This window comes from Marmoricola sp. URHB0036, from assembly GCF_000426045.1.
Lineage (GTDB): Bacteria > Actinomycetota > Actinomycetes > Propionibacteriales > Nocardioidaceae > Marmoricola.
Genome location: NZ_AUEP01000004.1, coordinates 1 through 56,938, shown reverse-complemented (window position 1 = coordinate 56,938; position 56,938 = coordinate 1). Strand labels below are relative to the sequence as shown.

Here is a 56,938-nt window from a genome sequence, read left to right as displayed (position 1 = left end):
CGGGGTCAGCCACTGGGTGTTGAACTCGGCGAACACGGCGTCAAAGGCCTGCATCACACCCGCGGTCAGGGACAGCTGGTCGGCCGGCACCACCCAGCTGATCGCCAGGGCCGGCAGGATGAAGATCGCCAGCACCAGGCCCATCGCGAGGAACATCGCCTTGGGGAACTCCTTGCCCGGGTTCTTCAGCGAGCTCACGTGCACCGCGTTCATCTCCATGCCCGAGTAGGACAGGAAGTTGTTGACGATCAGCACGAGGCTGGAGAGGCCGGCCCAGGCCGGCAACAGGTGAGAGGAGTCCATCGGTGCCGCGGACGGGTTGCCCTGCCCGAGGAAGAGCGCAGCGAGGAAGATCAGGACCACGCCCGGGATGAGCGTGCCGATGATCAGGCCCATGCTCGCGAGGCCCGCCACGCCCGACGTACCTCTCGAGGAGACCCAGACCCCGGTCCAGTAGACGACCACGATGACGATGGCCGTCCACACCCCGCTCGTGGCCAGCGCCGGGTTGATCACGTAGGCCAGCGTGCTCGCGACGAACCCGAGCAGGCTGGGGTAGTAGAAGATCGTCATCGCGAACTGGCACCACACCGCCAGGAACCCCATCGGCTTGGAGATGCCCTGGGAGACCCACTTGTAGATGCCGCCCTCGTAGCCGGACGCGAGCTCGGCCGAGACCAACGAGGTCGGCAACAGGAACACCACAGCGGGGACGAGGTAGAGGAACACGCAGGCGAGGCCGTAGACCGCCATGGTCGGTGCGGCGCGCAGGCTGGCCACCGAGCTGGTCGTCATCATGGCCAGCGCGACCCACGAGATCCACGCGGTGGTCGGCGCCTTCGCCTTGGCCCGGGAGGCGGCGATCGGCTGCTCGGCGGGCATGTCCATCGCACTCATCTGTGCCTCCTGGGTGGTGTACCGAACAGTCGGAACACATGTTCACGCCGCCCGTGACGGGGCAGGGTCACCCCAACCGGGTGAACTCTCACCCGACGATGTGCAGCTCCCGGGAGGTGTTGTTCAGGCGCCGTCCGCCCTCGTCGGTGACGGCGACGATGTCCTCGATGCGGACGCCGAAATTGCCGGCGAGGTAGACCCCGGGCTCGACCGAGAAGCACATGCCCGGAACGAGCGGCTGCTCCTCGCCCTCGATCATGTACGGCGGCTCGTGGGTGGTGACGCCGATGCCGTGGCCGGTCCGGTGGATGAACTGTTCGCCGTAGCCCGCATCGGTGATGACCTGACGGGCGGCCCGGTCGATGTCCTGGCACACCACTCCGGGTCGCACGGCCTGGACGCCGGCCTCCTGGGCCTGGCGCACGACTTCGTGGACCTCGCGGATCTGTGCGGTGGGTTCACCGACGCACACCGTGCGGCTGGTGTCCGACCCGTAGCCGAACATCAGCCCGCCGAAGTCGAGGACGATGCAGTCGCCTACCTCGATCACCCGGTCACCGGCCTCGTGGTGCGGGTTGGCGCCGTTGGGTCCGGAACCGACCACGGTGAAGTCGACCTGCTCGTGGCCGAACTGCTTCAGCAGGCCGGCGAGGTCAGCGGCCACGTCGGTCTCGCGTCTCCCGGCGAAGCGCACCCTGACGATCTCGCCGTACGCCGCGTCGGCGGCGGCCCCGGCAGCGGTCATCCGGGCCAGCTCGTTGTCGTCCTTGACCGCGCGCAACATCGGCATCCGTTGGGTCATCGAGCCGTAGCCCGAACCCGGTAGGGCGCTCTGCAGCCCCAGGAGGTGCATCGCCCAGGCGTTGTCGGAGATCGCGTAGGTGCCTTCGGGTCGGAGCATCGGGCTGGCGGCGGCGTACGGGTCGGCGCCGTCGGTCCAGTCGACCAACGTGGTCGCTGGTGTGCCCTCAGCGGCCTCGGCGTCCGGACGCTCCAGCGTGGGGACGAGCAGCGTGGGCTCTCGCTCGGCGGTGAGGAAGAGCATCGTCAGTCGTTCGGTGATGGCGGTCGGCTGGTAGCCGGTCAGCCACACCAGGTCTGGCCCCGGCGTGACCAGCACACCGTCGAGTCCGGCGGCGCCGGCGTCGGCGACGACCCGCGACATCCGCGCGGCGTAGTCATCGGTCGTGAAGGGCACCGCGGTCGGGCGGTCGCTGACGGTCATGGTGTCCTCTCGGTCGCGGTGGTGGGCAGGGTGTGCAGGTGCGCGGCTGCGGAGGCAGCGGCATCCTGCAGTGTGCCCTCCGCGGCACGGTGCCGGCGGATGGCGACGATCGCGAGGAGGATCCCGAGAGCGCTGATCACGGTCATCACCCAGGAGGCGGCCGACAGGCCCGCCGCCAGCGCGGCCGAGGCGGACTTGCCGTCCTGCTGCTGGTTGGCGATCACCGTGCCATAGACCGTGGCGGCCAGTGCGGTCGCGACGGCCGCGCCGACGTAGCGCGCCATGTTCGAGACACCGGAGGCCTCGCCGACCTGCTTCTCGTCGACGCAGGACGTGGCCGCCGACGAGGACGGTCCGTTCGACAGCCCCATGCCGACCGCGATGGCGATGATGGGGAGCAGGAACGCGGCGTACTGCCAGGACGCGTGGGTGAAGCCGATCGCGGCGAAGCCCGCCGTGCTGATCAGGAACCCGGCGCCGATGGTCTGGCGGCCGCCGAGCTTCTTGGCGAACCGGGGAACGAGCGGCGCGACCACGACCAGGCCGACCGTGGCCGGCAGGGTGGCGAGACCGGCTTCGAGCGGGCTGAACCCGAGCGACGCCGGGTCCTGGAAGTACAGGCTGAGCAGGTACATCAGCCCGTTGATGGTGCCGGCGCCGATCAGGATGGCGAGCGTCGATCCGACCAGGATCCGGTTGCGCAGCAGCTTCAGGTCGAGGAGCGGGAGGGCCACCCGCTGCTCCACCTTCACGAAGGCGAACCCCGCGGCGATGGTGAGGGCGAAGCAGCCCAGGGTCGCGACGGAGAACCAGCCCCAGTCGCCACTCTTGCTCACGCCGAGGATCACCGGCACCAGCGTGAGCGCGACCAGCACCGTGCCTGCATAGTCGATGGTCGGGGGCCGATCGGGATCGCGGGACTCCGAGACCGTGAAGTACGTCAGCACCATGCAGCCGACGGCGACACCGGCGTCGATCCAGAACAGGCCCTGCCAGCCGGTGATGTCCACGAGCAAGCCGCCGAGGAGGGGGCCGGCGGCAGCACCGACGGCCGCGGCTGCACCCCACAGGGAGACGGAGCGCAGCTGGCTGTCGCCGCTGGTGGCCACGGTGAGCAGGCTCAACCCGCAGGCGAGGATGGTGGCACCGGAGGCACCCTGGATGAGCCGACCGGCGATCACCATGCCGCCGGACTGCGCGAGGGCGATCAGGATGCACGACCCCACGAACAGCAGCAGGCCGAGCTGGAAGATCCGCTTCCGGCCGAACACGTCGCCCAGCGAGCCCGAGGTGATGATCACGGCCGCGCCGACGAGCGAGTAGCCCGTCACCGCCCACTGGAGGGTGTTCACCGACATGCCGGTGTCCTCGCTGATCGCCGGCAGCAGGATGCTCACGGCCGAGGTGTTCGCATTCACCACCAGGGTGGAGATGCAGGTCGCTGCGAGCACACCGCCTGCGGTGGCGCGCGCCTGTTGTCCGAGGTCGGTCATGGGACTCCTCTCCGGCTCAGACGCTAGGTCGAGCGGCTGCGGCGGGCCTTCACCCATTCCGGGCGAGTGCCCCGAACCCACCGCCCGGCAGCCTGACGGACGTGGCTGGCCATGGACCCGGGGGCTCGGCCGGGCGGCGCGGTGCCCTCGGCCAGCGGATCAGGTCCCGCCGCCAGCGCTTCTGGGTCCAGGTCGGGAACCTCGCGGCCAAGCGGCTGCCGCAGCCGACCCGCGTCACCGAACCACCGCCTGCCGTGGAGGAACCACCCGAGGCGGTGCTCGACTTCCTCCGCCAGGTCGGCGTCGCCATGTGCCGAGCCGGGGACTCGGTCGACCGGGTCACGATCATCCTCGAGGACGTGGCCACGGCGTACGCCGCCCGCGGGGTGTCGTTCTTCGTGCTGCCGACGGGGGTCTTCGTGCGCATCGAGGCAGGGGAGTCAGCTCGCGTCGACTTCGCGCCGGGAGGCTACGACCCGCTCCGGCTCGACCAGATCGACGCGCTCTACCGACTGATCGACGACATCCGCCGACTGCACCTCCCGGTGTCCGAGGCCGCGGCCCGGCTCGCGGCTCTCGAGGTGGCGCCACCCCGGTTCAATGCCGCCGCGCGGGTGTTCGGACACGGGGTGCTGACCATCGGTCTCGGCCTGCTGCTGAACCCGACGAGCACGGCGCTGCCGGTCTACCTGCTGCTGGGCCTGCTCGTAGGGGTGCTGCGCCTGTGGGCGGACAGCTACCGGCCGCTCGACCTGGTCTTCCCGGTCGCCACGTCCTTCGCGGTCACCTGGGTCGCCTTCGTGGTGGCCGGCCCCTTGTTCGGTGCCTGGCCGCTCGACATCGTGATCCCGTCCCTGGTCACACTGTTGCCGGGCGCCGCCCTCACCATGGCCACCGTCGAGCTGTCGGTCGGCTCGATCATGTCCGGCTCCGCGCGCCTGGTCTACGGGTTGCAACGACTGCTCCTGCTGACCTTCGGCATCGCGATGGGGGTCGACATTGCCAACCGCGCGCCGGTGGGGGAGCACGGCGCCGCCCTCGGGCCGTGGGCTCCGTGGCTGGGGGTGCTCGTCTTCGGGCTGGGCCACGTGCTGGCCTCCTCCGCCCCGCCCGGCACCTTCCGGTGGTTGCTGCTGGTGCTCTACGTGACCTACGCCGTGCAGGCCGGTAGTGGCCTGGTGCTCAGCGCGCTCGGTGCCAGCTTCGTGGCAGGTGCCGTGGTGCCACCACTGACCTACGCCGTCCAGCAGCGTCGCAGTGGACCTCCGGTACCCGTCACCTTCCTGCCGGCCTTCTGGATGCTGGTGCCGGGTGCGCTCGGCCTCGAAGGGGTGACCCAGATCGTGGGTGCAGATGCCGTTGCCGGGCTCGGTGACTTCATCAACGCCCTGCTCTCCATCGTGGCCATCGCGGCCGGTGTGCTCGTCGGCACCGGTCTCTCCGAACGCGTGGGGCGGGCGACGTCGACCTGGCGGGGTCTCTGAGCGCGTCAGGAGCCCTAGGCTGACGGCGTGACCAGGCAGAAGGCACTGAGAGCCGATGCCCGCCGCAATCAGCAGCAGGTGCTGGATGCTGCCCGCGAGCTCTTCATCGAGCGTGGTCTGGACTGCCCGCTCGAGGAGGTGGCCAGGCGCGCCGGCGTCGGCATCGGCACCCTCTACCGGCGGTTCGGCGACCGGGAGGCACTGGTCAAGGCGGTGCTGCTCGACGCCCTGGCGCAGTCGCTGGCGTCGGCCGAGCGTGCTCTCGGGTCGGGCGAGGACGGGCTCGAGGGCGTCGCGGCGTACCTCCGCGAGATGCTGGACGTCCGGGTGTCGGCGGTGATCCCGCTGGCCCTCGACCGGCTCGACGACCCCGACCTGGAGCGGGCCCGGACGGCCTCGGCGTCTGCGCTCCAGCGGCTGGTGGACGCCGCCCACGACGACGGCAGCCTGCCGCCCGAGATCACCTTCGGAGACCTGGGCACCCTGCTGGTGCGGTTGTCCCGGCCGTTGCCCGTGATGGACGCCAAGGCCGACAACGTGCTGGCCCACCGCCACCTCGACCTGGCGCTGGCCGGGCTGCGCACGCACCCGACGCTCACCGAGACCGGTCCGTCCCGTTCGGAGCTGCACAGGCTCGGACACGGGGACGACTGACCCGGCTCATGCTTCGGATGAGAAGCGGGCACAGTGGAGGCATGCCGAACCGCCTGGCCGAGGCCACGTCGCCGTACCTGCTCCAGCACCAGGACAACCCCGTGGACTGGTGGGAGTGGGGCGACGAGGCGTTCGAGGTGGCTCGACGGCGCAACGTGCCGATCCTGCTCAGTGTCGGGTACGCCGCCTGCCACTGGTGCCACGTGATGGCGCACGAGTCCTTCGAGGACGAGGACACGGCGGCGTACCTGAACGAGCACTACGTGAGCATCAAGGTCGACCGCGAGGAGCGGCCGGACGTCGACGCGGTCTACATGCAGGCGACGGTCGCGATGACCGGTCAGGGTGGCTGGCCGATGACCTGCGTCCTCGACCACGAGGGCAGCCCCTTCTTCGCCGGCACCTACTTCCCGGACCAGCCCCGGCACGGCCAGCCCAGCTTCCGCCAGCTGCTGGAGGCCATCAACGATGCCTGGGTCAACCGATCCGATGAGGTCGCGGCGGCGTCCGACCGGATCCGCGACGCGCTCGGCCGAGCGGTCGAGCTCTCCGGCGGGGCCGCCTTCGACGCCGGCGCCCTCGACGAGGCGGTGACCAAGCTGGCCCGCGACTTCGACGCCGACTGGGGAGGCTTCGGAGGGGCGCCGAAGTTCCCACCGTCGATGCTGCTCGACTTCCTGCTGCGGCACGGCGGCGACACCGCGACCCAGATGGCCGGCAGGACACTGGCCGCGATGGCGGCCGGCGGGATCCACGACCAGCTCGCCGGCGGCTTCGCGAGGTACGGCGTCGACCGGGCCTGGGTGGTGCCGCACTTCGAGAAGATGCTCTACGACAACGCGCAGCTGCTCTCGGTGTACGCGCGCTGGGCATCCCAGCACGACGACGTGCAGGCGGCGCACGTCGCCCGTGGGGTGGCCGACTTCATGCTGGCCGAGCTGGGCACTGCGGAGGGCGCCTTCGCCTCGGCCCTCGATGCCGACTCCGAGGGCGAGGAGGGCACCTTCTACGTCTGGACTCCTGCCCAGCTCGTCGAGGTGCTGGGCCCCGACGACGGCACCTGGGCAGCCACCCTGCTCACGGTCACCGGCAAGGGGACCTTCGAGAAGGGCACCTCGACGCTGCAGCTCCAGGCCCAGCCGGACGACCCGGAACGCTGGGAGTCGGTACGGACTCGGCTGCTCGAGGCACGCGCGAAGCGGGAACGCCCGGCCCGCGACGACAAGGTGGTGGCGGCCTGGAACGGGCTCGCGATCAGCGGCCTGGTGGATGCCGGCACCCTGCTCGACGCCCCGGACCTGGTCGACGCGGCGGTGCGGTGCGGCGAGTTCCTGAGCGACGTACACCTGTCAGAGGGGCGGTTGCTGCGCGTCTCCCGCGACGGGAGGGCCGGCTCGCACGCCGGCGTGCTCGAGGACTACGGCTGCGTCGCCACCGGGTTCACGGCACTCGCCTGCGCCACCGGGGACGGCGTCTGGCTGGAGCGGGCCGGTCAGCTGCTCGAGGTCGCGATCGACCACTTCGCTGCCGATGACGGCGGCTTCCACGACACCGCCGACGACGCGCAGAGCCTGCTGGTGCGTCCGCGCGACCCCAGCGACAACGCCAGCCCGAGCGGCCACTCGGCGATGCTGCACGCGTTGCTCTCCCACGCCGCCCTCACCGGGTCGGGACGGCACCGCGACGCCGCCGAGCGCGCGCTCCTGATCTCCAGGCGCATCGCCGAGTCCTCACCGCGGTTCGCCGGCTGGTCGCTCGCCGCCGCCCGGACCGCGCTCGACGGACCGGTCGAGGTGGCCGTCGTCGGACCAGCGGGGCAGGAGCGTGACGTCCTCGAGCGAGCGGCACGGCGCCACGCGCCCCTGGGTTCCGTGGTCGTCGCTGCCGAGCCGGGGGCCAGCAGCATCCCGTTGATGGCCGATCGCGACCTGGTCGACGGCCGGGCTGCGGCGTACGTCTGCCGAAATCTGGTCTGCCAGCGTCCGGTCACGTCGGTGGAGGACCTGGTGGCGCAGCTCGAGGGTTAGCGGTCGCTCGCCCAGGACCCCTGGGCGAGGGGGAGGCTCACGGTGAACGTCGAGCCTTCCAGATGGTCGGACACGACGGAGATGTCGCCGCCGTGGTGCTGCACGATCGAGTCGACGATGGTCAGTCCCAGTCCGGTCCCCTGGATCGCGTGCTCCTGCGCCGTGCTGGAGCGGAAGAAGCGCGTGAACAGGTCTCGCTGCTCCTCGCGGGGGATGCCCAATCCGTTGTCGCGAACCTCGATGCGCGCGGTTCCTGCGACCTGCAGGAGCTCGCAGGAGACCCATCCGTCGTTCTGGGTGAACTTCAACGCGTTCGTCATCAGGTTCACCACCATCGCCTCGAGGTCGGCCGGGTTCCCGTGCACGATCACCGGGTCGGCGGGAGTCTCGAAGGTGACCGTCCTCCGGCTCTCCGCGATCAGGGGTTGGAGGACGAAACGCGCCGCGTCGATGACGTCGGCGAGATCCAGGTCGACACGCTCGTGCTCGCTGTCGGGATCCTCCAGCCCGGAGACCGTCAGCAGGTCGTTGGCCAGCGCCGTCAGGCGATCGCTGTTGCGGCCGATCGCATCCACGAACGCCGCCTGTCCGCTGCTGAGCTGCCCTCCTTTGCCGTCCTGCAGCAGCTCCACGTAGCCCGCAATGCTCGTCATCGGAGTCCTCAGCTCGTGGCTGACGGTCGCGACGAACTCGTTCTTCGCCATCCGCGCCTCCGCGTTCAGCAGGTACGCCGTGGCCACGTCGGCCAGGGTCTGGGCCGTCGCCATGTCTGGGGCATCGAGAGCACCCGCCGACCTCCGGTACAGATCGAGCGCGCCCAGGCACCGGTCGTCGTTGCGCAAGGGAAAGGTGAACACCGCCACGAGTCCCTCGGCCAGCGCACACCTGACGAACACCGGGAACCTGGTGTCGTCCGCGAGGTTCGGCATCGAGATGGGCCGATCGGTCTCGTACGCCGCCAGGCAAGGCCCTTCGCCCAGCGACGTCTGCAGGTGCTCGTATCGGATGGCCGACTCGTCGGATCCCGCGATCAGGCGCGGGTGCGTGGTCGGGGTGATCAACGAGACTCCAGCGGCGTCGACCGGGAGGATGTCGACGATGCGCCGAACCAGGTGGTCCAGGATCCCCTTGATCGGGAAGTCGGTCACGAGCGTGCGTGCGAACTCGCTCAGCACGACGGCGAGACCGTCTTCGACTTCCATCCCGGCCCCCACCCGAAGGATCCGCGGGGTCAGGGCGGCACTGTCGACCCACAAACGTGGGTCTGAGGGGCCGAACTACTTCAGCACCTGGGGTTCAGGCTACTCCTGCGCTCGGAACCTGCTGTCGAAACACGTCGGGCCGTCGTGCCAGAGTTCGCACGTGAACCTGATCGATGCCCCGGGAAGGGCAGCGCACGTGGCGGCCCGACGATGAGCCCGTCGTACAGCCGGTACGTCGCCATCGGAGACTCCTGGACCGAGGGCGTCGGTGATCCCGACCCGACCCGGCCCAATGGCGTGCGCGGGTGGGCAGACCGGGTCGCTGAGACGTTGGCCACCAGGAACCAGGACTTCGCCTACGCCAATCTCGCCATCCGCGGGCGGACCGTCGCCGAGATCCTCGACGAGCAGCTCGCCCCGGCCCTCGACCTGGCACCGGATCTCCTCACGATCCAGGGTGCCGGCAACGACCTGCTGCACCTGAGTGTGGACATCGACGCACTCGTCGAGAGCATCGACGCGGCAGTTGCTCGAGCAGTCGACGTCGGAGCACAGGTCGTGCTCTTCACCCATGGAGTCGCTGCCTCGGGCCCGTTCCGTGCGCTGCGAGGCAGGGTGGCCATCTTCAACGAGCTCCTCCGCGAGGTGGTCGACGCACGCGCTGCCGTGCTCGTCGACAACTGGCGACTGCGCGAGGCACGCGACCCGCGCTACTGGGACCGTGATCGCATCCACCTGTCGCCGCTGGGCCACCACCTCGCTGCGAGGCACGTCCTCGAGACCCTGGGCATCGCGCACGACATCGAGCCGCCGATGGTGCCCGAGGCGACGGTGCTGGCCGGCAAGGACCGGCTGCTCGCGGATCTCGAATGGTTGCGCACGTTCGCCGGGCCATGGGTCGGACGTCGGCTGACCGGGCGCTCGTTGGGAGACGGCATCTCACCCAAACGTCCGGAGCTCACACCCATCTGATCTCCGCCGGCTGGTGCGTCACGTCCGACGACGGTCATCCCGTCCGGAGGAGCAGCGCGAGCGCGAGCAGGCCCATCCCGAGGGCAAGGAGAGCCAGGTGCATCAGCTTGACCATGCGCACACCGCGAGCGGCTCGGGTCAACGCCGCGGCCGTACGGGGATCGGTCAGGTCGGGTTCGGGACGGTCGTCGTCGTCCCAGCGGTGGTGCAGTCGCACCCTGTCAGTGTGACCCGGACACCAAGGCTTACCGTGTGGACATCGACGACACGGCGGAGCGAGACCTGCTGCTGGCCCGGCTCAACGGCCAGCGGCGCCACGTGCTCACGCAGCTCGAGGGACTCTCCGAGCAGCAGCTTCGTCTGCCGGTGCTGCCCTCCGGATGGTCGTGCCTCGGTCTCGTGCGACACCTCACCCTGTCCGACGAGCGGTACTGGTTCGAGGTCGTCGTGGCCGGCGAGCCGCTGGACTTCTGGCCCGAAGGTGACAACGGGGACTGGCAGGTCGGTCCCGAGGAGCCGGTGGCGGACGTCCTGGACGCCTACCGCTCCGCCATCGCCCGATCCGACGACATCGTCTCTGCTCGTTCGCTCGGCGACGCACCGCAGCAGCCTGAGGCATGGTGGCACGACGCCGGACTGTCGTTCCCGGACCTGCGCACCGTCGTGGTGCACGTCCTGGTCGAGACCTCAGTACACGCCGGGCACCTGGACGTCGTGCGTGAGCTCCTGGACGGTCATCAGTACCTCGTGCTCTGACCCTGTCGCTGGCGCGCCAGATCGGGGTGTGCCCGGCCGGCGACCAGCGGCAGGTCGAGGTAGGTGCGGATGCCGGGCGGGGCGGCGACGACGTACGGGATCGAGTTCACGCAGTGCGCGGCCGTGACGACGATGCCGGGGTTGCGCTCCAGCCCGGCCTCGATGGACCTGGGGTGCCAGCCGTGGATGACGGCGAAGGTGTCGGGGTCGCCCTGCACCTCGACCTCGTAGCGCTGCCCCTCTGGCCCGAACGTCCACGGCGGATCGAGATGCTGCTCGCCCATCAGCCAGTTGACGGCCACCCGTACGACGACCGTGCAGTCGACGACGGCCTCCCACGCGAAGCGACGAGCCGCGACCTGGCCCGGCTCGATCGGGCCGATGGGAGTCTCGGAGATGATCGCCGTCGCGACGGCCACCTCCTGGGTCGGCACGATCTCTGCCTCGGCGAAGCCGACGGCATCGAGGCACATCCGCACCGACTCGACGAACCCGCCGGACAGCATCTCGAGCATCGGCCCGGACAGCGACTCCTCCGGAGTGCCACCGAAGCCCATGAATCCGCGCAGCACGTCGGGTGCGGCGTAGCTGCGGACGTCGCTGAACTCCTCGCCGCGCACGAACCGCACGGCCGTGCTCAGCGACGAGAACAGGATCGGGTGCAGGTCGGTGGCGCCGCCGGGGTTGATGCCGGTGCCGTGCAGCGACGTGCCACCAGCCAGACACGCTGCCTCGATGCGCGCCGTGCGGGCAGGGTCGGGATAGAACCAACCGACCGGCGTGACGACGTTCTTGCCGGACTCCAGCAGCGCGGCCACCTCACGCCCACTGGGTACGACGGGTGCGTAGACGACGGCGTCGGCCTCGAGTCGCAGGATCTCCTCGGCGTCGGTCGTGGCGAGTACGCCGACCGGGTCGATGCCCACAATCGCACCGACGTCCTGGCCGTGCTTGTCGGGGGAGTGCACCCAGCAGCCGACCAGCTCGAGCTCCGGGTGCTGCAGGATCGCCCCGATCGCCGCCCGGCCCACGCCGCCGGTGGCCCACTGCACGACCCTGATCGGGGTGCTCACTGTCCCCACTCGCGCGGCTGCACGAAGATGCCCTCGGCCTCGACGGTGCGCCCCTGCTCGTCGGCGACGAAACCCACCACGAACGATTTGCGGCCCTCGGTGCGGTCCACCCACGCCTCGGCCCGCAGGGGTACGCCGAGCCGGGTCGCCCGCTTGTAGACGAGGGTCAGCGTGCCGGTCATGTGCGGCGTGTGGTCGGCTCCCGCGGCCGCACCGAAGACGTGGTCGAGCACCAGTGAGAGGACTCCGCCGTGCACGAACGTCGGTGGTCCCTCGTACGCCGCACCCAGCTCGAAGTCGACCCACGACCGGCTGACCCCGTCGGTCTCGATGTGCAGCGGTGGGGCGATCGCGTTGCGCAGCCCCATGATCGCGTTGCCCCAGTTGCGGCCGAACCCGTCGCCGATGCGGACCCCGTAGGAGCCCTCGATCGTGTCCCTCCCCAGCAGCTCGATCGCCGCGTCGACGTGGGCCTGGGCCTCCAGCACCGCGTCGAGATCCACCTCGGAGCGGATGCACAGGTCGACCAACCGCCGCAGTCGCTCGGTGAACGGCTCGTAGACGGCTCGCTCGCGGGCGACCTCCTCCGCGCTCGTGTCGTCGACGACCCAGCCCGACGGCAGGTCGGTCGTCATGCGTCCGCCCGCAGTGCCGGAGCGACCTGCTCACAGATCAGCCGCACGCTCTCCCAGGAGGGCTCCTCCGGCATGCCGCCGCACAGCGGGTGGCACGACACGGCGCGCAGCTCACGCTCGCGGCACTGCCGGATCATCTCGTCGGGGTCGAGCACGAGGTAGCGGCTCCCGGCGCGCAGCTCCTCGACGGTGCTCGAGTCGTCGGTGATCAGGGTGTTCTTGGTGCCCGACCAGGCCCGGTAGGCCATCGCGTCGGCGAGCAGGTGCTCGCCGTACTCCGCCCAGAAGCGGTCGGGGTCGTCGGCGCAGAACACCGTGCCGGGCCCGGGCGGCGGGAGCAGCACGAACCCGGGCTCGCGGCCGTGGCTGCGGCACTCCTCGTTGTAGAGGTCTCGCAGGGTCTTGTCGGCGACGTTGGGCTGGAAGTTCAGACCCAGTCGGGCGGCTCGCCGCGCAGCTGCCCTGGAGCCACCGCCGTAGAACAGGAACGGGTGCGGGTCGCTGAACGGCAGCGGCGTCACGCGCATTGTCCGGCCGTCGTAGGACACCTCCTCGCCGCGCCACAACGCCAGCAGCAGCTCGATGCGCTCCTCGATGTCGTCGCCCCGGCTCTCCCAGTCGCGGCCGAACAGGGCGTATTCCTCGGGACGGTAGCCGAGGCCGAAGGTGTAGCTGACCCGTCCGGCGCTCAGCTGGTCGAGCACCGCCACGTCCTCGGCCAGCTTGATCGGGTCGTACATGTTCACCAGCAGCGCCGAGACGGTGATGGGCACTGTCCGGGTCCGCGCCACCATGGCCGCCGCCACGAGCAGCGGGCTGGGCAGGTAACCGTCGTCGGAGGCGTGGTGCTCGGAGACCATCACGGCGTCGTGCCCGTGCTCGTCGAGGTAGGCCGCCTGGTCGAGCGCCCGGGTGTAGAGCTCCTGCCGCGCCTTCCGGTCCGTGCCGGGCGCCCGGAAGTCGAAGCGCGAGACGAACGAGGTCATCGAGGGATCCTTCGGCCGACGGGAACTAGAACCGGTTGCAGTTCTATCATCCGCCTCGTAGTTTGACACGTGTCAAAACGAGGGAGGGCCCTGTGGCCGAGACGGTCCAGCAGCTGCTGCGGGAGCGAGCGGAGGACGACCAGCCGGGCGTGCTGTACGGCGACCGCACGTGGACCTGGCGGGAGCACCTCGCCGAGGCGAGTGCCGAGGCGTCCGCACTGATCGCCCTGCTCGAGGACGGCCGGCCGCCGCACGTCGGCGTCCTGCTCGGCAACGCCCCGGACATGCTGCGGGCGATGGCCGCCGCAGGACTCGGCGGCTACGTCCTCTGCGGCATCAACACCACTCGTCGCGGCGCCGGCCTCGCTGCGGACGTACGACGGGCCGAGTGCCAGGTGCTGGTCACTGATGCCGAGCACCGGCACCTGCTCGAGGGCGTGGACCTCTCCGGCGTACGCCTGCTCGACACGTCGAGCGAGGAGTGGGCCGGGCTCGTCGGATCGAGCGACGAGCTGGTGCCGCTGCGCGAGGTCGAGGCCATGGACACCTTCATGATGATCTTCACCTCGGGCACGAGTGGCGATCCGAAGGCCGTCCAGGTGGCTCACCTGATGGTGCTGTTCTCGGGCCTCAACCTGGTCGACCGCTTCCAGGTCACTCCGGCCGACGTCTGCTATCTCTCCATGCCGCTGTTCCACTCCAACGCCGTGGTCGCCGGATGGGCGGTCGCACTCGCCAGTGGGGCGGCGATGGCGCCCGCGAAGTTCTCGGCCTCGAGGTTCCTCGACGACGTGCGCCGTTACGGCGCGACGTACATGAACTACGTGGGCCGGCCGGTCGCCTACGTGCTGGCCACACCTGAACAGCCGGACGACGTCGACAACACGCTGCGGGTCGCCTTCGGCAACGAGGCCGGCGATCGCGACATCGAGGAGTTCGGTCGCCGCTTCGGGTGCACGGTGGTCGACGGCTTCGGCTCGACCGAGCTCGCCGTGATCATCACCCGCGAGGAGGGCACCCCACCGGGCTCGATCGGCAAGGGCTTCGACGGGGTCGCGGTCTACGACGCCGAGACCGTGACCGAGTGTGCCGTCGCGGTCTTCGACGAGCACGGCGCCCTGACCAATGCCGACCACGCCGTCGGTGAGCTGGTCAACACCCAGGGGGCGGGCTACTTCGCCGGCTACTACAACGACGAGCAGGCGACGACCGACCGGATGCGGCACGGCATGTACTGGTCGGGCGACCTCGCCTACCGCGACGCCGACGGCTGGATCTACCTCGCCGGGCGCACGGCCGACTGGATGCGCGTCGACGGCGAGAACATCGCCGCGGCTCCGGTCGAGCGGATCCTCAGCCGGCTGCCCGCGATCAACCGGGTCGCGGTGTACGCCGCCCGAGACGCCATCGGCGACCAGGTGATGGCGGCCGTCGTGCTGCAGGAGGACGCCACCCTGACCCCGGAGGAGCTGGAGGCCTTCCTGGCCGGGCAGCCGGACCTTTCATCCAAGGCGTGGCCGCGCTATGTCCGCATCGCCGAGGACCTGCCGAGCACGGCCACCAACAAGGTGCTCAAGCGTGAGCTGGTCGCCCAGGGCGCCGTCGCCGACGAGGGCGAGCAGCTCTGGGTGCGCGACGAGCGCGGCACGGCGTACGCCCCGGCGGAGGTCAGCTCGCAGATGGGGTGAGCACGCGCGACAGGAACGCGATCTGGTGCTCGACAGCCGAGGAGAACCACGGCTTGCCGGGCCAGACGTCGAAGTGGTCGCACGGGTAGTGGCGTACCTCGGCGCGCGCCTTGAAGGCCGCCTTGGCTGCGGCGTACGGCGGCGCGCTGCGGTCGAAGTCGGCGATCTGCACCAGCATCGGGCACGAGATCCGGTCGGCCTGACGGATGGGACGCAGGTTGCCGAGCTCGAACCCGACACTGGCATCGATCTCGTTGCGCCACGTCGGCCCGGCGATGGCCAGGTAGTCGTCGTAGCAGCCCTCGAGCGAGAGTGCCGCGACCTCGCCCGGTCGCCCCACCACCGGCATCATCACCGCGGGCTTCCCGAGGGCGGAGGACGCGCGGGAGCGGACGCCCGCGACCGTCGAGCGCACCAGCTCGGAGGGCTTGTGAGTGGCGAGCGCGTGCCGACCGGCGGCCAGCCCGTCGACCAGCGGGGTCAGCGAGACGACGGCGACAACGTCGGGACGATCGGCCGCGGCCTCGATCACATGGCCACCTGACAGCGACACCCCCCACAGCACCAGCCGTTGCGGGTCGACACCCGGCAGCCGGGCCGCGGCCGCCATCGCCGCCCGGTAGTCCGCGACCTGTCCGGCGCCGCTGACCGTCTGTCGCGGTGACCCGCCGCTCGTGCCGAAGCCGCGGTAGTCGAAGGCGAGGACGTCGAGCCCGGAGGCCGCCAGCGACTGGGCGAACGGCCGCAGCCCGGAGTCCTTGGTGCCGCCCAGGCCGTGGGCCATCACGGCGACGGGACGGCCCGCCGTGCTCGCGAGTGCATCGCCGACACCGGTGAAGTGCCAGGCGGAGCACTCGGTGCCCTCGGAGCCGAAGGTCAGGTCCTGGTGCTTGATCTCCGTCCCGCTCACGGCGCCACCGTTCCGTAGATGGTCCGCAGCCAGACGGCGGTGACGGCCTCTTCCTGTTGCTCGGTGGTCAGCGTGCTGCCTCGGACCAGTCGCTCCAGTGCCCGGTCGTTGAGCTCGAGCAGCATCGTCGCGAGACCGACCGGGTCGGGTCCGTCCGGCGCCCGGCCCGCCGCTCGCTCGGAGCCGATCATCTCGGCCAGGGGTTCGACGAACGACTGGAGGTCGGCATCCCACATCTCGCGGACGGCCTGGCTGGTCGCCCGTGCCTCGAGCATCGCGGCGAAGAGGTGCTCGTGGCGACGGGTGGCGCCGAACAGCCCGGTCACCATCGAGGTGATGCGGACCTCGGGCGTGCTGTCGGTGCTGGTCAGCTCGCGGGAGACGGCGAAGATCTCGTCGTACAGCTCCTCCATCAGGGCCGCCACGGCCGCGGCCTTGTTCTCGAAGTAGAAGTAGAAGGCCGAGCGGGTGACACCGGCTCGGCGGGAGATGTCGGCGATGTTGATCGAGTCGAAGCTGCTCTCCTGCAGGTGCTGGTCGAGCGACTCCAGGAGCGCGCTGCGTCGCTGGTCACCCTTCTGCGGCGGCCGTCGGTCGCGGGTGCCGGCCCGGCTCACGCCGGCACCTGCTGCGTGCGGTGCCGTGCCTGGGCCCGGCAACGTCCGGCCGGGAGCTCCTTGGTCCGGATGTCGTGCTCGTAGACGAAGTAGTCGAGCTGGTGGGTGTGCCGCGGGCGGTCGAGCATGTGGCCCATGTAGCGCTCGTCGTCGGCCTTGATCACCTCGCGCATCTCGGCCTCCGACGGTGGCAGGTAGGCACCGATGGCGTACGCCGCGATCAGCCGCGCCTGGCACTCCACGAACGGGAACAACGTCGGCGTCGCCTGGGCGAAGCCCGCGAACATCAGGTCGTCGATGCCCGGCTTGAAGATGCGCTTGTAGAGGTCGATGCGGTTCTCCGGGGCGCTGATGAACTCGGGGTCGAAGAAGGGAAAGGTCAGGTTGTAGCCGGTGGCGTAGATGATCACGTCGAAGTCCGACGAGGTGCCGTCCTCGAAGTGCACCGTGCTGCCATCGAGCCGGGCGATGTTGCCCTTCGGCGTCACGTCCCCGGACTTCAGCCGCAGCGGCAGCTCGCCCGACTGGGTCGGGTGGGCCTCGAAGAACTTGTGGTTGGGGGCCGGCAGGCCGTAGAGCGTCGGGTCCGACGCCGTGAGGCGCTGGCCCCACTGGGCGACCTTGCGCTGCCAGCTCATCGGGAGGTGCGGGTTGGTGCGGTAGTTCATGTCGGCGGCCTTGCCGAACATCAGCTTCGGCACCACCCACGCGCTGCTGCGGGTCGAGAGGGTGACCCGGTTGCGCAACGCCCGCTGGGAGACCTCCACGGTGATGTCGGCAGCGCTGTTGCCCAGGCCGACCACCAGGATTCGCCGGTCCATCAGGTGCAACGGCGTCCACGGGTCGACGTAGTGGTGGGAGTGGAAGGACTCGCCGGTGAACTCGCCGGGGAACTGCGCGGTGCGCGGGTCCCAGTGGTGCCCGTTGGCGACGACGAGCAGGTCGAAGTGACGGGTCGCGCCGGCCTCGTCGTCGATCTCCCAGCCGCCACCCTCCAGCCGGCGGGCGGACAGCACACGGTTGCCGAACTCGATCTGCTCGCGCAGCCCGAAGGCGTCGGCGTAGGAGTCGAGGTAGTCCTTGATCTGGGTGTGGTGCGGGAAGTCCGGGTAGTCGTCGGGCATCGGGAAGTCCTTGAAGGACAGCTGGTACTTCGAGGTGTCGATGTGCAGCGACTGGTAGGCGCTGCTGTGCCCGTTGGGGTTGCCGAACGCCCAGTTGCCGCCGACCCGGTCGGAGGCCTCGAAACAGGTGAACGGGACGGCGTAGTCGGCCAGCATCTTGCTCGTGGTGAGCCCGCTGATGCCGGCTCCGATCACCGCGGTCGTGGGTGCGCTCGTGCCCGGCATGCCGCGACCCTAGCCGCTGACTTGACGTACGTCGACTTTTTCCGACACCTGTCAAAAACGGCTCCGAGTGTCTACGGTGAGCGCGTGGAGGGACAACACGGAGGGGTCGCTGCCGTGTTCGGCGGGGACTCGGGAATCGGTGCCGCAGTCGCAGCGAGGCTCACGCAGGAGGGGTACGACGTGCACGTCGCGGACCTGACCGGTTCGCCGCCCGTGGACGTCACGGACGAGGACGCCGTGCAGATCTTCCTCGAGGGGATCGTCGAGCGCGCTGGTTCGCTGGACCTGGTGGTGAACAGCGCCGGGACCAGCACGTTCGGACTGGTGACCGAGCACGACGCCGCGGAGTTCCGTCGGGTGGTCGACGTCTGCCTCACCGGGTCCTTCCTCGTGCTCAAGCACGCCGGCCGCCTGCTCGGTGAGGGCGGCTCGGTGGTCTCGATCGCGTCCCTCAACGCCCGGCAGCCCGGTGCAGGCCTCTCGGCGTACTGCGCGGCCAAGGCCGGACTCGTGATGCTGACCGAGGTCGCGGCGCTCGAGCTCGCCGGACGCGGCGTACGCGTCAACGCCGTCTCGCCCGGACTGGTGCCGACCCCACTCACGGCTCCGGCGCTGGACATCCCGGGCGTGGAGGAGGACTACCTCGAGAACACGCCCTTGGGTCGGGCCGGCACTCCGGAGGACGTCGCCGACGCCGTGCTGTTCCTCGCTCGGGCGGGCTGGGTGACGGGGGAGGTGCTCGACGTCAACGGGGGAGCCCACCTGCGGCGCTACCCCGACATCCACGGCCACGTGATGCGCGCCTTCGGATGAGCCAGCCGTTCGTCGAGCTCGGCTGCTACGGGCTGGCCGGCCACAGTGACTCGCCGTCCGACCTGCTCGAGGAGGTCCGGCTGGCCGAGACGCTCGGGCTGGGGGCGGTGTTCCTCTCCGAGCGGTTCAACCTCAAGGACGCCGGCGTCCTGGCGGGTGCCGCGGCCGCGGCGACGTACCGCATCGGGATCGGGACCGCTGCCACCAACCACAACACGCGACACCCGCTGGTGACCGCGACGATGGCGACCACGCTGCACCGGCTCAGTGGAGGGCGCTACGCGCTCGGGCTCGGCCGGGGCTTCGACGCACTGTTCGACGTGATGGGCGTCCCCCGGGTGACCGCGGCCCAGCTCGAGGACGTCATCGGCATCTACCGCACCCTGTGGTCCGGAGGGTCCGTGGTCGGTCACGAGGGACCGGCCGGCAGCTTCCCCTACCTCAGCCAGGACAGCGGCTTCGACGAGCGCATCCCGATCATGATGATGGCCATCGGCGAACGCACCCTGCAGCTCGCCGGGCGGTTGGCCGATGCGGTCGTGCTGCACACCTTCTTCACCGACGAGACCCTGGAGAGGGCGGTGCGCACGGTCCGCAGGGCGGCCGAGGAAGCCGGGCGCGACCCGGCGTCCGTGCGCATCTGGGCGGTGCTGGCGACGGTCGAGGAGTCGGTGCCCGAGGAGCTCGCCCTCCGGAAGACAGTGGGCCGCCTCGCGACGTACCTCCAGGGCTACGGGCAGGTGCTGGTCGATGCCAACGGCTGGTCGCGCGAGGACCTCGACCGCTTCCGGCGGGATCCACTGGTGGACGGCTACCCGGGCGCCTTCGACGCGGTCGGCACCACCGAGCAGCTGAGCTACCTGCGCGACGAGGTGATCCCGGTGCGCTGGCTGGCCGCGTCGGCCACCGGATCGGCCGCGGCGTGCGCCGGGCGGATCGCCGACCAGCTCGACGCCGGCGCCGACAGCGTGATCCTGCACGGCGCGACGCCCACCGAGCTGGTGCCGGTCGTCGAGGCCTGGAGCGCGGTCCGCGACCCGGCCCGGTTCGCGGAGCTGCCGGTCAACCCGGGGTGGGTCCGCTGACGCCGGACGTGGTGTGCCGACCCGACCAGCTCACGTCGACCTGGCTGAGCGAGGCGTTGCAGCGCCCGGTCGAGGTGCGTTCGGTCGACGCCGTCGGCACCGGGCAGATCGGGGTCTGCTACCGCGTCACCCTGCTCGGCGCCGACGGGCGGGAGACCGTGCTGGCGAAGCTCCCGGCCGCGGACCCCGGCACGCGCGAGATGCTCGCCGGCGCCTACCGGGGCGAGGTCACCTTCTACGCCGACCTGGCCTCGACGGTCGCGGTGGTGGTGCCGCGCTGCGAGTACGCCGCCATCCGGGCCGGGACCGGCGAGTTCACGCTGCTCCTCGAGGACCTGGCGCCTGCCGTCCAGGGCGACCAGCTCGCAGGCTGCAGCCTGGGACAGGCGGGCGCTGCGGTCGTGAACCTGGCCGGTCTGCACGGCCCGAGGTGGTGCGACCCCACGCTGCTGGACGTCCCGGGCCTCTCGGTCAACGGTCCCGACGACGCGGCCATCCTCGCCGAGCTCTACGGGCCGGCCACCGAGACGTTCGTCGACGCGCTGCACGACCGCATCGGCGAGGACGACGTCGACACCCTGCACGGGTGCGTCGAGGTGGCCGAGACCTGGGCCCTCGCCCGAGCCGAGCGGTTCGCGCTGGTGCACGGCGACTACCGGCTCGACAACCTGATGTTCGACGGCGATTCCGTGTGGGCAGTCGACTGGCAGACCCTGTCGCTGGCCCTGCCCGCGCGAGACCTCGCCTACGTCCTCGGGACCAGCCTGGAGGTCGACGACCGCCGTGCCGGCGAGCGCGACCTCGTCGCGGCGTACCACCAGGCGCTGCTCGCACACGGCGTCTCGTCGTACACCTCGGAGCAGTGCTGGGACGACTACCGCTTCGCCATGGTGCAGGGCCCGTTGGTCGCCGTCTTCGGCTTCGCCTACGGCACCCGGACCGACCGCGGCGACCTCATGTTCGCGGCCATGGTCCGTCGCGCCTGCGCCGCGATCCGCGACCTCGACACCCTGGGCCTGGTCTAGGCGGAGGCCTTCGCCCGTTCCTCGCCGGCTGCGATCTCGTCGCTGAGGTCGAGGCAGTAGCGGGCGAAGTCGATCTGGATGGTGTGCCGCTTCGCGGCGTAGTACTGCTCGAGGTGGGCCTGCTCGTCGGCGACCATGATCCGCTGCTGCTCCTCCACGCTGGGCAGCTCGTAGCTGCCGGTGAGCAGCCGGGCCAGCAGCTTGCTCTGCTGCTCGGCCAGGTTGACGATCGTCGGCGACGACTGGGCCAGGCCCATGAAGAACAGGTGGTCGACGCCGGGCTTGATCATCCGCTTGAACAACGGGTAGCGGTGGTCGTCGTCGGGATGCAGGTCGGTCTCCGCGTCGTCGAAGAACGGGAACTTCATGTCGTAGCCGGTGGCGCAGATGATCACGTCGGCCTCGACCGACGAGCCGTCGGTCAGGTGCACTGTCAACCCGTCGAGCCGCTCGATGGCCGGGAGCATGTGGATGTCTCCGGACCCGGCCTTGGTGAGGAAGTCCGCCGACACCGAGGGGTGGGCCGAGAGCGGCTCGTGGTCGGGCTCCGGGAGACCGTAGTCACTCATCTTGCCGACCAGGTTGCGGATCAGCTCCCGGGAGGCCGCGAGCGCCACGTCCTTGGGGATGTCCGGTGGTGCCATCACCTTGTCGGCGGGCTGGCCGTTGCGGTACTTCGGCAGCACCCACACGCCCCTGCGGGCGGAGACGTAGAGGGTCTGCGCCATCCACGGCGAGGCCAGCTCGCTGGCTATGTCCATCGCCGAGTTGCCCATGCCGACGACGATCACCCGCTTGCCGCGGATCTCCACCGGTTCGAAGGGCGAGACGTAGTCGTGGCTGTGCAGCAGTACGCCGTCGAACGTGCCGGGGTAGTCGGGCAGGCGCGGCGACCAGTGATGGCCGTTGGCGACGACGAGGTCGGTGTAGGAGCGGGTCTCACCGGTCGACAGCGTGACGTCCCAACCGCCGTCGCGACGTACGGCGCGCTCGACTGCGGTGCCGAACTCGATCCCGCCGCGCAGGCCGAACTCCTCGACGTACGCCCGGAAGTAGTCGTGCATCAGGCGGTGGCTGGGGAAGTCCGGCCACTCGTCCGGCACCGGGAAGTCCTCGAGCTGGAGCCGGGTCTTCGAGGTGTCGATGTGCAGCGACTCGTAGACCGCCGACCGGCCGTTGGGGTTGCGGAAGTACCAGTTGCCGCCCACGTCGTCGGACAGCTCGAACTGGTCGTAGGCGACGCCGTAGTCCTGGAGCCGCTTGGCCGTGGTGATGCCCGAGCAGCCGGCGCCGATGATGCAGACCTTGGTGGGACGTGGCGTCATGCCGGCGATCTTAGAACGTGTTCTAGTTTCTCGCGAGGGGTCAGCGCAGTCGGTACGTCGCGATGGACGCCGCCACGTAGTGGCACACGAACGCGGCGATGGTGAGCAGGTGGAACACCTCGTGGAAGCCGAACCAGGTCGGGAACGGGTCGGGCTTCTTGAACCCGTAGACCAGCCCACCGAGCGTGTAGAGGCCGCCGCCGACCGCGATCAGCGTGGTGACGGCCGGGCCGCCCGAGGCCAGGTCGCCGGCGTAGAAGATCGCCACCCACCCGAGGGCGAGGTAGATCGGGGTGTAGATCCACCGCGGCGCGTCGGTCCAGAAGATCCGGAACGCCACGCCCAGCACCGCCCCGGTCCACACGAGCGTGAGCAGGATGACTTGCTGTCTGCCCTCGAGGAGCAGCAGCGTGAACGGCGTGTAGGAGCCCGCGATCAGCACGAAGATGCTCGAGTGGTCGAGCCGACGGAGCACCGCCTTCGACCGGGGCGACCAGCGGCCGGCGTTGTAGAGCGCCGAGACAGCGAACAGGAGCAGCGCCGACGCGGCGAAGACCGCCGACCCGACGCGGGTGGTGATCGTCGGCGACAGCACGATGAGCACGATCCCGGCCGCGAGCGCCAAGGGGGCCGTGGCGGCGTGCAGCCAGCCGCGCAGCTTGGGCTTGACCTCTTCCGAGACCTCGTGGACTCGTTCCCGGACGTGCTCGGCCGCGTCGTGCACGTTCTCGGAGACGCGCTTCTGCATCGGTTGGTCAGGGGCCACGGGAGCAAAACTACCCAGCGGCACGAAGCGGTATCGCGGCGGGAGTTACGGTCGGTCGCTTCGCTCCCCCGTGGCTGCGCCTCGCCGATCGTTGGCCGAGGCGCGCGGGTACAGTCGCGAGAGTGGTGGACTGGAAGCGAGGCCTTCGCAGGGTGCTCTACCCGGCGTACGAGGCCCGACTCGCCCGCCGGCTCCCCACCGAACGACTTCCCAAGCACGTCGGCGTGATGCTCGACGGCAACCGGCGCTGGGCCAAGGCCGTCGGCGCGGACACCGCCCAGGGCCATCGGGCCGGGGCCGCGAACATCGAACCGCTGCTCGGCTGGTGCGAGGAGATCGGTGTCGAGGTGGTCACCCTGTGGCTGCTCTCTACCGACAACCTCAACCGTCCCGCGAAGGAGCTCGAGCCGCTGCTCGCGATCATCGGCGACGCGGTCGAGACGCTGGCCGAGCAGCAACGCTGGCGGCTGCACCCCGTGGGCGCGCTCGACCTGCTGCCTGCCTCGGTCGCGGAGCGCCTGAAGACGGCCGCCGAGTCCACCCGCGACGTCGACGGGCTGCTGGTCAACATCGCCGTCGGGTACGGCGGACGGCGCGAGATCGCCGACGCCGTACGTTCCCTCCTGCACGAGCACGCCGGCAAGGGCACCACCCTCGAGGAGCTGGCAGGGGTGCTCGACGTCGAGCACATCGCCGAGCACCTCTACACCAAGGGCCAGCCCGACCCCGACCTGGTGATCCGCACCAGCGGCGAGCAACGCCTCGGCGGCTTCCTGCTCTGGCAGAGCGCCCAGAGCGAGTTCTACTTCTGCGAGGCCTACTGGCCCGACTTCCGCCGCGTCGACTTCCTGCGTGCCGTGCGGGCCTACGCAGAAAGGGAGCGCAGGTTCGGGGCCTAGCCACAAGGTGGTCGAGCAGCGAGCGGAGCGAGCGGTCAGTCGAGACCACGGCCCGCACCCTGGTCACCTCCCCTTCACCCTGCATTCGGGCGTGTCTGCCGGGAACGGTCGATCGTCGGACGTACGTTTCGGAGTGTCGACGTGCTGGGGCACGTAGGCATCAGGAGGGCGATACGTGGTCCTTTGCCACAGCACCACCAGGGAGCAGCACTCAGCTGCCTGGCGCCTGTCCCGGTCCGAGCAGAACTAGAGGACCGGGGCGCAGAGTGCGCGTGCCGGTCGCAAGGGGATCCAGTGCCAACTGCGAAGCGTGCGTCCGCCCAGACGAAGACCACCGCGAGCACCCGTCGTACCTATGTCCTCGACACGTCGGTCCTGCTGGCCGACCCCGGGGCGATACGGCGCTTCGACGAGCACGAGGTGGTGCTCCCGGTCGTGGTGATCACCGAGCTCGAGGGCAAGCGGCACCACCCGGAGCTCGGCTACTTCGCGCGGTCGGCCCTGCGGATGCTCGACGAGCTGAGGGTGGAGAACGGTCGTCTCGACGAGCCGGTCCCGGTCGGCACCGAGGGCGGCACCGTGCGGGTCGAGCTGAACCACACCGATCCCGACTCACTGCCCTCCGGGTTCCGCCTCGGTGACAACGACACCCGGATCCTGGCGGTGGCGCGCAACCTCGCCAACGAGGGCAACAACGTCATCTTGATCTCCAAGGACCTGCCGCTGCGCATCAAGGCCTCGGCGGTCGGGCTGGACGCCGCGGAGTACCGCGGCGAGCAGATCCACGAGTCCGACGCCGGCTGGACGGGCATGAAGGAGCTCGACGTCGCCGGACTCGACCTCGACGAGCTGTACGACGACCAGGTGATCGACCTCGACGACGCCCGCGAGCTGCCCTGCCACACCGGTCTCGTGCTGATGTCGGACCGGGGGAGTGCACTCGGTCGCGTCAAGGCCGACAAGCGGGTGCACCTCGTGCGCGGCGACCGCGAGGCCTTCGGCATCCACGGCCGGTCCGCCGAGCAGCGCGTCGCGCTCGACCTGCTGCTGGACCCCGACGTCGGGATCGTCTCCCTCGGCGGGCGGGCAGGCACCGGCAAGTCCGCGCTGGCCCTGTGCGCCGGACTCGAGACCGTGCTCGAGCGCCGCCAGCACAAGAAGGTCGTCGTCTTCCGTCCGCTGTTCGCAGTGGGTGGGCAGGAGCTCGGCTACCTGCCCGGCAGCGAGTCGGAGAAGATGTCGCCCTGGGGTCAGGCGGTCTTCGACACCCTGGGTGCGATCACCACTTCCGACGTGGTCGACGAGGTGCTCGACCGCGGCATGCTCGAGGTGCTCCCGCTGACGCACATCCGCGGCCGCTCGTTGCACGACGCGTTCGTGATCGTCGACGAGGCCCAGTCGCTGGAGCGCAACGTGCTGCTCACCGTGCTCTCGCGGATGGGTGCCAACTCCAAGGTCGTGCTCACCCACGACGTGGCCCAGCGTGACAACCTGCGCGTCGGTCGGCACGATGGCGTCGTCGCCGTGGTCGACCGGCTCAAGGGGCACCCGCTGTTCGCCCACGTGACGCTGACCCGCTCGGAGCGGTCGCCCATCGCAGCCCTGGTGACGGAGATGCTCGAGCACGTCACCATGTGATCTTGTGATTTTGTCCCGTGGCGAGGCTCACGTCCCCGTCTGTGTGGTTCAACTTGCAACTGCCACATTGATGGGGGATGGTGTTGGTTCTTCCCCGCGCGCTCTGCACTTTCCCCCGCCCCCCGAGGTGCATGTCGAGCGCTGCTGACGTCCATGCCGTCAACCGTTGGGCCACACCTTGTCTGAGAAGCACGTCGCGAAGCACCGAAGCGCGCCCGTAGTACCCCTCCGTTCCCGCCTGCGTCGCCGTATGCGCAACGTGGCGATCCTGTCCGGGATCGCCGTTGCGGCCACCGGCATCGCGGTCTCGACCGGGGTCCTCTCCCAGCCGCTGCCGGTCAACGGCGCGGCCGCCGCGTTGAGCACCTCCACCCCGGCCAAGAGCCTGAGCCAGGCCGAGCTCGCCGACCGTGAGCAGCGCGCCTCCCGCTCCGAGGACCGCCGCCCGGTGACCGACACCGTCAAGGCCCGGGCACTGTCCAACGCCTCGGGCCGGGCCGTCACCAAGACCGAGGACCTGAGCAACGCCGACCCGCGCGACCTCGCTCGCGCGCTGATGCCGCAGTTCGGGATGTCCTCGTCGCAGTTCGGCTGCCTGGACAACATCTGGTCGCAGGAGTCCGGCTGGAACGTGCACGCGGCGAACCCGTCCTCCTCGGCCTACGGCATCCCACAGGCCCTGCCCGGCTCGAAGATGTCCTCGGCCGGCCCCAACTGGGAGGACAACGCCGAGACCCAGATCCGCTGGGGCCTGGGCTACATCCGCGACCGCTACGGCTCGGCGTGTGCCGCCTGGTCCTACAAGCAGGGCGCCGGCTGGTACTGATTGACCCATGCCCGTCAGCATGGTCCCGGTCGGTGACGCGGAGCTGTGCGTCGACACGTTCGGCGCATCGAGCGACCCTGCCGTCCTGCTGATGGGTGGTGCCACCTCCTCGATGGACTGGTGGGAACCGGAGTTCTGCGAGCGCCTCGCCTCGACTGGACGGTTCGTGATCCGCTTCGACAACCGGGACACCGGCCAGTCCACGACCTCGCCGGTCGGGGAGCCGTCGTACACCGGCGCCGACCTGTCCGCCGACCCGCTGCGCATCCTCGATGCCCTCCACGTCGAGCGCGCCCACCTGGTCGGCGTCTCCATGGGTGGCGGCATCGCGCAGGACATCGCCGTACAGCATCCCGAGCGGGTGCTCAGCCTGACCTTGATCGCCACCAGCGCCGCCTTCGACCGCTCCGACCCTTCGCCGCTGCCACCGCCCGAGCCGCGCATCACCGCGACCTTCGAGCAGGACGACGAGGTCGACTGGGACGACACCGAGGCAGTGGTGGACCAGATGGTCGACGTCCACCGGGTGTACGCCGGTTCGCTCGGCCTCGACGAGGAGCGGGTCCGGGCCATCTCACGTGCAGTGGTGGACCGCTCCCACGATGTCCGGGCCAGCGTCACCAACCACTGGCTCGTGGTCGGCGGTGGCGACGACCAGCCACACACGATGGCCGACATCGTGGCCCCGACGCTCGTCCTGCACGGCACCGACGACCCGTTCTTCCCGCTGGCTCACGGGCGCGCACTGGCAGCGGAGATCGCCGGCGCTCGGCTGCTGCCACTGGAGGGAATGGGCCACGAGGTGCCGCCGCCGCCGTTGTGGGACGTCGTCGTGCCGGCGATCGTCGAGCACACCAGCGGTTAGCGCCGGGGACGGAGCAGTGCCACGGCGCCGACCGCCAGGCACAGCAGCAGCGTGAGGCCGATGGCGTAGACGAGCCGGCCGTCGGGCAGCGCATCGGCCAGGAGCCCGAGTCCCCACACCGTCACTGCTGCGAGCCAGAGGAAGGCCCCTCGGCGGCAGGTGCGGAGCACCTGCGCCGGGTCGACCGGCATGGCGGGCGGGCCCTGGGCAGCGATCACGGCTGCCTCGTGCACGAGCACCATCCCCGCCGCGGCCACGAGCACCAGCGGTGACATCGGCTCGGTGGTCATCGACCACACGTAGGCCAGCCCGACCAGCAGCACCGTGCCGGCCGACGACTCGGGACGGAAGGCCAGCACGACAGCGAGCACTGTCAGCAACACCTGGCCCCAGAGGGCAGGCCTCGCGCCCGCCGCCTGCGCCGCGACGATCGAGCCCATGGCCCCGATCAGGACCAGCGAGCGGAGGACGACCTGGTCGAGGCCGGGGTACACCCGGCGGCGCTCGGCCACGAAGCCGCTCATCGCGGCATCTCGCGTGGCATCCGTGAGCGTTGCGCCAGCCGTCGGAGCACCTCGTCCAGCGACCCGGGGCCGCGCCAGGGGACCACCGGGATGCCGCGGCGGGACACCTCGGTCAGCTGGATCTCCCGCTCGAGCAGCCGCAGTCGCCAGGCCAGCGCTCCGGACGACCCGGGGTCGCGGGCCGTGTCGGGCAGCGTGCCTTCGGCGAGGGTGTCGATGCAGACGACGTCCAGGCCGCGACGGGCCAGCGTCACCATGGCGGTGGTGATGTCCGGCGTCAGCAGCGGGGTGAGCACCACGACGACGCTCCGGGCGCCGATCCGCAGCCGCAGCCGGCGCGCGCTCAGTGCCTCGGGCCACCCGGGCTGCACCTGGGCCAGGAGCTCCTGCAGTCGACGCAGGTGCCGGAGCCCGGTGCCCGGTCCGAGCACCTGGCCGCTGCGTCCGAGGACTCGCAGCCCCACCCGGTCGCCCATCCGGACGTGGTGGCGCGCCAGCGCGCCTGCTGCGCGCACCGTCACGTCCAGGGTGCTGGCCGGTCCGTCGACACCGCCGCTAGCACCGACGTCGGTCACCGCGTCGACCACGATCAGCACGGCACTGTCCTCCTGGGCGTTGGTGCCGACGGAGTGCAGCTCGCCGGTGCGCAGCGTCGTACGCCAGTTGACCCGGCGCAGCGGGTCACCTGGCTGGAACGGCCTGATCGCGAAGAACTCCGAGCCGTGACCGCCGCGACGGGAGCGGTTCTGGCCGATCACGCCGACCGGGTGCGGGGTCTCGCCGGACCGGAAGGCGAGGCTCTCGGGCAGCGCGATCAAGGTGGGCTCGGGGATCCGGTGCGGGCCCCAACGGAAGCCGTCCCACGGCGTCGTCGCCGCCACCACGACCGGGCCGGTCGGGTGCTGGCCCCACCGACGCGGGCTGACGGCGAAGACCAGCCGGGCCGCCTCGTTCGCGCGCACCGTGGCCGAGCGAGCACCCGAGGCGGGCTGGGTGGCGACGTACGGCGCCTCGGAGATGACCGCGGTCACCTGCTCGAGCTCGTCGGAGGACTCGAAGGCGACCTCGAGCCGGGTGCTCTGCCCTTCGTGGAGCCACCGGTTGGCCAGCCGGAGGCGAGCCTGCACCCGGGAGGCAGGAGCGTGCGCCACGGCCAGCGCGGCAGCCAACCCGAACGGCGCGGCCAGGACGAGCAGCTCGGGACGACCGAGCGCCACCCCGACGAACAGCACCGTCGTCGCAGTCGCGACCGAGCGCGCCAACGACGCCGTGGGCTGCCACGACCCGGTCATGGAGGGGTCCATCGCCCCGCTCTCTCCTGGGCAGCGGGGGTCGGCACCGTCTCCAGCAGGCCGGCCACGACACTGGCGCCGCTGACGTCGGTCATCCACAGCTCGGGCTTGACCGTGACGCGATGAGCCAGCGCGGCCGGGGCGACGGTCTTCACGTCCTCAGGGAGGACGAAGTCGCGGCCCGAGATCAGCGCGAGTGCGCGGGCACACAGCATCAGGGCGAGAGATCCACGCGGTGAGGCGCCGATGAGGACGTCGCGGTGGGTGCGGGTGGCGGTCACCAGGGCGATGCAGTACTCGCTCACGCTGCGGTCGACCTCCACCTCCTCGACGGCTGCCTGCATCTCGAGGAGTCCGGCCGCATCGGTCACCGGGTCGAGCACGACCAGCTCCTGACGCCGGGCGATCCTGCTGTGCAGGACGTCGTACTCCTCCTCGGCGGTGGGGTAGCCGAAGCCGACGCACAGCAGGAACCGGTCGAGCTGGGCCTCGGGGAGGGGATAGGTGCCCTCGTACTCGACCGGGTTGGCCGTGGCCAGCACGTGGAAGGGGGGTGGCAGCTCGAAGGTGCGTCCCTCGACGGTGACCTGGCGCTCCTGCATGGCCTCCAGGAGGGCGGCCTGCGTCTTGGGCGGCGTCCGGTTGATCTCGTCGGCCAGCAGCAGGCCGGTGAACAAGGGGCCCTCGCGGAACTCGAAGTCGCCGATGCGCTGGTTGTAGATGAACGAGCCGGTCAGGTCGGCGGGCAGCAGGTCGGGGGTGAACTGGGCCCGGGTGAACTCGATGCCGAGTGCCTGGGCCATCGACCTGGCCGCCAACGTCTTGCCCAGGCCGGGAAGGTCCTGCAGCAGCACGTGACCCCCGGCGAGGATGCCGGCGAGCACCAGGCGCAGTGACTCGCTCTTGCCGATCACGACCGAGCCGACGCGATGCAGCACGTCGGCGGAGTGCTCGGCGGCAGTCTCGATGCGGGGGTTGGTCACAGTTCCTCGATCCTTCGGACGACCTCGCCGAGCTGCCGCACGGTGTAGCGCTGATGACGGGTGTCGGGCTCGTAGCGGTGTCGTCGGTCGCGCGTCACCCAGTCGGCGAGCTGCGGCCCCAAGACGTCGGCGAGCTGCTCCGGTGACTCGTCGTACCACCGTCCGTGGAGCTGGCGTACGCGTTGCCGACCGAGGTCGGCGATCTGCCAGACGATCGTGTCGTCGGCATCGAGGGAGGTCAGGTGTACGTCGACCACGTGGCGGTACATCGCGGTGCGGGTGTCCTCGCCGGTCTCCAAGCGCGCCGGGCCGCGGTGCACCGTCCAGCTGGTCTGGGTGTTCACGTCGAGCGCGGTCAGGGTGAGCAGGACGGCGGCCACGGTCGCGGCAGCGAGCAGCGCGACGAGAGCGGCGTCGTGCTGGATGGCGAGCCCCGACAGCACGGCGTTGGCCGCCACGGCCACGAGGACCGCGACGACGCCTCGTCCGACCCAGGCTCTCGTCGTTGCTTTCATGGTGTCGCTCCGGAGCGGACGAGGTCGTCGTGGATGGCTGCCAGTGCCCGTTCGGCCCGCGGCCTCGCGTCCTCGGCCATCGGATGGCTGGAGAAGCGTGCCTCCAGGAACAGCTCGGCCAGCTGGCCTACCGGTCGTGGGTCGACGTCGAGGCTGTGCAGGAAGCGCACCACGAACGCGCTCGCCGTCTCCGCCGGCCGCTTCACGACATGGCTCTCGGCCGCTGCCTCCTCGAAGACCACCCAGCACGCGACGATGCCGTTGCGCACGTCGGAGGTGGCCAGGGCCTCACGCTGACGATCGTGCGCGCGCTCGACGACCGCTCGGGCGACGTCGAGGTCCGGCAACGGCTCGAGCGGGACCACCAGGCGTTCCTCGGCCAGTCCTCGACGGATGCGGAGGAACAGCTGGCGCAGCAGCAGGCCGGCGATGAGCAGCGCCGTGACCACCAACGCAAACGTCACGAGGTCCTGGATCCACCCGGTCACCGGGCCTGTTGACCGGTGACTCTGTGTGTCGTCGCGAGGGTTCTCTTGATCGGTGGCGGGCTGGTCGGGCTCGCCCTGCTGGTCGAGGGGCTGCCGGTCGACCACCGCGTGGGTCTCGTGCGCGACGAGCTGATGGGGTCCCGCGGCGGCCGCCCACACCAGCAAGAACGCGACCCCCAGCGCCGCCACGGTGACCGTGACGGTGCGGCGCTGGCTCGCGGTCACCGGCTCACGGTACCGAGATCACGACGATCCGGTCATGGTTCGTACGTCGAGGGCAGCGTCGAGCTCTTCCTCGGTCAGGTCACCGCGATCGACGTACCCCATCTCGATCACCTGCTCGCGGATGGTGCGGCCCTCCTTGAGCGCCGCCTTGGCCACCTTGGCCGCCTGCTCGTAGCCGATGTGCTTGTTCAGCGGGGTGACCACCGACGGGGACGACTCGGCGTAGGCGAGCATCCGCTCCTCGTTGGGCTCGATGCCGGAGATGCATCGGTCGGCCAGCAGCGGCGTCACGTGCGCGAGCAGCCTGATCGACTCCAGCAGGTTGCGCGCCATCACCGGCATCATCACGTTGAGCTCGAAGCTGCCGCTTGCACCGGCCGTGCCGACGGTGACGTCGTTGCCGATCACCTGCGCGCAGACCATCAGGGTCGCCTCGGGCAGCACCGGGTTCACCTTGCCCGGCATGATGCTCGAGCCTGGCTGGAGATCGGGCAGGTGGATCTCGGCCAGGCCGGTCGTCGGTCCGGAGGACATCCAGCGCAGGTCGTTGCAGATCTTGGTCAGCCCGACGGCGATGGTGCGCAGCTGACCGGAGAGCTCGACGAGCGCGTCCTGTCCGCCCTGGGCCTCGAAGTGGTTGCGCGCCTCGGTGAAGGGGAGCCCGGTCTCGTCGGCGAGGTCGGCGATCACCCGCTCGGCGAACCCGTCGGGGGTGTTGATGCCGGTCCCGACCGCCGTACCGCCCAGTGGCAGCTCGCCGACCCGAGGCAGGGAGGACTCGAGCCGCTCGATCCCCAGCCGTACGACGGCGGCGTACCCGCCGAACTCCTGGCCCAGCATGACCGGGGTGGCGTCCATCAGGTGGGTCCGCCCGGACTTCACGACGTCCTTGAACTCCTCGGCCTTGGCCTCGAGAGCGGTGGCCAGATGGTCGAGCGCGGGGATCAGGTCGCGGGTGGTCGCCTCCACGGCCGCGACGTGGATGGAGGTCGGGAAGGTGTCGTTGCTCGACTGGCTGGCATTGACGTGGTCGTTGGGGTGCGCGTCCACCCCAGCGAGGGAGGCGAGGGAGGCCAGCACCTCGTTGATGTTCATGTTGGAGCTGGTGCCCGAGCCGGTCTGGAAGACGTCGATCGGGAAGGCGTCGTAGTGCTGTCCGCCGATGATCTCGTCGGCGCCGTCGGCGATGGCCTGCGCCTGCTCCTTGCTGATGATGCCGAGCTCGGCGTTGACCCGGGCGGCCGACTTCTTCACCCTCGCCATCGCCACGACGTGGGCCGGCTCGAGGGTGGTGCCGCTGATCGGGAAGTTCTCCACCGCACGCTGTGTCTGGGCGCGCCACAGGGCGTTCCTGGGCACCGCGATCTCGCCCATGCTGTCGTGCTCGGTGCGGGTCTCGCTGTCGTCGTCGCTCATGCTTCGACCGTACCCAAAGGCTTCTGCCGTGACTCAGCCCGTCTTGACCGTGACGCTACCGACGCGACAGGTAGAGCAGGTACTCCTCGGGTCGGTCCTGCAGGAGCACGTCGTACCGGTGCTCGGTGCAGTTGCCGAACACCGACTCCATCGCCTCGGCGAGCTCGGGCGACGGGTTGGCCGACCACACCGCCAGCGCCCCACCGGGGTCGATGATCTTCTTGGTAGCCGCGAGGAAGTCTGACTGGTAGACCGCCTCGTTGCTCGCGTGCACGAGGTAACCCGGACCGTTGTCGACGTCGAGCAGCACCAGGTCGTAGGTCGACATCGCCTCCGCTACCGCCCGGACGATGTCGGCGTCGACGATGCGCAGCCGCTTGTCGGCCAGCAGGGCCGGTCCGTGCGGGATGGTGCCGTCGCGCATCCAGCCGATCAGGGCGGGCTCGATCTCGACGACGCGCACGTCCTCGACCCGGGGGTCGGCGAGCACGCGCTGGGTGGTGAAGCCGAGACCCAGTCCGCCCACGACCACCCGTCTCGGGTCGTCGACCAGGTCGAGAGCGGCCGCGGCCAGCTCCACTTCGCTGCCCGTCTCCTTGGTGTCCATCACGAAGACGCCGTTGACACGCAGCTCGAGCGCGTCGGCGGCACGCTCCTCGATCCGACGACGCAGCACGAGCTCACCGCGTTCGGACTCGGCCCGGGCCACCTCGACGTACTCGGTCACGGGGACCACGCTCTCACGGCGTCACGGAGCCACCAGCCTCCGCTCCCGGGAAGTCAAGAATTCCCTTTCCACACAGGGGATTCTCGATCAGAAACTGTCAGTGGCGGCTGATTGGATTGGCGTATGACGACGACCCGCACCGACCTCGACACCGCCCGACGGTCTTGGGTCTGGCGCGGGCTTCCCGGGCGGCAGCTGATCGGGCCGAGGCCGACCTGCTGTTGGCGGCGGTGACCTGGGCTGAGCAGAACCCGCCGGAGTCGAGCGCGTCGGCAGCGACCTGGCCCGGCAGCCAGGGTGAGCTGGCGTTGGCCGGTGAGGGTGCGCCGGTGGTGGCGGAGTTCTGCATCGCGGAGCTTGCGGCCGCGATCGGCTGTTCCACCGAGGCGGGGCGGGTGCTGATCGCCCATGCCCTCGAGCTGAAGTACCGTCTGCCGCGGACGCAGCGCCGCGTCGACCGTGCCGGTGAGACTGGTGGGTTGGCGCCGTGGAAGGCCCGGCGGATCGCAGAGGCCACCCTCGGCCTGAGCGCGGACGCGGCGGCGTTCGTGGACGCACAGGTCGCACCCTTCGCGCACCGCATCGGTCCGGCCCAGCTCGACCGGCTCGTCGCCGAGGCCATCGCCCGGTTCATGCCCGACCAGGCCCTCGAGGACGCGGTGCGGGCCGACGAACGCAGGCACGTGACCTTCCACCACCACCAGGTCTCTTTCGACGGCACCACCTTCGTGGAGGCCGAGCTCGACCTCGCCGACGCCCTAGACCTCGATGCCGCGATCAGCCGCGGCGCCGAACAGCTGCGGGTGGCCGGGTGCGCCGAGTCCCTCGACGTACGCCGCGCCATCGCCGCCGGCGACCTGGCCCGCCGCCAGCTCGCCCTCGACCTGACCGCAGAAGGGCAGGTCGAGCCATCGGGGCGGGCGCGAGGGCGGCGCTCGGCGCGACAGATCGTCCTCCACGTGCACCTCTCCGAAGCGGCCATCACCGGCATCAGTCCGGCACAGCCGCAGCTGGCGCGGGTGGAGAACCATCACCGCGGCGTCACCGCCGAGCAGGTCAAGCAGTGGTGCGCCACCCCCGATGCCCAAGTGATCGTGAAGCCGGTGATCGACCTCGACGAGCACCTCGGTTTCGAGGCCTACGAGGTCCCCGACCGGCTCCGCGAACAGACCGAGCTGCGCGACGCCAGGTGGAATCTAGGTAGTCACGCAACGCCGTGGTTGTTGGCGTCCTTGATCAGGATCTCATCTAGTACTTCCGCGGGAGTGCGGAAGCCGTGTCTTTTGCGTGGTCGTGAGTTGAGCTCGGCGGCGATGTTGTCGAGCATTCCGGGGCCGTAGAAGGAGAGATCGCTGCCTTTGGGCAGGTACTGACGCAGGAGACCGTTGGTGTTCTCGTTGCTCCCGCGTTGCCAGGGCGAGTGGGGGTCGCAGAAGTAGATGTCCAGGCCGGTTGCCTTGGATACCTCGCGGTGGTTGGTCATTTCTCGACCTTGATCCCAAGTCAGCGACCGGCGTAGGTGCTCCTCGAGGGTCAACATCTTGGAGACCAGTGCCTCTTGGACCGCGAGGGTGCCGTGCCCGTTCGGCAAGTGGAGCAACATCACGAACCCGGTTGTTCGCTCGACCAAAGTCCCCACTGAGGAATCGGAGACCTTCGACCCCATGATCAGGTCGCCTTCCCAATGTCCAGGGACAGCGCGGTCCTCGATCTCGGCCGGGCGCTCACTGATCATCACCATGTCCGGGATGCGAGTTCGTCGTTGGCCCGGAGTTCGTCGCGGCTTGCGCATCGAACGGCCCGTCCGCAGATAGGCGGTGAGCTCGCGATTGAGACCGCCGCGAGCCTGGACATAAAGCGATTGGTAGATCGTCTCGGCCGACACCCACATCTCCGGTTCGTCGGGGAAATCGAGCCTGAGTCTGCCAGCGATCTGCTCAGGACTCTCGTGGCGTTCAAGTCGGGCCTGGACCTCCCGGCGCAACCGCAGGCTCGTGGCCAGCTTCGCGTGTCGTGGACCCCGCCGTCCCCGATCGGCGTGCGTTTGCGCCATCGACGCCTTGTATCCCCGGACGCCGACGGCCCGCTTCAGCTCACGACTGATCGTCGCCGGATGCCGGCCGATCTCACGAGCGATCGCTCGCACGCCTAGACCTGCTGCCTGCAAACGCATGATCTCTTCGCGTTCCTCGAATCGCAGATAGCGCCGACCACCTGGCTCTGCGATTGCCACAGGGTTCACCCCGCCAGCCTTGACGAACTGCCTGCGTCCCCAGCTCCACGACGCGCCAGCCCTCACAGCCGCCTCGTCAACGCTCAGACCAGCTCGCATCGCCTGCCAGAACCGCCGCTCATGCTCACGCGGCAGATCGGGCTTGGTGAACTTCCTCATCGCAACTCCTCAAGTGAGGTGTTGCATCACTACCTAGAACTGGCCCCACCTGCGTCTTCCCCTGGTGCACCCGACCGGCCCGCGCCTGCGACTGCGACCACGTCGTCCCCTACGCCCAGGGCGGCACCACCTGCTCCTGCAACATCGCCCCTCTGTGCCGGCGACATCACCGCCTCAAGACCCACACGCCCTGGACCTACACCGTCCTCGACCCCGGCACCTACCTCTGGTCGAGCCCCCACGGCTACCAGTTCCTCCGCAACCACCACGGCACCCTCGACGTCAGTCGCGAACAGCCACCACGCGGCGGGGACGGGGCGGGGTGGTCAGACGGGGGGCGGCTGCACCCGCGCTGGGTGATGGATGGCAAAGGTCAAGGCCCAGGACGCCTCCATCGCTGACCCGTAGACGAGCGTGCTCTCGATCTCCAGGTGCACGAGTAGTTCGTGGGTGGCCTCGGCCGTGTCCTGGCAGTCGAAGCGCGGTTACCTCGGCGACTCCGTAAGCACAGCCAGCTCCGCTACCGGATCCTGATCTGCGCTCAGAGGTGCGGCAGCACGAGGTCGACAAGCAATCCGGGGTGGTCGGTGGTGTCACGCATGTCGACGATCGAGTGCGAGCGCACCGTGCCGCCCGGGCCGAGCACAACGTCCTGAAGAGCGCCGTCGTCAGCACGCCGGTAACCGCTCGGAAGGCATGACTGCGGGCCAGGTGAACCGCCAACGGCCAGGTTGAGATCAGCGCCAAGGACGACCGGGAGACCGCCGTCGCCGCGGCTGATCCTCGGCACCACCGAGCCCAGCAGATGCCGACACTGGGCCAGGGCGACCGTCGTGCTCGTGCTCGCCGTGTGTGTGGTGCAAGCGGTGAACTGCGCGGCCAGGTCGAGGCACGCCCAACCGCGTTCCTCCACGTCGTGACCATCCTGCATCGGGTAGAGGCCACCGTATCTGCGGACGCCATGTCCGGACGAGACCACCACCAGGACACCGTCACCGAACTGCTGCCCATTCTGGCAACGGACCGGCTCCCGGTTGGGACGGTCCCGCGCGGCGGTGAAGGCAGTCGCAACGGAGCCGGCGGGAAACGTAGTCGACAGCGCCTGTTCGAGCACCTTGACGTCCCCGCGACACACCTCGTTGACGCTGACCATGGTGGGCCGGTCGGCGTGGACCAGTGCCACTGCCATGCGGACGGCCCGCCCACCGGAGTAGCAGTCCGCGCGCCCGCTGTCGCAGAGGTTCATCTGCAGCACGCGCACCGTGGTCCCGGCCGGGTTGCCTTCCGGCGACCTCGAGCCGGCGTCGTTGCTCGACGCGCTGTCTGCAGCGCAGCCCCCAAGCCAACCGAGGCAGAGCACCAGTACTGACGCGACCGCAACACCCCTCCAGGTGCCACGGACCGGCCGAAGGCGCATACCGCCATCGAACCCGGCAGCCCCGCGTCACGCAAACGCCACGTATCCAGGTCCCTTGGCACCACGGGCGCGCCGCGCTCTTGACCCCCTCTGCTTGGCTCGACGAGTGATCACTCGGCTGGCGGTGTTGGGCGACTCGATCGCGTGGGGTCAGGGAGCCACCCGCGAGCGTGACCGGTTGCCGTCGCGTCTGGTCGACGGGCTGGCAGCGAGGGGTTACGAGGCGGAAGCAAGCGTGTTCGCGGTACCGGGGGCCACGAGCGCCGGCCTGGATGCACAGGTCAGCCGGGCACTGTCGTGGCGCCCGGACCTGGCGGTGGTGGTGATCGGCGCCAACGACCTCACCCACCTGATACCGGTCGACGTGGCCGCGAAGGCTCTGGGTGACGCCGTACGACGCCTCCGGGCCGCCGGCATCGAGGTCGTGGTCGCCCCGGCGCCCGATCTCAGTGCAGTGCCGCACGTCCCGGTCTTCCTGCGCGAGACCGTAAGAGCAGCAGGCGACCTCCTCCGAGAACATCAGGTCTCAGCAGTGCTGGCCGAGTGTGGGCGCATCGCGGACCCCGACCAGCGCGCCTCACGAGCCTTCGCCACCGACCCGTCGTTGTTCTCCAGCGACCGGTTCCACCCCTCCAGCGCGGGGTACGCCGTCATCGCCGACTCGTTGCTGCCGGCCCTCATCGAGGCGGTACAGACACGACCGGCGAAGCCTGGCGACTGACCCCGCTCATGGAATGCTGACCCTGTGCGAAAACTGATCTACGCGATGAACGCGAGCCTGGACGGCTACATCGCTGCGCCCGGCGACGACATCGGCTGGAGCTTTCCCAGCGTGGAGCTGCACCAGTGGTTCAACGACCGAGCCCGCGAGATCGGTCTCTCGCTGTACGGGCGCAAGCTGTGGGAGCTGATGAACGCGCACTGGCCGACGGCCGACCAGCAGCCGGATGCGGACCCCGTGGAGGTCGAGTTCGCCCGCATCTGGCAGAAGACGCCAAAGGTGGTGTTCTCCAGGACCCTCGAGGAGGTCAGCGGGAACGCGCGCCTGGTCACCGGCGACGCCGTGGCCGAGATCAGCCGGCTGAAGGCCGAGGACGGAGCCTCGATGGAGATCGGCGGTGCACACCTCGCAGGCGCGGCGATGCGCGCCGGCCTGATCGACGAGTACCAGGTGGTCACGCACCCGGTGCTGGTCGGCGGCGGTACGCCGTTCTTCAGCGCCTTGGACAGCTGGGTGAACCTGCGCCTCGTGGAGACCAAGACCTTCGGTGACGGAGTGACCATGTCCCACTACGAATCCCGGCACTGACACATCCCCACGAGTACGACGCTGGTGATGGCGCCGATGCCGGAAGACTGTCACCGGCAACGGTGATGATGGGGTGATGACGAACTATTCCGGTACGAAGGAGTTCGAGGGCGCGACCTTCGTCAAGACGAGCTTCAAGGGCGCCACCATGCGGTTCTCCGATGTCAGCGGTGTGACGATGCGCAGCGTCGATGTGGGCGGGCTCGACATCGACAGCCACGACCTGTTCTTCGGCAGCCTCCTGGTCAACGGGGTCGACGTGGTGCCGCTCGTGGATGCCGAGCTTGACCGTCAGTTCCCGGGGCGCGAGCTGCAGAAGGCACAGACGCCAGAGGGCCTCCGCGACGGGTGGGTCGCGGTGCAGTCGGCGTGGCAGACGACGGTGGCGGAGACGCCGCCTGAGCTGGTGGACGCCCACGTCGAGGGCGAGTGGTCCCTGGCCCAGACCCTGCGGCACCTCGTCCTGGCGACCGACGCCTGGCTCCGTGGCGGGATCCTGGGGGTGGAGCAGCCGTTCCACGAGCTCGGCCAGATCTTCACCGGTGCCGCGGAGATGGGCTTCGACATGTCGATCTTCCGCGTGGATCCTCCGACCTACGAGGAGATCCTCGCGGTGCGCGCCGAGCGACAGGGGATGGTGACCGAGTTCCTGGCCACGGCCACGCCGGAGCTGCTCGCCGAGGAACGCAAGGACCCGTGGGGCGGCGGTGACTGGCATCCCACTGTGGGTGACTGCATTCGCGTCATCCTCGAGGAGGAGTGGGCCCACCTGCGCTACATCCGACGGGATCTTGCTCACCTCGGTTGAGCCGGTTCGCGGTGCAGCGCCACACCGCCGATGACCAGCAGGACCCCGACTGACTCGGCAAGCGTCGGAATCTGGGCCAGTACGACGATGCCGATGACGGTCGCCGTTGCCGGCAGCAGCGCCACCATGAGCGCGTACGTCGACCGCGCCAGTCGCTTCATGGCGAGCTGGTCACAGACGTAGGGAACCACCGACGAGCACACACCCACGCCGATGGCTGCCGCGAGCAGCGCCGGGTCGGCCATGGCAGGTCTGGCCTCCCAGAGCCCGAAAGGAAGGGCCACGGCGGCAGCGATCAGCATCGACAGGGCCAGACCGTCGATACCGGTGAGCGCCTCGTCCCTCGCGACCCGATGCCCGAGGGTGATGTAGGCAGCGAACAGCAGTGCGTTGGCGCCCGCAAAGGTCAGGCCCCACGGCTCGCCTGCCAGCCGTACGTCGGTCAACAGGTACACCCCGACGACGGCCAGCACGAGGGCAGCGATGTTGCGTCGGGACCGCGCGGCCAGTGCGGCGAGGACGATGACCGGGAGGAACTCGATCGCAGCGACGGTGCCCAGCGGGAGTGCGTCGATGGCCAGGTAGAAGCAGATGTTCATGACGGCAAGCACTCCTCCCCACCCCAGGAGCGTGCGTCTGGTCGCCTCGCCCAGCGCCGACCACGCTCGCCACGGCCGTCGCCAGATGGCGAAGATGACCGCCGCCGAGGCGATGCGCAGCCAGGCCACGCCCATCGGCTCGATGTGCACGAAGAGCAGCACCGCGAACGCCGGACCCAGGTAGTGAAAGACGGCGCTGACCACGAAGTAGGCGTGCGGAGGAACGCGCTCCTGGATCGCGTCGATGGGTGGGAGCGGAGATCTCGGCGATGTGGAGGACACCGCCTTAGTATCTGAGACAATGACCCGCGACTGAATGGCCAAACAGAGGTTCAGGAGGCGCTGTGGCGGCAGGATCGAAGGCGAAGGAGGGCAATCCTTTGCCGAACGAAAATTCGGGTATCGATGCCACCAACCGACGAGTTCTCGCCGAGCTGGCGGAGAACCCTCGGCTCTCCACGGCCGACCTCGCGCGGCGGATCGGCATGTCGTCCCCGTCGGTGCGGGAGCGCGTCAGGCGTCTCGAGGAGAGCGGTGTGATCCGCGGCTACCGCCTCGACATCGACCCCGCAGCCATGGGTGTTCCCATCGCCGCGTGGGTTCGAGTGCGTCCAGGTCCGGGGCAGCTGCCCAAGGTCGCCGAGCTGGCGCAACGCACGCCCCAGGTCTCCCAGTGCTACCGGATCTCTGGCGAGGACTGCTTCCTGATGCTGATCCACGTCCCCACGATCGAGGGGCTCGAGTCCATCCTCGACCAGTTCCTCATGCATGGTCAGACCACCAGCTCCTTCGTGGTCGCGACGCCCGTCCCTCCCCGCCCGATCCTGGACCCCGGCGTCCGGGGCGAGTGAGGTTCAGCGGCCCTTCCACACGGGAGGGCGCTTCTCGGCAAAGGCGCGGAAGCCCTCCATGTTGTCCTCGGAGCCGTAGAGGACGTCGACGGTCGGCAGCCGGCGCTGGGTGATCAGGTTCATCGCGTCCTGGAACGGCAGACCCTCCGCGGCGCGGGCGGTCTCCTTGATCGCCGCGAACACCAGCGGCGGCCCGGACTCGAGCAGCCGCGCCACCTCCCAGACCCGGGCCATCAGGGCGTCGTGGTCGGGCAGCACCTCGTTGACCACGCCCCACCGGTGCGCCTCCTCGGCCGACATCCAGCGTCCGGTCAGCAGCAGCTCCATCGCCACGTGGTACGGCATCCGCTTGGGCAGCTTGACCGTCGCCGCGTCGGCGAGGGTGCCGGCGTTGATCTCCGGCAGGCCGAAGCGCACGGTCTCGGTGGCGTAGATCAGGTCGCAGGACAGGGCGATCTCGAAGCCGCCGCCGACGGCCATGCCGTGCACGGCCGCGATCACCGGCTTGTTCAGGTCGGGCAGCTCCTGCAGGCCGCCGAACCCGCCGGCGCCGTAGTCGCCGTCGACGGCGTCGCCAGTGGCGGCAGCCTTCAGGTCGAACCCGGCGCTGAAGAACTTCTCACCAGCGGTCTGGAGCACGGCGACCCGCAGCTCGGGGTCGTCGCGGAAGCCGGCGAACACCTCGCCCATGATGCGGCTGGTGGCCAGGTCGATGGCGTTGGCCTTGGGGCGGTCGAGGGTGACCTCGAGGATGCCGCCCTCGCGCCGGGTGCGTACGACGTCGGACATCAGGACCCCAACGGACGGAGCAGTCCGCGCGAGATGATGTGCCGCTGGATCTCGGAGGTGCCGTCCCAGATGCGCTCGATGCGGGCGTCTCGCCAGATCCGCTCGAGGGGCAGCTCGTCCATCAGGCCCATGCCGCCGTGGATCTGGATGGCCTCGTCGGCCACCATCGCGAGCATCTCGGACGCCTTCAGCTTCGCCATCGCGATGTCGGAGTCGGTCGCGGTGCCCTCGTCGTACTTCCAGGCCGCCCACAGCGTCACCAGCTCGGCCGCCCGCAGCTCCAGCGCCATGTCGGCCAGCTTGAAGGAGATCCCCTGGAAGCGACCGATCTTCTGGCCGAACTGCTCCCGCTCCGCGGCATGGCGTACGGCGAGCTCCAGTGCCCGCTCGGCCCGACCCAGACACGTGGCCGCCACCTGGAGACGGGTGCTGCCCAGCCAGGTGCCGGCGAGGTCGAAGCCCTTGCCCTCCTCGCCGAGGAGCGCGTCCTCCGGCACCCAGCAGTCGAAGTCGATGATCGAGTTGGTGTAGCCGCGGTGGGAGACGTTGCGATAACCGTCGTGCAGCTCGACGCCGGGGGTGTCGAAGTCGACCAGGAACGTGGAGATCGCCTTGCCGTCCGTCGAGTCGTCGGTCCGCGCGTACATGATCACGAAGTCGGCCTCGTCGGCGTGGCTGATGAAGTGCTTGCTGCCCCTGATCCGCCAACCGCTCTGTCCGTCGTTGTCCTCGCGGGTGGCCCTGGTGCGCATGCCACGCAGGTCCGACCCGGCGCCGGGTTCGGTCATCGCCATGCAGTCGACCCGCTCACCCCGGACGCATGGGTAGAGGTAGCGCTCCTTCTGGGCCTCGGTGCCGCCGAGCAGGATGTTGGACGGTCGCCCGACGGTGTACTGCAGCGCGTAGTTGGCCTTGCCGAGCTCCTTCTCGTAGAGCACCCACGTCACGGTGTCGAGCCCGGCGCCGCCGGCTTCCTCCGGCATGTTCGCGGCGTAGAGGCCGGCCTTGAGGGCCTTCTGGGCGATCTCGTCACGCAGCTCCGGACGCAGGACGCCGGTGCGCTCGACCTCCTCCTCGTGGGGGTAGAGCTCCTTCTCGACGAACGCCCTCGTCGTCGCCACCACCGCACGCTGCTCGTCGGTCAGCCCGAAGTCCATCAAGACACCTCTCCCGTCAACGCTGCCTGTTTCAATACTGCTCGGGCTGCCGCCCGACCGGTGCGGACGGCGCCTTCCATGTACCCCGCGACCCACTGGTCGGAGCCGCACACGTAGAACGGCGGCTCGTGGGTGCCGTGCAACGGTCCCACCCCCTCCACGTCGCCGGGTCGCCAGTTCGTGACGTAGCCCTGGGTCCACGGATCGGTGCCCCAGAGACGGGTCCAGGTCTGCATCGGGGTGAGTGCCCGGTCGCCGTACAGACCGGCAAGCTGCTCGAGCGCTTCGCGGTGGCGGGTGTCCGGGTCACTCGCGACGAAGGCGGCGTACCGTTCCGGCGGCACGAGCGCGGAGAGCACGCCCTCCTGCTGCGGCCAGGTCGAGCCGATCACGCCCTCGCTCTCCGACAGCGCGTTCTGGCCGTTGTCCCGCCAGAACGGGCGGTCGTACGCCGCGACGAACTTGGCCGCCCAGGCATGCCGCTGGCGACGCAGCGAGGTCAGCCGCTCGTCGCTGACCCCGATGATCTCCATGTCCCGTGCAGGTCCACACGGTACGGCGAGCACGACGGCGTCGGCGCGGATCTCTTCACCCGCGCGCGTCGTCACGGCGCAACCGGTGGACGCGATGGCGATCCGGGAGACCGGCGACGCGAGGCGTACGTCGGACAACCCGGCCGCCATCGTCAGGGCAACGGTGGCCGAACCTTCGGCCACCCGCTGGTTCTCCCACTCGGCGACGTCGTAGGCAGCGGTGCCGCCGCCGACGGCCTGCTTGCGCGCGTAGGCAAAGGTGCTCTGGCGCTCGATCGACCCGTCGGAGAGGCTCAGGTGCACCAGGTCGAAGGCGCGCAGCACGGCAGCGGTCGCGCCGGCCTCGCGCAGGAAGTCGCCGAAGCTGAGCTGGTCGAGCCGGTGCAGGTCGGGGTGGCCGAACGGGTCGGTCGGCTCGATGCTCGCGACGACCTTCTCCAGCGCCGCCTCGACGCTCTCGTAGGAGGCGATGTCGGAATCGGTGAACCACGACGGCCAGGTGCCGACGTCGACTGACTCGGGCACCTGGCGGGTGATCTCACCCGGCTCGGCGACGTACGACGGCACCAGGGTGAGACCGAGCTCGGCCACCAGCCCGAGGTAGGAGGTGTGCGCGTTGCCCACGACCTCGCCGCCGAGCTGGACGCGGCGTCCGTCGGGCAGCTCGACCTGCTCGACCCGGCCGCCGACCCGGTCGCGTGCCTCGAGCACCGTCACGGTCGCTCCGCCGGCGGCCAGGTCGCGGGCGGCAGACAGCCCGGCGAGCCCGGCACCGACGACGATCACATCCGACTTCATCGGAGCAGGACCGTGTGCTCGGGAAGCCAGCCGATCTGCACGCGTGATCCGGGCGTCCAGCGGTCGCCCGTGCTCATCCGGGGCAGGTTCTGCTCGAGCACGGTCAGGGTGACGTCGGGGGCGACGTCGACGAGGTACTGCGTGGTGGCGCCGTGGTAGGTCGACGCGACCACGGTGCCGGGCACCTGCACCATGGCCGGCGTGAGCTCACTGAGCCAGATCTTCTCCGGACGGATCGCGACGCTGACCTGCTCGCCACCGGTCAGGCCGTGGCCGGCCAGCAGGGGGACGCGGAGCTCGGGACACACCTGGACGACACCGTCGCCGTAGGTGCCCGGCATCAGGTTGCTGGTGCCGATGAACCCTGCGGCGAACACCGAGGTCGGGTTCTCGTAGATGTGCTCGGGAGTGCCGCACTGCTCGATGACACCGCCGTTCATGATCGCGATGCGGTCGCTCATGCTGAGCGCCTCGTCCTGGTCGTGGGTCACGAACAGGAAGGTGATCCCGACCTCGCGCTGGATCGACTTCAGCTCCAGCTGCATCGCGCGGCGGAGCTTGAGGTCGAGCGCCGCTAGCGGCTCGTCGAGCAGCAGCACCTGCGGTCGGTTGATGAGGGCCCGGGCGAGGGCGACGCGCTGCCGCTGACCGCCGGAGAGCTGCGCTGGACGGTCGTCGGCCCGGTCGGCGAGCTGCACGAGCTCGAGGGCCTCGCCGACGCGCTGGTCGATGGTGCGACGGTCGATGCCCTTGCGACGCAGGCCGAACCCGACGTTGCGGCGTACGTCGAGGTGCTCGAAGAGCGCGTAGCTCTGGAAGACGGTGTTGACGTCACGCTTCTGGGGCGGGGTGGAGGTCACGTCCTCTCCGCCGACCATGACCGTGCCGGAGGTTGGGTCGGTGAAGCCGGCGATCATCCGCAGCGTGGTCGTCTTGCCGCAGCCCGAGGGGCCGAGCAGGGAGAAGAACTCGCCGCTGGCGATGTCGAGGTCGAGGTCGTCGACCACGGTCTCCTTCCCGAACACCTTGGTCAGTGCGCGGAGCGACACCGCGGGTGACTCGGCCGTGGCCGGGTCGTGGGTGAGCTGGGTGTCGGTGGTCGTCATGGGCGTTCGCCTCCGGCGATGAGGTCCAGGGTGGAGGTCTTGCGGTGGAACAGGCGCGGCACCAGCAGCGCGAGCACGATCAGCAGGGCGGAGAAGGCCAGCATCAGGGTGCCGACCGCGTTGATGGCCGGGGAGACGCCGAACCGGATGGAGGAGTAGATCCGCACCGGCAGTGGCTGGGGGTCGACGCCGGTGGTGAAGAAGGCCAGCACGAAGTCGTCGAAGACCAGCGCGAAGACGAGGAGTCCTGATCCCAGTAGGGCCGGCACCAGGGTGGGCAGGATGACCTGCCGCACGGCCTGCCAAGGCGTGCAGCCGAGGTCGCGTGCCGCCTCCTCGACCTCGGGCGACATCGAGGCCAACCGTCCGCGGACGATCACGGTCACGTAGGCAATGGAGAAGGTGATCTCGGCCAGCGTGACGGTCACCAGCGAGAGCTTCATGCCGAGCCCCGTGAAGAACAGCAACGCAGCGACGCCGGTGACGATCTCGGGGGTGACGAGCGGCAGCAGGGTCACCGCGCCGATGGCCCGACCGCTCCGCGACCGGATGCGCTCCAGCCCGAGGGCGAGCATGGTGCCGAGGATGAGGGACCCGGCCGCCGCGACCGCAGCGATACCCAGGCTGGCAGTGAGCGAGGTGATCAGCGAGCTGTCGTGGAAGAAGTCGACGTACCAACGGGTGCTGAAGCCCTGGAAGGTGGCCAGCGACTTCACGCTGTTGAAGCTGAACAGCACCACGGCGACGATCGGCAGGTAGAGCCAGGCGAAGAACACGACCGTGACCGTGACGGCGAAGGCCGGTCGCCGTTCGAGCCGGCGGCTCATGCTTGTTCCCGGTTGCGGGTCGTGGTCGCACGCAGGTAGATCACCATCAGCACGGTCAGCCCGATCATCATCGCGACGGTCATGGCGGACCCGAGCGGCCAGTTCTGGCCCTCCAGGAACTGCTGCTGGATCAGGTTGCCGATCATGTAGGTCTTCGGGCCACCGAGCAGCTGGGCACTCACGAAGTCGCCGAGCGCCGGGAGGAAGACGAGCAGCATCCCGCCGAACAGTCCGGCGCGCGTGGCCGGCAGCGTGACGGAGAAGAACGTGCGGAGCGGACCGTGGTAGAGATCCTTGCCGGCCTCGATGAGGGAGAGGTCCATGCGCTCGAGCGAGGCGTACACCGGCAGGATCATGAACACGACGTAGCCGTAGACCAGGCCGCCGATCACGGCGTACGGCGTGTTCAGGAACTGCACGCCGCCGAGGCCGGCCTTGCGCAGCGCACTGTTGACGACACCGTCGTCGGAGAGGAGCGCCGACCAGGCGTACATCCGGATCAGGTAGCTGGCGAAGAACGGCACCACGATCGCCGCGATCAGCACGCTCTTGAACCGGCCGCCGTGCAGCGCGATCGCGTAGGCGACCGGGAAGGCGATCAGCGCGCAGATGAGCGTGGTCACCACGGCATAGGTCAGCGAGCGGAGGAAGAGCCGCAGGTAGACCTCGTTCCACAGCGCGTCGTAGTTGGTCAACCGGGTGCCGAAGACCGGGCGGCCGTCGCGCTGGGTGCGGCCGAAGGAGAGCAGCACCACGATGACCATGCTGGAGACGAAGAACCCGACGATCCAGGCCGTCGGCAGGGCCAGCAAGGTGCCCCACAGCTTGGTGCGCTGGACGGACGTGCGGCGTCCGGCCGGTGGTGTCGCCGGGGCGCTGGGGCGGGTGACCTCCCGGGTGGCCACGGCTAGCTCGCCTTCACTTCTGTCCAGGTGGCGGCCCGTCGCTGCACCTCGTCGGCGCCGAGGAGCCGGAACACGTTGGAGTTCTCGAGCTCCTTGACGTCGACGTTGGCCGCTGGCGTGTCCTTGACCAGGTCGGCGAAGGCCGGCAGGGCGTCACGTACGGGGAACGGGTAGTAGAGGTAGCCCATGTTCTTCTTGGCGACCTCCGGCCGGAGCAGGTAGTCGATGAAGAGCATCGCGGTGCCGGGGTGCTTGGCGTTGGTCGGGATGCAGTAGGCATCGGAGTTGATCGGGGTGCCTTCCTCGGGCGCCTCGAAGTCGTAGTTCTCGGGCTTCTTGACCACCCCTTCGCGCAGGTAGGCGAAGTCACCGCTCCACATGTGGTGGATCCAGGCGTCTCCTCGAGCCATGTTGTTGACGTCGTCGGAGGAGTACGCGCGGAGGTACTTCTTCTGGCTGACGAGCAGCTTCTTGATCTCGTCGAGCTGTGACGGCTTGGCGGTGTTCACGTCGTACCCCAGGAGCAGGGCGGCCATGGCGAGGGCCTCGTCCTGGTCGTCGAGGGTGAAGATCCGCTTGGCGGCCTGGGGGTTCCACAGGTCCTTCCAGCTGCCCGAGATCGCGTCGACCTTGTCGGTGCGCCAGCCGATGCCGGTCTTGTAGACGGTGAACGGCACCGAGACGGCCGACTTGTCGTCGTACCAGGGGTCGTTGTAGTAGGAGCCGGAGTAGAAGACCTGGTCGGCGTTGGAGAGCTGTCCGTGGTCGATCGCACGGACCTTGCCCTCGAGGCGCAGCTTCTGCACCCACTTGGCGATCGGGAAGATGATGTCGTACTGGTTGCCGGCCTGGAGCTTGGCGTACATGCCCTCCATCGAGTCGAAGTTCGACTGGATGATCTTGACGCCGTACTCCTTCTGGAAGCCCTTGAACGTGCTCGGGTCGAGGTAGTCGGCCCAGTTGAAGTAGATGAGGTCGCCGTCGATCTTGGCCTTGGCCGACCTGGGCAGCTGCACCTTCGCCTTGGCCTCGCTGGGGATGTAGGCGCAACCCGTCGTGGCGAGGCCGGCCGTGGCACCGAGGGCCAGCCCGCCCTTGAGCAGGGATCGACGGCTCACGGCGGGCGTCGGCGTCATGCACCGGCCTCCAGGAGCGCCTGGTCGGGGCGGGGGAGCGGGCCGTCATGGCCGACCAGTCGTCCGACGGCGTCGGCGACCATGCTGCGTGCGACGTCCAGGGGCAGGTCGGGGCCGGGGGCCACGACGCGGGCGCCGAGGCCGTCGCACAGCCCGACGGCCGTCTCGGCCACCGACCGGGCAGCGGCGGGTTCGAGGTCGAAGACGCCGCTCTCGATACCGGCGGTGATGATGTCGGTGACGCTCGCGTAGATGGTCTCGTAGACGTCGGCGCCGACCTTGGCCAGTGCCGGCTGCCGGAGGCAGAGCAGGTCGAGCTCCTGCCAGAGCCGCCAGTCGTGGGTGAGCAGCTCGTCGCTGGGCAGGCACCGGTCGAGGAACGCCGAGAGCCGTTGCGCCGGCTGGGTCCCGGCCCGTTCGAGGGCCTGCTCGGTCAGGGCGTTGGACACGGCGCTGGAGTGGCTGAGCACCTCGATGAAGAGCTGTTCCTTGGTCGCGAAGTGGTAGTGCACCAGGCCGGAGGACACCCCGGCCGCCCTGGCGATCCCGGCCATCCGCACGTTGACCAGGCCGTCGCGCACGATGCAGTCGGCGGCGGCGACGAGGATCCGGTTGCGGGCCTCTTCGGCTGCCAGGTCGCGACGGTTGGGTTCCTTCACGCGGTGCCCCCCATCGGGTGAGCTCGGTGTTTGACTGCTCAGTCAGTCAGTGATGCTAGGCTCGCCCTCGTGACGCGTCAAGGGTCACCTGGGAGCGCGTCCGACGCTGCTCTGACCGCCCTCTTCGAGCCCCGCTCGATCGCGGTCGTGGGTGCCAGCAGCGATCCCGCCAAGTGGGGACACATCCTCAGCAAACGGGCGCTCGCGTCGAGCTCGGGTCGTCCCGTCGTCCTCGTGAACAGAGGTGGGATCGACGTACTGGGCCAGCCCACGTACGCCTCCCTCGCGCAGGCCCGCGACGGTCTTGGGCAGCCCGTCGACCTCGTCGTGCTGTGCGTCCCGGCGACGGCGTTCGTGGACACCGTGGGCCAGGCGGTCGCCGCCGGTGCCCGTGCCGTCGTGGCGATCACTGCCGGGCTCGCCGAGCTGGGCGCCGAGGGTGCCCTCGCCGAGGCCGAGGCCGTGGCGGTCGCCCGGGCCGGAGGAGCGGTGCTGGTCGGACCGAACTGCCTCGGCATCGCCGACACGGCGGCCGGGCTGCAGCTGAGCCACGCAGTGCTCCCTGCGGGCGAGGTCGCCGTGCTCAGCCAGAGCGGCAACCTGGTCCTCGACCTGGCGGCGCTGCTCGCCGAACGTGGCCTCGGGATCTCGCGGTTCGTGTCGCTGGGCAACCAGGCCGACCTCACCGTGGTGGACCTGATGCGGGCGTGCGTGGACCACGAGGGCACCCGTGCGGTGGCCATCTACGCCGAGGACGTGATCGACGGCCGTGCCTTCGTGTCGGCCGCGCGCGCGTTGGTCGAGGCGGGCAAGCCGGTGGTGCTGCTCTCGCCGGGACGGTCCGATGCCGCCGTGCGCAGCGCCGTCTCGCACACCGGCTCGATGACCAGTCCCTCGCAGGTGGTGGACGCCGCGTGCGCGGCCGGGGGGGTACGCCGCGTCGACCACGTCACCCACCTGGCCGACCTGCTCGCCGGACTCCTCGGCCCGCGCCGGATGTCCGGCCGCCGGGTGGCCGTGCTCACCGACGGGGGCGGCCACGGAGCCGTCGCGGCGGACGCACTGACCGCGGTCGGGCTCGAGACCCCGCTGCTCGAGGACGCCACCCGTGCCCGACTGCGCGACGTGCTCTGGGCCAGCTCGACGGTCACCAACCCGGTGGACCTCGCCGGTGCCGGTGATCGCGACCCGATGAACTACGCGCGAGCGGTCGAGGCGCTGCTGCCGGGCGAGGACGTCGACGGCGTGCTGCTGACGGGTTGGTTCGGCGGCTACTCCACCGAGCCGGGCGGCGTCCACGACGTCGAGATCGCCGCCGCCCACGCGATCGCCACGGCTGCTGCAGCGCAGGACAAGCCGGTGGTGGTGCACACGATCTTCCCGACCAGCCCGACCTCCGCGGTGCTCCGCGAGGCCGGCATCCCCGTGCACCGTGACGTCGACCGGGCGTGCGCGGTGCTGGCCGGGCTGGAGGAACACCCGCTCGCGTCGTACGACGAGGAGCCGTCGGTCGCCCTGCCGGTCCGCGATCCGTCGTACGACGTGGCGAGGGAGCTGTTCGCTTCCGCGGGCATCGCGTTCCCGGCCGCGTGCACGGTGCGTTCCCGTGACGAGCTGCCGTCGGCGACGACCACCACCGGCTTTCCGCTCGTGCTGAAGGCGCTCGGACAGGTGCACAAGTCCGATGGGGGCGGAGTCGTGCTCGGTCTCGGTGACGAGCAGAGCACGCTGGCGGCGTACGACGACCTGGTGGAGCGGCTCGCCCCTCCGGCCGTGTCCGTCGAAGCGATGGCCGACCTCGGTGCCGGTGTCGAGCTGATCGTCGGCAGCGTCCGCGACCGTACCTTCGGTCCGGTACTGATGGTCGGGCTCGGCGGAGTGCATGCCGAGGTGCTGGCCGACACCGCGTGCGCGCTCGCCCCGGTCGGCGTCGACCAGGCCAGGCAGCTGGTGCTGTCGCTGCGGGGCGCTCCGTTGCTGACGGGATTCCGTGGCAGCGAGCCGGTCGACCTCGACGCGCTCGCCGCCGCTGTCAGCGCGTTCTCACGCGTCGCGGCCGCGCACCCCGAGCTGAGCGAGCTGGAGATCAACCCGCTGCTGACCGGCCCGTCGGGGACGCTCGCCCTCGACGCGCGCGTGGTCCTTGCTCAGGCCTCGACGTCGCGCAGGTAGCGCTGGTCGAAGTCGTAGACCCAGGAGTCCTTGGCCGGGAACACGCCGTGGTGGAAGGCGCGTGAGGTGACGCCGCGCTGGACGCGTTCGCAGGCCTCGTTGTCCTGGCGCGTGACCAGCTCGTTGAACTCGACGACCGGCGTGGGGTCGAAGTCGGGGTCCTCGAGGGCGTCGGGGTTGAAGAGGTACTCGGTCACCAGCCGGCAGCTCTGCGGACCGGTCGGGAACACCGCAGTCGCCAGGCACGTGGAGCCGTCGACGTCGAGGAACATCGTCGGGTAGACGAGGGCGCCGTAGTACGCCTCGGGGTCGCCCTGCCCCTTGAAGCCGGGCAGAAGGGGGAGGCGGAGCCGCGGGTCGGTGACCATCGCCGTACGCCCGTCGGCCAGGGAGACGCCGCCGTCCGCCCGTCCGGCCTCGAAGATGGAGCCCTTCCGGTACGCCGGCACCACGGCGACCAGCTCGGGGTGGATCGTCGGGCAGTGCAGGCACTCGTTGTAGTTCTCGATGACGATCTTCCAGTTGGCCTGCACGTCCACGGTGGAGACGTGCCCGATGCGGAGGTCGGCCAGCCCGACGCGGGCCAGGTCGAGCGCGTCGTCCTGCTGGTCGGCGAGGTGCTCGAGCAGTGGACGGGGCTCCTCGCGGGACAGGTTGACGAAGACGAACCCCTCCCAGACGTCGACGTGGACCGGCCACAGCGAGTTCTGGCTGCGGTCGATCTCGTCCTTCTCGATCATCGGGGTGGTCACGAGCGTGCCGTCGAGCTTGTAGCCCCAGGCGTGGTACGGACAGCGCAGGTGGGTCCGCGCGAACCCCTGCTCGTCGTCGCAGATGCGCGACCCGCGGTGACGGCAGACGTTGTAGAAGCCGCGGATCTGCGCGTCCTTGCCGCGCACGATCAGCAGGCTCTCCCCGCCGATCTCGACCCGCAGCCACGACCCCGGCTTGGGCACCCGTTCGGCGCGCCCGACGTAGATCCAGTTTCGGTAGAACACTTGTTCCTGGTCGATCTGCCAGGTGTCCTCGGAGTGGTAGGCCCGACCGGGAAGCGTCTCCCGGACCGGCGAGCGGGTGGCCATGCTGACTCCCTCGGCGTACTCAGTTTCACTAACTGTACAGTCAGTCAACTTGATCGGATAGGGCTGTGTGCGGGGTGGACGTCATACGGACGGAGCGTCCAAGCGCACCATCCGTATGACGTCCTGGCGGCTGGTTCTCCACAGATTGCACCATCGCCTTGTGAGTGCGGGAGCTTGCGGACCAACGTCCGGGTATGGAGAGCCATCGGTTGGACGACCCTCGGTATCGCCAGCTCGCCCGGGTCGCGGAGCAGCAAGGCGGAGCGGTGTCGCGACCTCAGGTGTACGCCCATGACATCACCCGCTGGGAGATCCGGGCGCACGTACGCGGCCGTCGCTGGCACCTGATCGGTGACCAGGTCGTGGTGCTGCACAACGGCCCCGTCTCGCTGCAGGGGATGCATTGGCCGCCGTCTTCCAGGGTGGTCCGCGCGCTCACCTCGATGGTGCGTCGGCGCTGGTCGCAGGAGGACTTCGGCGGTTCGACATGTCGAGAATCCGGGTGTCGGTGCCGCGAGGAGCGCGCGTACGCCGTACCCGGGAGTTCGACATCCGGCAGACCCGGCGATGGACTCCCGATGAGGTCGTGCGCGTAGGTGTCCCGCGGAGCACCCCCGCGGTCGCAGCAGTCCGCGGTGCACTCTGGGCGCAGTCGAACAGGCAGGCCGCCCTGGTGCTGACGATGACGGTGCAGCAGGGTCTGGCCACGGCGGAGCAGCTCGCTGTCGCGGCCCTGGCCGTACGACGCGACAAGAGGCGGCGCCTGGTCCACGCGGTCGTGCTCGACCTTCTCGGTGGAGCCCGCAGCCTGGGTGAGATCGACGTAGCCCGCGAGTGCCGTCGCCGCGGAATGCCCGAACCCACGCGGCAGGTGCTCCGCCGCGACAAGAACCACCGCTACTACCTCGACGTCTACTGGGACCAGTGGGGACTCGTGCTGGAGGTCGACGGGATCCAGCACGGCTGGGTCGAGAACGCAGTCGACGACGCCCTCCGCCAGAACAGCGTCACGCTCCAGAACGCCAGGGTGCTGAGATTGCCGGTCCTCGGCCTGCGGGTCGCCCCTGACGAGTTCTTCGATCAGATCGAGGAGGCTCTGCGCGCAGCCGGATGGTCGATGAGCGCGTGACCTGACCCCTCGACCGCCCGGAGGTCATGCGGACGGAGCGCCCGAGCGCACCATCCGCATGACGTCCCGCGGTGACAGCAGCTACTTCTCGGCGGAGCGGACGCGGAGGCCGGTGATGGGGACGGTGACGGCGCCGGAGGGGTCGGTGAAGAAGTCGTTGCCCTTGTCGTCGACGACGATGAAGGCGGGGAAGTCCTCGACCTGGATCTTCCAGACGGCCTCCATGCCGAGCTCGGCGTACTCCAGCACGTCGACCGACTTGATGCAGTCCTGGGCGAGGCGGGCGGCGGGGCCGCCGATGGAGCCGAGGTAGAAGCCGCCGTGGGCGTGGCAGGCCTCGGTCACGACCTTCGACCGGTTGCCCTTGGCCAGCATGACAAGAGAGCCACCCGCGGCCTGGAACTGCTCGACGTAGGAGTCCATCCGGCCGGCGGTCGTCGGGCCGAAAGACCCCGACGCATACCCGGTCGGGGTCTTGGCCGGACCGGCGTAGTAGACGGCATGGTCGCGCAGGTACGACGGCATCTCCTCGCCCGCGTCGAGCCGCTCCTTGATCTTCGCGTGCGCGATGTCGCGGGCCACCACCAGCGGACCGGTCAGCGAGAGCCGGGTCTTCACCGGGTGCTGGGTGAGCTCGGCGAGGATCTCCTCCATCGGCCGGTTGAGGTCGATCTTGACGACCTCGGCGTCGTCCTCGGGCTGGGCCGCGGACGTGGCCGGGAGGTAGCGGGCCGGGTCGGTCTCGAGCTGCTCGAGGAACACCCCGTCGGCCGTGATCTTGCCGAGCGCCTGCCGGTCGGCCGAGCACGAGACGGCGAGGGCGACCGGGCACGAGGCGCCGTGCCGGGGAAGTCGTACGACGCGCACGTCGTGGCAGAAGTACTTGCCGCCGAACTGGGCTCCGATCCCGAACGACTGGGTCAGCTTGAAGACCTCCTCCTCGAGCTCGAGGTCGCGGAAGCCGTGCGCGTCGAGGGTCCCGCTCGTCGGCAGGTTGTCGAGGTAGTGCGCGCTGGCGTACTTCGCCGTCTTGAGGGCGAACTCCGCGCTCGTCCCGCCGATCACCACCGCCAGGTGGTACGGCGGACAGGCGGCCGTGCCGAGCGAGCGGATCTTCTCGTCGAGGAACTCCAGCATCCGCTTCGGGTTCAGGACCGCCTTCGTCTCCTGGTAGAGGAACGACTTGTTGGCCGAGCCGCCGCCCTTGGCCATGAACAGGAACTTGTACTCGGGCGACCCGTGGGACGGCGTCGAGTACAGCTCGATCTGGGCCGGCAGGTTGGTCCCGGTGTTCTTCTCCTCCCACGTCGTGATCGGCGCGAGCTGGGAGTAGCGCAGGTTGAGCTTGGTGTAGGCGTCGTACACGCCCCGACTGATCGCGACGCCGTCGTCGATGCCGGTGAGCACGCCCTCGGACTTCTTGCCCATCACGATGGCGGTGCCGGTGTCCTGGCACATCGGCAGCACGCCGCCCGCCGAGATGTTCACGTTCTTGAGCAGGTCCAGCGCCACGAAGCGGTCGTTGCCCGACGACTCCGGGTCGTCGATGATCCGCCGCAGCTGCGCGAGGTGGGCCGGCCGCAGGTAGTGCGCGATGTCGTGCATCGCCTCCGCGGTGAGCAGCTGGATGGCCTCCGGAGCGACCCGGAGGAAGGTCTGGCCGTCGGCCTCGAAGGTGGAGACACCCTCGGTGGTGAGCAGTCGGTACGGCGTCTCGTCCGCTCCGATCGGCAGCAGGTCTGAGTAGCGGAACTCGGCTTCGGTCGTCACGAATGCCGAGTATCCCGTACCCACTAACCTGTCCCCATGGCGGGCGAGGTCGAGGGGTGGTCCCACGGTGACGAGCGGTCCCGGCTGCGGATCTCCGACGACGACCGGCACCGGGTCGCGGAGCTGCTGCGCGAGGCGGCCGGCGAGGGGCGGCTCGACATCGAGGAGCTCGAGCAGCGCCTCGAGTCGGCGTACGCCGCCAAGACCTACGGCGACCTGGTCCCGCTGACGTCCGACCTGCCCGTGGCCACCGGCCGCCCGGCTCCGGTGCAGCCGCCGACGGGGCCGTTGCTCCCGGCCATCCGCTACGACCACTCGGTCGCGATCATGGGCTCGACCAGCCGCACCGGCGTCTGGGAGGTCGGCGACTCGCACACCGCGATCGCGGTGATGGGCAACGTCGACATCGACCTGCGCAGCGCCCGGTTCACGAGTCGCGAGACCCTCATCCGCGCGTTCGCCTTCTGGGGAGCGGTCAACGTCTACGTCAACGCCCACACCCGGGTGGTCGTCGACGGGGTCGGCATCATGGGTGCCTTCGACCAGGCCCGCGACAAGGTGGAGGCCCAGATCGGTCCCGACTCGCCGGTCGTGCGGGTGACCGGTGCCTCGCTGATGGCGGGCGTCACCGTCGTACGCCGCCCGATGCCGGGCCAGGGCAAGCTGCGCCGGCGCCGCTGACGTGGTGCTCGAGCTCCGGGACGCCTACGTCTGGGACTTCTGGACGGCGTACGACGCCAGCACCCGGCGCCACCACGTGTTCTTCCTGCACGCGCCGAGATCGCTCGGCGACCCCGACCTGCGACACCGCCATGCCCGTGTCGGGCGGGCCGTCTCCGACGACCTCGTCTACTGGGATCTGCGCGAGGACCCGCTGCCGGAGGTCGTCGGGATCGACGACCTGGCGCAGTGGACCGGCTGCGTCGTGCGCGACGGAGACCAGTGGTGGCAGTTCACGAGCGGGCTCTCCGGGACCGACGACGGCGCCGTCCAGCGCATCGGCTCGGCCACCTCACCGGACCTGCGCACCTGGAGCCGGACCGGGCTCGCCCTGCACGCCGACCCGCGCTGGTACCAGCCCGACGACGGCCAGATGGCGTGGCGCGACCCGTGGGTGGTGCAGGACGACGAGGGGCTCTGGCACATGTACATCTCCGCCCGCGACGCCACGGGGGAGCCCGGGTGCGGCGTCGTGGGGCATGCCGTCTCCCGCAACCTGCGCAGGTGGGAGGTGCTGCCTCCCCTGAGCGCACCGAGCGGCTTCTTCGACTGCCTCGAGGTGATCCAGGTGGTGCAGGTCGAGGGCCGCTGGGTGCTGCTGTTCTCCTGCCTCTCACCCGAGATGCCCGGCGCCGCAGCCGGTTCGGGCGGAGTGTGGTCGGTGCCCGTCGACGGTCCGGGTGCGCCGGTCGACGTGGCGTCCGCGGTCCGGGTCACCGACGAGCGGCTGTACGTCGGCAAGGTGGTGCACGATCTCGGTACGCCGTACTTCCTGGCCTTCCGGAACACCGATGCCCGGGGTGACTTCGTCGGGGGAGTGATCGACCCGGTACCGGTCACGTGGCGTCCCGACGGACGTGGTCTTGCCATCTCCTTGCCCGTAGGGTGACCCACGTCACTTACAACGGATCGTCCGGCACGTTCCTGCCGGTGAGGAGATAAGTCATGGCAACAGTGAGTTTCAAGAAGGCGCAGCGCTGGTATCCGGGGATGGACAAGCCGGCGGTGCCGGGGATCGACCTGGAGATCAAGGACGGGGAGTTCATGGTCCTGGTCGGTCCGTCGGGGTGTGGGAAGTCCACGACCTTGCGGATGTTGGCTGGTCTGGAGGAGGTCAACGAGGGTCAGATCTTCATCGGGGATCGTGACATCACCAACTTGCCGCCCAAGGACCGTGACATCGCGATGGTCTTCCAGAACTACGCGCTCTACCCGCACATGACGGTCGCGGACAACATGGCGTTCTCGTTGAAGATGGCCAAGGTCAAGGAGTCCGAGCGCAAGGAGCGGGTCGCGGAGGCGGCGCGGATCCTGAACCTGACCGAGTACCTGGACCGCAAGCCCAAGGCCCTTTCGGGTGGTCAGCGGCAGCGGGTGGCGATGGGTCGGGCGATCGTGC

The 56,938-nt window shown here is 69.7% G+C and carries 55 protein-coding genes and 2 pseudogenes (1 of these 57 cut by a window edge); 24 read left to right on the top strand and 33 right to left on the bottom strand.

What is annotated here, in order from left to right:
- The 3 genes from H976_RS0102880 to H976_RS0102870 form a co-directional block, all read right to left on the bottom strand.
- Positions 1–897: the 5' portion of an APC family permease gene (locus H976_RS0102880; protein WP_027860303.1), read on the bottom strand. Its footprint begins 567 nt before the window's first position; only the first 897 of its 1,464 coding nucleotides appear in the window; its start codon is at positions 895–897; its stop codon lies beyond the left edge, outside the window.
- Positions 898–985: 88 nt separating this feature from the next.
- Positions 986–2,122: a Xaa-Pro peptidase family protein gene (locus H976_RS0102875; protein ID WP_027860302.1), complete on the bottom strand. Its 1,137-nt coding sequence runs from the start codon at positions 2,120–2,122 to the stop codon at positions 986–988.
- Positions 2,119–3,615, bottom strand: coding sequence for an MFS transporter (locus H976_RS0102870; protein ID WP_027860301.1), 1,497 nt, complete (start codon positions 3,613–3,615; stop codon positions 2,119–2,121). Before H976_RS0102870 ends, H976_RS0102875 begins: the two co-directional genes overlap by 4 nt.
- Before the next feature lie 101 nt (positions 3,616–3,716).
- Here H976_RS0102870 and H976_RS0102865 point away from each other — a divergent pair, with 101 nt between their 5' ends.
- Genes H976_RS0102865 through H976_RS0102855 form a run of 3 tightly spaced genes read left to right on the top strand, consistent with a single transcriptional unit; the run spans position 3,717 to position 7,780 of the window.
- Positions 3,717–5,099, top strand: coding sequence for a threonine/serine exporter ThrE family protein (locus H976_RS0102865; RefSeq protein ID WP_231388775.1), 1,383 nt, complete (start codon positions 3,717–3,719; stop codon positions 5,097–5,099).
- A 27-nt stretch (positions 5,100–5,126) separates the two neighbouring features.
- Entirely contained in the window at positions 5,127–5,753 is a 627-nt protein-coding gene (locus H976_RS24245; RefSeq protein WP_051276100.1) for a TetR/AcrR family transcriptional regulator, read from the top strand.
- Between the two features lie 41 nt (positions 5,754–5,794).
- Positions 5,795–7,780 (top strand): thioredoxin domain-containing protein, encoded by a 1,986-nt coding sequence (locus H976_RS0102855; RefSeq protein ID WP_027860299.1) that lies wholly within the window; start codon positions 5,795–5,797, stop codon positions 7,778–7,780.
- Here the strand turns inward: H976_RS0102855 and H976_RS28445 are convergent.
- Positions 7,777–8,982 carry a GAF domain-containing sensor histidine kinase gene (locus H976_RS28445; RefSeq protein ID WP_155917928.1) on the bottom strand — a complete coding sequence of 402 codons (1,206 nt, stop codon included), beginning with the start codon at positions 8,980–8,982 and terminating at the stop codon, positions 7,777–7,779. The genes H976_RS0102855 and H976_RS28445 overlap by 4 nt on opposite strands.
- 210 nt (positions 8,983–9,192) lie before the next feature.
- Between H976_RS28445 and H976_RS0102845 the strand changes: the two genes are divergently transcribed.
- Complete coding sequence (locus H976_RS0102845) at positions 9,193–9,954, top strand: SGNH/GDSL hydrolase family protein (RefSeq protein WP_027860298.1); 762 nt, start codon at positions 9,193–9,195, stop codon at positions 9,952–9,954.
- Positions 9,955–9,988: 34 nt separating this feature from the next.
- Here H976_RS0102845 and H976_RS0102840 read toward each other — a convergent pair whose 3' ends face one another.
- A complete protein-coding gene (locus tag H976_RS0102840) occupies positions 9,989–10,171 on the bottom strand; it encodes a hypothetical protein (RefSeq protein WP_027860297.1) in 183 nt (60 codons plus the stop codon).
- Between the two features lie 35 nt (positions 10,172–10,206).
- Between H976_RS0102840 and H976_RS0102835 the strand changes: the two genes are divergently transcribed.
- Positions 10,207–10,710 carry a DinB family protein gene (locus tag H976_RS0102835; RefSeq protein ID WP_196803935.1) on the top strand — a complete coding sequence of 168 codons (504 nt, stop codon included), beginning with the start codon at positions 10,207–10,209 and terminating at the stop codon, positions 10,708–10,710.
- Here the strand turns inward: H976_RS0102835 and H976_RS0102830 are convergent.
- From H976_RS0102830 to H976_RS0102820, 3 genes are read right to left on the bottom strand one after another with little or no spacing between them, the layout of a single operon-like run.
- A complete protein-coding gene (locus H976_RS0102830; protein ID WP_027860295.1) occupies positions 10,692–11,783 on the bottom strand; it encodes a dihydrodipicolinate reductase in 1,092 nt (363 codons plus the stop codon). The genes H976_RS0102835 and H976_RS0102830 overlap by 19 nt on opposite strands.
- Positions 11,780–12,418: a PaaI family thioesterase gene (locus H976_RS0102825; RefSeq protein ID WP_036224442.1), complete on the bottom strand. Its 639-nt coding sequence runs from the start codon at positions 12,416–12,418 to the stop codon at positions 11,780–11,782. Before H976_RS0102825 ends, H976_RS0102830 begins: the two co-directional genes overlap by 4 nt.
- Positions 12,415–13,404, bottom strand: coding sequence for an LLM class flavin-dependent oxidoreductase (locus H976_RS0102820; RefSeq protein WP_027860293.1), 990 nt, complete (start codon positions 13,402–13,404; stop codon positions 12,415–12,417). Before H976_RS0102820 ends, H976_RS0102825 begins: the two co-directional genes overlap by 4 nt.
- A gap of 92 nt (positions 13,405–13,496) precedes the next feature.
- Between H976_RS0102820 and fadD1 the strand changes: the two genes are divergently transcribed.
- On the top strand, positions 13,497–15,092 hold the full coding sequence (gene fadD1 / locus H976_RS0102815) for a fatty-acid--CoA ligase FadD1 (RefSeq protein WP_027860292.1): 1,596 nt from the start codon (positions 13,497–13,499) through the stop codon (positions 15,090–15,092).
- On the opposite strand, the gene H976_RS0102810 is transcribed toward fadD1, so the two are convergent.
- The 3 genes from H976_RS0102810 to H976_RS24235 are packed head-to-tail and all read right to left on the bottom strand — an operon-like array spanning position 15,073 to position 17,968.
- Positions 15,073–16,002: an alpha/beta hydrolase gene (locus tag H976_RS0102810; protein WP_196803934.1), complete on the bottom strand. Its 930-nt coding sequence runs from the start codon at positions 16,000–16,002 to the stop codon at positions 15,073–15,075. The genes fadD1 and H976_RS0102810 overlap by 20 nt on opposite strands.
- Positions 15,999–16,619, bottom strand: coding sequence for a TetR/AcrR family transcriptional regulator (locus H976_RS0102805; protein ID WP_027860290.1), 621 nt, complete (start codon positions 16,617–16,619; stop codon positions 15,999–16,001). The genes H976_RS0102810 and H976_RS0102805 overlap by 4 nt, the downstream gene beginning before the upstream one ends.
- On the bottom strand, positions 16,616–17,968 hold the full coding sequence (locus H976_RS24235; protein WP_051276094.1) for an NAD(P)/FAD-dependent oxidoreductase: 1,353 nt from the start codon (positions 17,966–17,968) through the stop codon (positions 16,616–16,618). The genes H976_RS0102805 and H976_RS24235 overlap by 4 nt, the downstream gene beginning before the upstream one ends.
- An 84-nt stretch (positions 17,969–18,052) precedes the next feature.
- Here H976_RS24235 and H976_RS0102795 point away from each other — a divergent pair, with 84 nt between their 5' ends.
- The 3 genes from H976_RS0102795 to H976_RS0102785 are packed head-to-tail and all read left to right on the top strand — an operon-like array spanning position 18,053 to position 20,891.
- Positions 18,053–18,781 carry an SDR family NAD(P)-dependent oxidoreductase gene (locus tag H976_RS0102795; RefSeq protein ID WP_027860289.1) on the top strand — a complete coding sequence of 243 codons (729 nt, stop codon included), beginning with the start codon at positions 18,053–18,055 and terminating at the stop codon, positions 18,779–18,781.
- Positions 18,778–19,866 (top strand): TIGR03857 family LLM class F420-dependent oxidoreductase, encoded by a 1,089-nt coding sequence (locus H976_RS0102790; RefSeq protein WP_027860288.1) that lies wholly within the window; start codon positions 18,778–18,780, stop codon positions 19,864–19,866. The genes H976_RS0102795 and H976_RS0102790 overlap by 4 nt, the downstream gene beginning before the upstream one ends.
- Positions 19,854–20,891 carry a phosphotransferase gene (locus H976_RS0102785; RefSeq protein ID WP_051276092.1) on the top strand — a complete coding sequence of 346 codons (1,038 nt, stop codon included), beginning with the start codon at positions 19,854–19,856 and terminating at the stop codon, positions 20,889–20,891. Before H976_RS0102790 ends, H976_RS0102785 begins: the two co-directional genes overlap by 13 nt.
- Here the strand turns inward: H976_RS0102785 and H976_RS0102780 are convergent.
- Both H976_RS0102780 and H976_RS0102775 read right to left on the bottom strand, forming a co-directional pair.
- Entirely contained in the window at positions 20,888–22,216 is a 1,329-nt protein-coding gene (locus H976_RS0102780) for an NAD(P)/FAD-dependent oxidoreductase (protein ID WP_027860286.1), read from the bottom strand. The genes H976_RS0102785 and H976_RS0102780 overlap by 4 nt on opposite strands.
- 40 nt (positions 22,217–22,256) lie before the next feature.
- Entirely contained in the window at positions 22,257–22,982 is a 726-nt protein-coding gene (locus H976_RS0102775) for a hemolysin III family protein (protein WP_027860285.1), read from the bottom strand.
- A gap of 122 nt (positions 22,983–23,104) precedes the next feature.
- Here H976_RS0102775 and H976_RS0102770 point away from each other — a divergent pair, with 122 nt between their 5' ends.
- The 4 genes from H976_RS0102770 to H976_RS0102755 all read left to right on the top strand — a co-directional run bounded on the left by H976_RS0102770 (position 23,105) and on the right by H976_RS0102755 (position 27,210).
- The gene (locus tag H976_RS0102770; protein ID WP_027860284.1) at positions 23,105–23,881 is read left to right on the top strand and encodes an isoprenyl transferase; all 777 of its coding nucleotides are present in this window, start codon (positions 23,105–23,107) and stop codon (positions 23,879–23,881) included.
- A 294-nt stretch (positions 23,882–24,175) separates the two neighbouring features.
- Positions 24,176–25,519 carry a PhoH family protein gene (locus tag H976_RS0102765; protein WP_027860283.1) on the top strand — a complete coding sequence of 448 codons (1,344 nt, stop codon included), beginning with the start codon at positions 24,176–24,178 and terminating at the stop codon, positions 25,517–25,519.
- Positions 25,520–25,769: 250 nt separating this feature from the next.
- Positions 25,770–26,345, top strand: a complete 576-nt coding sequence (locus tag H976_RS0102760; protein ID WP_231388774.1) for a lytic transglycosylase domain-containing protein — start codon at positions 25,770–25,772, stop codon at positions 26,343–26,345.
- A 7-nt stretch (positions 26,346–26,352) separates the two neighbouring features.
- A complete protein-coding gene (locus H976_RS0102755; RefSeq protein WP_027860281.1) occupies positions 26,353–27,210 on the top strand; it encodes an alpha/beta fold hydrolase in 858 nt (285 codons plus the stop codon).
- Here the strand turns inward: H976_RS0102755 and H976_RS0102750 are convergent.
- The 7 genes from H976_RS0102750 to H976_RS0102720 are packed head-to-tail and all read right to left on the bottom strand — an operon-like array spanning position 27,207 to position 33,380.
- Complete coding sequence (locus H976_RS0102750) at positions 27,207–27,734, bottom strand: hypothetical protein (protein ID WP_027860280.1); 528 nt, start codon at positions 27,732–27,734, stop codon at positions 27,207–27,209. The two genes, H976_RS0102755 and H976_RS0102750, sit on opposite strands and share 4 nt — an antisense overlap.
- Positions 27,731–29,038 carry a DUF58 domain-containing protein gene (locus tag H976_RS24230; protein WP_051276090.1) on the bottom strand — a complete coding sequence of 436 codons (1,308 nt, stop codon included), beginning with the start codon at positions 29,036–29,038 and terminating at the stop codon, positions 27,731–27,733. Before H976_RS24230 ends, H976_RS0102750 begins: the two co-directional genes overlap by 4 nt.
- The gene (locus tag H976_RS0102740) at positions 29,023–30,009 is read right to left on the bottom strand and encodes a MoxR family ATPase (RefSeq protein ID WP_051276086.1); all 987 of its coding nucleotides are present in this window, start codon (positions 30,007–30,009) and stop codon (positions 29,023–29,025) included. The genes H976_RS24230 and H976_RS0102740 overlap by 16 nt, the downstream gene beginning before the upstream one ends.
- Entirely contained in the window at positions 30,006–30,524 is a 519-nt protein-coding gene (locus H976_RS0102735) for a hypothetical protein (protein ID WP_155917926.1), read from the bottom strand. Before H976_RS0102735 ends, H976_RS0102740 begins: the two co-directional genes overlap by 4 nt.
- Positions 30,521–31,237 (bottom strand): DUF4129 domain-containing protein, encoded by a 717-nt coding sequence (locus H976_RS0102730; protein ID WP_027860277.1) that lies wholly within the window; start codon positions 31,235–31,237, stop codon positions 30,521–30,523. The genes H976_RS0102735 and H976_RS0102730 overlap by 4 nt, the downstream gene beginning before the upstream one ends.
- 18 nt (positions 31,238–31,255) lie before the next feature.
- Positions 31,256–32,653, bottom strand: coding sequence for an aspartate ammonia-lyase (locus H976_RS0102725; protein WP_027860276.1), 1,398 nt, complete (start codon positions 32,651–32,653; stop codon positions 31,256–31,258).
- A gap of 55 nt (positions 32,654–32,708) precedes the next feature.
- Entirely contained in the window at positions 32,709–33,380 is a 672-nt protein-coding gene (locus tag H976_RS0102720; RefSeq protein WP_027860275.1) for a spermidine synthase, read from the bottom strand.
- A gap of 230 nt (positions 33,381–33,610) precedes the next feature.
- Between H976_RS0102720 and H976_RS30540 the strand changes: the two are divergent.
- Positions 33,611–34,552, top strand: a pseudogene (locus H976_RS30540) (DUF222 domain-containing protein); the annotation flags it as partial.
- Positions 34,553–34,584: 32 nt separating this feature from the next.
- On the opposite strand, the gene H976_RS29370 reads toward H976_RS30540, so the two are convergent.
- Complete coding sequence (locus tag H976_RS29370; protein ID WP_155917966.1) at positions 34,585–35,622, bottom strand: IS30 family transposase; 1,038 nt, start codon at positions 35,620–35,622, stop codon at positions 34,585–34,587.
- 227 nt (positions 35,623–35,849) lie between these two features.
- Here H976_RS29370 and H976_RS31070 point away from each other — a divergent pair.
- Positions 35,850–36,173, top strand: a pseudogene (locus H976_RS31070) (HNH endonuclease); the annotation flags it as partial.
- 140 nt (positions 36,174–36,313) lie between these two features.
- Here H976_RS31070 and H976_RS24225 read toward each other — a convergent pair.
- A complete protein-coding gene (locus tag H976_RS24225; RefSeq protein WP_155917924.1) occupies positions 36,314–37,027 on the bottom strand; it encodes an endonuclease/exonuclease/phosphatase family protein in 714 nt (237 codons plus the stop codon).
- Positions 37,028–37,295: 268 nt separating this feature from the next.
- On the opposite strand from H976_RS24225, the gene H976_RS0102700 reads away from it, so the two are divergent.
- From H976_RS0102700 to H976_RS0102690, 3 genes are all read left to right on the top strand, one after another.
- Complete coding sequence (locus H976_RS0102700) at positions 37,296–37,910, top strand: SGNH/GDSL hydrolase family protein (protein WP_155917922.1); 615 nt, start codon at positions 37,296–37,298, stop codon at positions 37,908–37,910.
- Between the two features lie 24 nt (positions 37,911–37,934).
- Positions 37,935–38,498, top strand: coding sequence for a dihydrofolate reductase family protein (locus H976_RS0102695; RefSeq protein ID WP_027860272.1), 564 nt, complete (start codon positions 37,935–37,937; stop codon positions 38,496–38,498).
- Positions 38,499–38,574: 76 nt separating this feature from the next.
- On the top strand, positions 38,575–39,306 hold the full coding sequence (locus tag H976_RS0102690) for a DinB family protein (protein ID WP_027860271.1): 732 nt from the start codon (positions 38,575–38,577) through the stop codon (positions 39,304–39,306).
- Here the strand turns inward: H976_RS0102690 and H976_RS0102685 are convergent.
- Positions 39,294–40,187, bottom strand: a complete 894-nt coding sequence (locus tag H976_RS0102685) for a DMT family transporter (RefSeq protein ID WP_051276082.1) — start codon at positions 40,185–40,187, stop codon at positions 39,294–39,296. The two genes, H976_RS0102690 and H976_RS0102685, sit on opposite strands and share 13 nt — an antisense overlap.
- 98 nt (positions 40,188–40,285) lie before the next feature.
- Here H976_RS0102685 and H976_RS0102680 point away from each other — a divergent pair, with 98 nt between their 5' ends.
- A complete protein-coding gene (locus H976_RS0102680) occupies positions 40,286–40,756 on the top strand; it encodes an Lrp/AsnC family transcriptional regulator (RefSeq protein ID WP_027860269.1) in 471 nt (156 codons plus the stop codon).
- A 3-nt stretch (positions 40,757–40,759) separates the two neighbouring features.
- Here the strand turns inward: H976_RS0102680 and H976_RS0102675 are convergent, their stop codons facing one another.
- From H976_RS0102675 to H976_RS28440, 8 genes are read right to left on the bottom strand one after another with little or no spacing between them, the layout of a single operon-like run.
- Positions 40,760–41,545, bottom strand: coding sequence for a carnitinyl-CoA dehydratase (locus H976_RS0102675; protein WP_027860268.1), 786 nt, complete (start codon positions 41,543–41,545; stop codon positions 40,760–40,762).
- Positions 41,545–42,702 carry an acyl-CoA dehydrogenase family protein gene (locus H976_RS0102670; protein ID WP_027860267.1) on the bottom strand — a complete coding sequence of 386 codons (1,158 nt, stop codon included), beginning with the start codon at positions 42,700–42,702 and terminating at the stop codon, positions 41,545–41,547. The genes H976_RS0102675 and H976_RS0102670 overlap by 1 nt, the downstream gene beginning before the upstream one ends.
- Positions 42,702–44,033, bottom strand: coding sequence for an NAD(P)/FAD-dependent oxidoreductase (locus H976_RS0102665; protein WP_027860266.1), 1,332 nt, complete (start codon positions 44,031–44,033; stop codon positions 42,702–42,704). The genes H976_RS0102670 and H976_RS0102665 overlap by 1 nt, the downstream gene beginning before the upstream one ends.
- Positions 44,030–45,139: an ABC transporter ATP-binding protein gene (locus H976_RS0102660; protein ID WP_027860265.1), complete on the bottom strand. Its 1,110-nt coding sequence runs from the start codon at positions 45,137–45,139 to the stop codon at positions 44,030–44,032. The genes H976_RS0102665 and H976_RS0102660 overlap by 4 nt, the downstream gene beginning before the upstream one ends.
- Positions 45,136–45,966, bottom strand: a complete 831-nt coding sequence (locus H976_RS24220; protein ID WP_036224426.1) for an ABC transporter permease — start codon at positions 45,964–45,966, stop codon at positions 45,136–45,138. Before H976_RS24220 ends, H976_RS0102660 begins: the two co-directional genes overlap by 4 nt.
- Positions 45,963–46,871, bottom strand: coding sequence for an ABC transporter permease (locus tag H976_RS0102650; protein ID WP_027860264.1), 909 nt, complete (start codon positions 46,869–46,871; stop codon positions 45,963–45,965). The genes H976_RS24220 and H976_RS0102650 overlap by 4 nt, the downstream gene beginning before the upstream one ends.
- Before the next feature lie 2 nt (positions 46,872–46,873).
- Positions 46,874–48,007 carry a PotD/PotF family extracellular solute-binding protein gene (locus tag H976_RS0102645; RefSeq protein WP_051276077.1) on the bottom strand — a complete coding sequence of 378 codons (1,134 nt, stop codon included), beginning with the start codon at positions 48,005–48,007 and terminating at the stop codon, positions 46,874–46,876.
- A complete protein-coding gene (locus H976_RS28440) occupies positions 48,004–48,666 on the bottom strand; it encodes a TetR/AcrR family transcriptional regulator (RefSeq protein ID WP_051276076.1) in 663 nt (220 codons plus the stop codon). Before H976_RS28440 ends, H976_RS0102645 begins: the two co-directional genes overlap by 4 nt.
- A gap of 69 nt (positions 48,667–48,735) precedes the next feature.
- Between H976_RS28440 and H976_RS0102635 the strand changes: the two genes are divergently transcribed.
- Positions 48,736–50,838 carry an acetate--CoA ligase family protein gene (locus tag H976_RS0102635; RefSeq protein WP_051276073.1) on the top strand — a complete coding sequence of 701 codons (2,103 nt, stop codon included), beginning with the start codon at positions 48,736–48,738 and terminating at the stop codon, positions 50,836–50,838.
- On the opposite strand, the gene H976_RS0102630 is transcribed toward H976_RS0102635, so the two are convergent.
- Positions 50,814–51,920 (bottom strand): aromatic ring-hydroxylating dioxygenase subunit alpha, encoded by a 1,107-nt coding sequence (locus H976_RS0102630; protein ID WP_027860261.1) that lies wholly within the window; start codon positions 51,918–51,920, stop codon positions 50,814–50,816. The two genes, H976_RS0102635 and H976_RS0102630, sit on opposite strands and share 25 nt — an antisense overlap.
- A gap of 487 nt (positions 51,921–52,407) precedes the next feature.
- Between H976_RS0102630 and H976_RS24210 the strand changes: the two genes are divergently transcribed.
- Complete coding sequence (locus H976_RS24210) at positions 52,408–53,049, top strand: hypothetical protein (protein ID WP_155917921.1); 642 nt, start codon at positions 52,408–52,410, stop codon at positions 53,047–53,049.
- Between the two features lie 81 nt (positions 53,050–53,130).
- On the opposite strand, the gene H976_RS0102620 is transcribed toward H976_RS24210, so the two are convergent.
- Positions 53,131–54,819 (bottom strand): fumarate hydratase, encoded by a 1,689-nt coding sequence (locus H976_RS0102620; RefSeq protein ID WP_027860260.1) that lies wholly within the window; start codon positions 54,817–54,819, stop codon positions 53,131–53,133.
- Between the two features lie 36 nt (positions 54,820–54,855).
- On the opposite strand from H976_RS0102620, the gene H976_RS24205 reads away from it, so the two are divergent.
- The 3 genes from H976_RS24205 to H976_RS0102605 form a co-directional block, all read left to right on the top strand.
- Positions 54,856–55,500: a DUF1707 domain-containing protein gene (locus H976_RS24205; protein WP_036224415.1), complete on the top strand. Its 645-nt coding sequence runs from the start codon at positions 54,856–54,858 to the stop codon at positions 55,498–55,500.
- 1 nt (position 55,501) lies between these two features.
- Positions 55,502–56,428 (top strand): hypothetical protein, encoded by a 927-nt coding sequence (locus H976_RS0102610; RefSeq protein ID WP_051276069.1) that lies wholly within the window; start codon positions 55,502–55,504, stop codon positions 56,426–56,428.
- 56 nt (positions 56,429–56,484) lie between these two features.
- On the top strand, positions 56,485–56,938 hold a 454-nt coding region (locus H976_RS0102605; protein ID WP_027860258.1), incomplete at its 3' end, for an ABC transporter ATP-binding protein.

Bases quoted from the DNA above. Each gene is read 5' to 3' on its own strand.
- H976_RS0102875 (WP_027860302.1), bottom strand. From the start codon at position 2,122: ATGACCGTCAGCGACCGCCCGACCGCGGTGCCCTTCACGACCGATGAC.
- H976_RS0102870 (WP_027860301.1), bottom strand. From the start codon at position 3,615: ATGACCGACCTCGGACAACAGGCGCGCGCCACCGCAGGCGGTGTGCTC.
- H976_RS0102855 (WP_027860299.1), top strand. From the start codon at position 5,795: ATGCCGAACCGCCTGGCCGAGGCCACGTCGCCGTACCTGCTCCAGCAC.
- H976_RS28445 (WP_155917928.1), bottom strand. From the start codon at position 8,982: ATGGAAGTCGAAGACGGTCTCGCCGTCGTGCTGAGCGAGTTCGCACGC.
- H976_RS0102845 (WP_027860298.1), top strand. From the start codon at position 9,193: ATGAGCCCGTCGTACAGCCGGTACGTCGCCATCGGAGACTCCTGGACC.
- H976_RS0102825 (WP_036224442.1), bottom strand. From the start codon at position 12,418: ATGACGACCGACCTGCCGTCGGGCTGGGTCGTCGACGACACGAGCGCG.
- H976_RS0102820 (WP_027860293.1), bottom strand. From the start codon at position 13,404: ATGACCTCGTTCGTCTCGCGCTTCGACTTCCGGGCGCCCGGCACGGAC.
- H976_RS24235 (WP_051276094.1), bottom strand. From the start codon at position 17,968: ATGCCGGGCACGAGCGCACCCACGACCGCGGTGATCGGAGCCGGCATC.
- H976_RS0102790 (WP_027860288.1), top strand. From the start codon at position 18,778: ATGAGCCAGCCGTTCGTCGAGCTCGGCTGCTACGGGCTGGCCGGCCAC.
- H976_RS0102780 (WP_027860286.1), bottom strand. From the start codon at position 22,216: ATGACGCCACGTCCCACCAAGGTCTGCATCATCGGCGCCGGCTGCTCG.
- H976_RS0102760 (WP_231388774.1), top strand. From the start codon at position 25,770: ATGCGCAACGTGGCGATCCTGTCCGGGATCGCCGTTGCGGCCACCGGC.
- H976_RS0102755 (WP_027860281.1), top strand. From the start codon at position 26,353: ATGCCCGTCAGCATGGTCCCGGTCGGTGACGCGGAGCTGTGCGTCGAC.
- H976_RS0102750 (WP_027860280.1), bottom strand. From the start codon at position 27,734: ATGAGCGGCTTCGTGGCCGAGCGCCGCCGGGTGTACCCCGGCCTCGAC.
- H976_RS24230 (WP_051276090.1), bottom strand. From the start codon at position 29,038: ATGGACCCCTCCATGACCGGGTCGTGGCAGCCCACGGCGTCGTTGGCG.
- H976_RS0102735 (WP_155917926.1), bottom strand. From the start codon at position 30,524: ATGAAAGCAACGACGAGAGCCTGGGTCGGACGAGGCGTCGTCGCGGTC.
- H976_RS0102725 (WP_027860276.1), bottom strand. From the start codon at position 32,653: ATGAGCGACGACGACAGCGAGACCCGCACCGAGCACGACAGCATGGGC.
- H976_RS0102690 (WP_027860271.1), top strand. From the start codon at position 38,575: ATGACGAACTATTCCGGTACGAAGGAGTTCGAGGGCGCGACCTTCGTC.
- H976_RS0102675 (WP_027860268.1), bottom strand. From the start codon at position 41,545: ATGTCCGACGTCGTACGCACCCGGCGCGAGGGCGGCATCCTCGAGGTC.
- H976_RS0102670 (WP_027860267.1), bottom strand. From the start codon at position 42,702: ATGGACTTCGGGCTGACCGACGAGCAGCGTGCGGTGGTGGCGACGACG.
- H976_RS0102665 (WP_027860266.1), bottom strand. From the start codon at position 44,033: ATGAAGTCGGATGTGATCGTCGTCGGTGCCGGGCTCGCCGGGCTGTCT.
- H976_RS0102660 (WP_027860265.1), bottom strand. From the start codon at position 45,139: ATGACGACCACCGACACCCAGCTCACCCACGACCCGGCCACGGCCGAG.
- H976_RS24220 (WP_036224426.1), bottom strand. From the start codon at position 45,966: ATGAGCCGCCGGCTCGAACGGCGACCGGCCTTCGCCGTCACGGTCACG.
- H976_RS0102645 (WP_051276077.1), bottom strand. From the start codon at position 48,007: ATGACGCCGACGCCCGCCGTGAGCCGTCGATCCCTGCTCAAGGGCGGG.
- H976_RS0102630 (WP_027860261.1), bottom strand. From the start codon at position 51,920: ATGGCCACCCGCTCGCCGGTCCGGGAGACGCTTCCCGGTCGGGCCTAC.
- H976_RS24210 (WP_155917921.1), top strand. From the start codon at position 52,408: ATGTCGAGAATCCGGGTGTCGGTGCCGCGAGGAGCGCGCGTACGCCGT.
- H976_RS24205 (WP_036224415.1), top strand. From the start codon at position 54,856: ATGGCGGGCGAGGTCGAGGGGTGGTCCCACGGTGACGAGCGGTCCCGG.